Here is a 57,671-nt window from a genome sequence, read left to right on the forward strand (position 1 = left end):
GAGATTTTTAAGGAGTATGGTTGGGAATTAGCTGATGATGGGATTCTCCCATGGTATATTTGGCGTAAATCTTACGAAAATGAAAGGCCGAGTATTTATACTGATACAATATCCTTAATTGAGAGAAACAACCGCCAGCTTTGGATTGTTGGGGTTTTGATAGTCATGGATACAATTGTATTTTACTCCACATTTAATGGAGGTTACATTGGAATAGGGTTAGGGCTGCTTTTTTTAATGATTTTAGCCTTAGGATACATTATGATGCAGCTTTACCTGTATAATAAAAAACTGGAAAAAAATGAAATGAAGCTTTGATATTTAAAATTTTGTTATTAAATAGCTGATGCATATAAGTTTTTAAGGATTGGGGATTAAAATGAGAGAAACTAAAACTGCTTGCCACTGGTGGTGGGGCTGGAACCCAGAAAAAATAGAAAACTGGCTTGAAGAAATGGAATTAAACGGCTGGAATCTGGTCAGTGTAGGTTTTGCTTATATAGTCTTTAAATTTGAAAAAGGGGAAAGCAGGAAGATGAGGTACTGCGTTGACTATCAAATTAACGTGGGAAATAATTATTTTGAGCTCTTTAAAGAAGATGGTTGGGAATTAGCAGATGATAAAATCATTCCATGGTATATTTGGCGTAAATCCTATGAAAATGAAAGACCGAGTATTTATACTGATACTAAATCATTAATTGAGAGAAATAATCGATTGATCAAGACTGTCGGTATCCTGGTACCTTTAGAGATAGCTATACTTTATCGAGTTTTTGAAAGCGGTTCTGATGAAATTAAATCAACATTGATGATGTTTATTATCCTAATTTTTATATTCTTGGGATATGTGACAGCACAGCTTTACAGATGCAATAAAAAGCTTGAGAAAAGTGAAATAAGGTTATAAGCGCAGTACAGTGGAGAATTAAATAAAAGGGGATATTCGGGGGGGGGGGGAATCATGGACAATAACAGTGTTTTGATGCCATTGGTAGTTATATTATGCGGTTCTTTGGGGATGATAAATTTGATTAATCAGAGAATTGCAGAATCTTCTTTGCAATATGGGTTATGTTTCATTTCAGGGTTATTGGTCGCATTTATTCTAGTTCTGGTATTTAAGATATTTATCAACATGAAAAATTCACAGGGAAATTAGAATAGTCCAATATTTTTCTCAATTTTTTCTCCTTATAATGAAATAACCGTATATTGAGGTGTAACACAAAATAGCAAATATTAAAAATGGTATTTTGCTGGCTTCAATGAAAGAAGCGTAGTTACTGGGTGTAAGAGGAGATTGTCCCATAAAAATATTTAGAACAGCTAAAGTTACTCCCATTCCCATCATCTGGCCCACTACCCTCATGGTGTTCAACGTCGCGGTGGAAACTCCATAAAATTTATTTTCAAAGTACCCTACTGAAATTTGAGTACTGGAAGAAGCAGAAAGCCCGTATCCTGACCCAATAACAGCAAGGGCAACTACTATAAGCCATAAACTTGTGTTCTCTCCTAAAAACAGAAATAGGGTTAATCCCACTGCAGTAAGCCCCATCCCTATGGCTGCTATAAAACGGGGCCACAGGAACTTCAATAATTTACTCTCTGAAATTGAGAATATAGCTATAAAAACAGATTGAACACTCAGTAATAGTCCTGCCTGATCAGGACTCAATCCCTTTATATTCTGGAGGTACAGGGTTAAAATAAAAATTGTGAATATGCCTGGGGCATAGTTTACAAGGGATGTTAAATTGTTAATGATGTAAACCCTGTCAAATAACAATTTAGGATGTATAAGGGGATTTTTAACTATTTTTTGAAGCCATATGAAGATTAAAACTCCTAAAGAACCTACTATTAATGCTAAAATTCCAAAGTAAGTGGTAATCTCTGAAAAGCCCACCATTATACCAATTAATGATAATGCAAAAACTGAAGTGCTGATCAGGCTGATATTTTCATTTTCATCATCTTCAAGTTTTTCTTCTAACTTAAGAAGGATAAACAGCGCTGCTATACCGAATGGCACCGCAAATGCAAAAATAGATCTCCAGCCTAAAAACTGGGTTAAAAACCCACCTAAGATAGGTCCAGTGGAAAGACCGACATAACTTATCCCTACACTTACAGAAAGTGCCCTGCTTTTATCCTTTTTCTTGAAAACAGATGCAATCATGGAATACACATTTCCAAAGATCATGGCCCCTCCAACGGCCTGTAAAATTCTTGATATTAATAGTATAGTTCCAGAAGGGGCTGCAGCAGATAAAATACTTGCCAGTGTGAATATTATTATTCCATAGGTGATAATTTTCTTTTTACCATAGTTATCTGCTATTTTACCAAATGGAATTAAAAATATGCCTGTAAAAAGTAGGTACGATGTTGGAATCCACCCTAAAAATATGGAATTAAGTGCAAATGTTTCCCCGATTTCGGGTAAGGCAATATTTACAGAAGAGCTTATATATGCAACCATAAAACTGACCAGAATACTTACCCACAGCGCATATCTCTCAGTGGTTTTTGTTTCGGCAGAGTCCATAGTATTATTTAGTTGTAAAATGGTATAAACATTGATAATAACTAGAAGAATTGAATTGTTTTAAAATGTTCCTGCCAATCCTATGCACGGTTTATACTTCAGGTTAAACTGTCTCTGTTAATTTAGTTAAAAAATTATAATTTATTTAAATTAACGATTTAAATTATATCAATATTTTAGACATGAATGTTAAAAAAATTATTAGGTTCATTTTAAATAATTTAATAATAGAATAATGATTATTAATGGAAAAGATAAAAAAATCTTTAATAAACGGAGATATTCTATGAAAATAGGGATCATTGTTCATTCCCGAACAGGCCATACGCATTTTGTTGCCCAGAGGCTCCAGGAAAAACTTTCTGCAGATGGGCATGCAGTAGATATTCAACAGTTGAGGCTGGCAGGAGGGCAGGATGTCCCTGGCAAAGATAGCATGATTCAAAATCCACCTGATTTAAATGGGTATGATAGAGTTATATTTGGAGCTCCAGTACATGCATTTTCCCTTTCAAAAGTAATGGAAGCTTATTTGACACAGGTTTCATCTCTTACAGGTAAAACTGTGGCATGTTTTGTTACAAAGGGTTTACCATTTGGCTGGACCGGTGGAAATCGTGCAATTAGTGAAATGAAGGAAATTTGTGAATCTAAATGGGCTACTGTTTCTGGAACTGGAATTGTAATCTGGAACAAAAACCGCCAAAAACAAATTGATGATCTTGTCGAGAAATTCAGCGGATTACTTGATTTAGATGATAAAATGGGGGGTATGCTATGAAAATAGGTATTGTTGTTCATTCACAAACAGGTAACACCTGCAAAGTCGCTCAAAAACTTCGGGAGAAGCTTTCAGCATCTGGGAATGAGGTAGAAATTCAGAGGGTGAAAATGGTGGGAGGCGATAAACCGCAGGGTAAAGATATAAAGATTGAAAACCCTCCGAATGTAGGTAAGTACGATGCATTGATTTTTGGAGCTCCTGTACATGCTTTTTCCCTTGCACCTGCCATGAAAGTATATATGGAACAGATGACTTCACTTCAGGATAAAAAAGTGGCATGTTTTGTTACAAAAGCCATGCGTTTTAACTGGACTGGTGGAACCCGTGCAACTGGTCAAATGAAGCGAATTTGTCAGGATAAAGGCGCAGTAATATCTGGAACAGGGATTGTGGTATGGAACAAACACCGCAATGAAAAAATTGATGAACTGGTTGAAGAATTCCGCGGGTTATTTGACTTATAAATGAATAAAAAGGTTTTGTCATGAACCTAGAAATTTACTATTTCTCTGGGACTGGAAATTCATTAGCTGTAGCAAGGGATATTGCAGAGAAAATGGGCGGTGATTTGATATCAATACCGTCTGTAATGGATAAAAAAAGCATAACAACTGATGCAGACGTGATAGGCATCGTTTTTCCGGTATATTATTTGGGAACTGTCAACATTCCCCTTGTTGTACAGCGATTTGTCATGAAACTGGATGGGATAAGTACAAAATATATATTTGCAGTGTGTACATTTGGCGGAGGGGCTGGTTCTACACTGGCTATACTGGATGAAATGATCAAGGCACGCGGCGGCCGACTTGCATCGGGATTCGGTGTTCAAATGCCACAGAACGCTTTTAGAAAGCCTTTTGAAAATAAAACAAAACTTTACAGTAATTGGAAAGAGAAAAAACTTGATTTTATTTGTGAACATGTCAAAGCAAAGGACGGCTGGTTTGATACCGATGGGTTATTCATTGGTCTGGTTGTGGCTATTATAGAAAGGATGATGAAAGTTGGTTTTTTAAATAGATCTTCCCTAAGATCAATGAAAAAAACAGCACGTCTTCAGGAAGATTCGGATTTTACATTGGATGAAGTCATTCGTTTTATGGATAGAAGTTATAGCACTGATGAGAATTGTACGGGCTGTGGTACATGTTCAAAGGTTTGTCAGGTGCGTAATATTGAAATAGTTGATAATAAACCTGCATGGCAGCACCACTGTGAGAACTGCCTGGCGTGCATTAAATGGTGCCCACAAAGTGCAATTCACGGCTATGGGAAACTACCTGGGGGCTATCATCATCCGGATGTGGATATTTTGGATATGTTAAGGGAAAGTTGATTAACGGGGGATTTTATGGGCATGGAAATTTACTATTTCTCAGGAACTGGAAACTCATTATATATAACCCTGGAATTACAAAAAAGGATCCCAGAAACGGAATTAATGCCCATAGTGGGCCTCTTAGATATGGATATCGTAAAAACCAGTGCAGAAACAGTGGGGATTATATTTCCTATTCATCTTGCAATGGCCCCTCAAGTTGTAATTGAATTTTTGAAAAAGATGGACTTAAAATCAGCCGAATATATATTTGCAGTCGCAACACGTGAAGGCAGTCAGCACAGGGCCTTTGCTGATTTTAAAAAGGTACTGGGCAAGAAGGGTAAAGATCTAAACTCCTATTTTACTTTGAATATGGCAAGCAACGACCCCAAGTTTAAAAACTGGCACCCGGCAGCAGCAGAAGAACTGGCAGATATGGAATCTGAAGTTCAAAATAATCTGGAATACATTCAGGATATTATTTTAAACAAAGATGAAAGCCATGAAAAAGACACTCATTTCACTGTTCATATGCCTATTTTTTCGATTTTTTCACTGGTCCTTCCAGTTCTTAATAAATTTTATAATGTTGAGTTTTATGCTAATTCAAAATGTACAGGTTGTGGGACCTGCAAAAAGGTTTGTTTATCTGGCAAGATAAAGATGGTCAATGGAAAGCCGGTATGGCAGAAAAAGGTAGATAGTTTCTTCTGCCATGCATGTTTAAATTACTGCCCAGAACAAGCGGTTCAAATTAAATCTAACCTCTTTTTAAAGTCTTACACTGAAGAAAATGATAGGTATTCTCATCCTTATGCAACAGCAGATGATATTGCAGGACAGAAAAATAATTTAAAGTATTTTCAATCAACTTTGGAATAATCCACAAATTTTTTCCTGCATCAGGTCAATTTGTCATAGGAAGAGTGGATATGAATAAATTTATAAGGAAGTTAATTTGAAAAAAATATAAATGAAGCTCATGTGATACTTTGAGTCTGATTTGCAGGAGTTCCTATGAAGAAAGTGTTTTTGTGGTGGTTAATAGCAGGTAGTAAAGGCGGAGAAAACCGTGCCAGGATAATACTTGAATTAAATAGAAGACCATATAATGCTAATAAACTTGCTCAAAAGCTTTCACTTGATTATAAAACAATAAGGCATCATATAGATGTTCTAGAGGAAAATAACCTGGTAAAATCCACGGGGGAATCTTATGGTGCATTATATTTCCTCTCTGATGAAATGGAAAAGGGATTCGATATATTCCTGGAAATTTGGGAAGAATTTAAGGAATGATAAAATTGGAAAGAAAAGGTAAAAAACATGTTAATGGAAATTAATTTATTTGGACGGCCCGATATAATACCTACTTTGTTAATACTGGTTAAATACTCTGCTTTAATAACGAGCGTTGCAAATATCTGCCTTTTAGCAGGTATGCTCTATGTATACTTGGAAAGATACCTGAAAGTTAAGTCCAAATTCACCACAACTCTGGTTTTATTCGCGTCACTTTTCCTAATTCAAAATATTTTATCTTCGATTTATTTCTTATTCAGCATTCCTGAAACTCTTTTCAACGCTATTCTTCCTTTTATATTTTTGGGACTTGAATTTGCAGCTTTAGTATTGCTTTTGATGGTAACAAGGGAATAATTATTACTATTTTTTTAGTATACTCTTTAATAATTTGATTTTTTTTTTAATTGAAGGATCTAAATTCATTTTTTAATATAAATTCCTCGATTTTTTGGGAGGGAATTTGGAGGGAAATCCCACAATAATGTGAGGAAAATTTGGAAAAATTACTTTTAAGAGGTTAAACAAGAGTTAAGTAGTCAATAAATTATAAAAAATGAAACACATTGATCAAATTGTAAATTAGATAGAAAAACATCATTTGAGTTTTAGAGATAGGGGCAATTAGAATGATTAATACTAAAGAAATTAAATCGGTCAAACTGGCATCGTTTACAAAGATGACAGCTTCAATTTATGGAGTTTTGGGCTTTATTGCAGCTTTAGTGATGTTAATAATGCTAATAATCATGCAGGCTGTGGGAGTTATTCCTCAATTGGCACCTCAATGGGGGCAGTTTAATTTTGTAACTGGATTGGGAATACCTTTACTTGTACTCCTTCCAATAGGCGCGTTTTTCATTACAATAGTAGTAAGTCTTTTCTCAGTAATGATTTACAACACATTAGTGCCAAGATTAGGGGGTATAAGATTAGAATTAGAAGGCGAAGATGTAGTAAAAATTCCGGTAATTTCTTTTTCCCTGATTTTATCAGCAATAGGGGTTATATGGGCATTTATAGTAGGATTGGTAATGGCGGCATTAGTTGCACCACTGTTTTCAGTAATAAGTACTCCTTCTATAGCATCTAATATCACAGATAATTTAACCAACACTACTGGAGCAACAGTAATAAGTATTTCTTCTGTAACAACTAATATCACAACTAATTTAACTAATACTACTGGAACAACTATACCTGACGGCACATTTGGAACAGCAGGAATAATATTGGCTTTGTTGTTAGTAATAGGGCTGCCTATACTGGCATTCGTATTTGGATTTATATGGAACGCATTATTTGCACTATTTTATAACTATTTAGTCACCAGAGTGGCTAAAATTAAGTTAGAATTCGCAAATATGGCTGGAAGCTTACATGAACTTAAACACATACCTGTAATATCAACAGCCCTGGCTGTGGCCCTGATTTTCGCATTATTAGGAATAATATCTGGTATTTTAGATGGAAATTATGGCGAGTTTATAACCAATTTTGTATTCTACTTCATAGAAACAGCGTTAATCGCGTTTTTATACAATTACCTGGCACCTAAAATTGGTTCAATTAAAATTAATATGGGATAATGAATTTCAAGTTCACACCACCTCCGTGAAAAATGGTAACTGGTCCATGGAATTATAAACCTTTTGGGTTTATATCATGGACCAGGACTTCCAAAAACCAAAACAAATGGAAAGGAGTTTTGGAAAAATGAAATCAATACTAATTTTATATTCTTACCACCACCATAATACTGAAAAGATAGCTACGGCAATTGCCCAAGTTTTAAGTGCAGATATCATACTGCCGAAGGATGTAAATCCAGAATCAATTCAAGATTATGACCTCGTTGGATTTGGTTCAGGGATATACAGTGCAAAACATGATGAATCTCTGCTTAAGCTTGCAGATAGATTGCCTGAAGTTAATAATAAAGATGCATTCATTTTTTCAACTGCAGGAATAACGGGGAAATCCAAAATCTCAAAAGATCACTCTACACTCAAAGATAAGCTGGAATCTAAAGGTTATACCATCATTGATGAATTCCAATGTAAAGGTTTTAACACCAACAGTTTTCTTAGGCTATTTGGGGGAATGAATAAGGGTAGGCCTAACATTGAAGACCTAAAACGTGCGGAAGAATTTGCTAAGAGCATGATTTTAGATAGTTAAACTATAAAAGAAAGATAAATGCCATCATAACTGAGCATAAAGTAATCTAAATGGGGATAAATACTTATGAAAGCGATTATATGCACCAAATATGGACCTCCAGATGTTCTTCAAATAGAGGTAGAAAAACCTGTTTTAAAGGATATACTTTAGTAAAATACATGCTGAAGCAGTATCAACAGGTGATGTTGAAATTCGAAAATTTAAATGCCTCTGTAGTTATGGTTTCCTGCAAGAATGGGGTTTGGACTTAGAGGCCAAGAAGAAAATATCATGACAGGAGTTAGCAGGAAGTAGGAGGTAAGCAACTTACCCAATACAACGGTGAAATGGCAATATTAATGTTAATTCCTATTTTTATGGTTGTCATGTCTCTTTTATTGCATTATTTAATAAATCGTTGATTAAACATCATCCATATTTTGTTTTTACTCGTTGGATTGTCTACATACTTGACAAATCTTGATATTTGTTGGGTTGTGTTTAGGGTAGTAGTGTTTAGTGTGCATGGAATTGGATTTAAATGAATATATTATTATTCATATTGACAGATTATATTTATGGCAATTGATAGTCAAAATTGGAGAGAAAAATATGCCGCAGGAAATCAAAACAATTGAATTGCCCATTAAGTTAGGTGTAATTAAATTAGGCAGTGTAAACTGTTACCTTGTAAAAAATGGTAATGATTATGTATTAATTGATACAGGGCCTTCAAATAAACGTTTTGATATTGAAAAAGAACTGGAAGATGCAGGCTGCACGTATGAAAATCTTAATCTTATAATCTTAACCCATGGTGACTTTGACCATACTGGTAACGCTGATTATCTACGTGAAAAATTTGATGCAAAGATAGCCATGCACTATGGGGATTTAGAAATAGTCAAGCATGGAGATATGTTCTCCAACAGAAAAGGTAATTTTCTAATTAAAATGTTAGCTCCTATCCTCTTTAGCTTTGGTAAATCAGAAAGATTTAGGCCGGATATGCACGTAGATGATGAACACAGCTTCTTAGAATATGGCTTTGACGCTAAAGTTATCTATCTTCCAGGACATTCTAAGGGTTCTATAGGAATCCTTACAGATGATGGCAATCTATTTTGCGGAGATTTGCTTACAAATAATAAAAATCCCACTTTAAACTCTATTATTGATGATGATGAAGAAGCTAATCAAAGTGTTGAAAAATTAAAAAGCATGGAATTAAAAATAGTTTATCCGGGACACGGTAAACAATTTTCTATGGACGAAATGGTTGAAAATAATGAAAAAAATTAAATTAACTATGTGTTCTGGGCTTCATAATTTGTATTGGGTTGCAGCGGCTGTAAATTATGAAAAAGGACTTGATCATTTGTTTTAGCTTAGTTTTAAAGTATAGTGATTAAAATGAACAGGATCAATTTGCCAGAAGATGTTGAAATAGTTATAACTGACTATATTGATATTTTTAATACAAAATTGCCGGATTTAATGGAATCATTCTATCTTATCGGTTCTGTGGTATTAAATGATTATCATAAAGGTAAAAGTGATATTGATTTTATTTCTATAATTAAAAATGAAATAAACACTTCTGAAGTGGAAAAAATTAAAGAAATACACAAAAAAATTGGGTCTAAATACCCTAAAAGCAGGTTAGAAGGTTCTTATGTTACACCAAAGCAGGTTAAAGTACTGGATAAAAATGAAGTACCTGTTGTGTATTTTGATGGGAAACATGTAAGATATAATGGTAAATCTGGAAATAATGGTATTGTAACCTGTTTCATATTGAAAAATTATGCTATAACTGTAACCGGCAAGCCTCCAGAGTATTATATTCCACATATCGATGTTGATGATTTAGTCAGCTATGTTAAATTAAATGCAAATATCTACTGGACTAACTGGACTGAAAAGGCATCAAAAAGACTTTCGGTGATATAGCGCATTGGTACTCTTTGGGCAAAAAGTGGAGTGGGGAGTGCTGGGTATATCTCGACTTTATTATACCATGTATGAAATGGACATAGTGTCCAAATATGAAGCGGGAAAGTATGTATTAGAGGGGGTTCCTCCAGATTTTGAAAAGATACTAAAGGAAGCTTTAAGAATCAGGAAGGGTGAATCAAAAAGTTATTATAGTTCTCCTTTTAAGCGCAGGAAGGATACATTATCGTTTATGTGGTATATGATTCCCCAGTTCAATGATTAAAAATTTAAATAAGTAATGGGACTTATTTTATTAAATATAATCTTTTTTTATATAATTTTAGACTTTAAAACTCTCTAAAAAATTTATTTTTTGTAAATACCAATTTTTAGAACTAATAACTTAGATGGGCAGCCGATACATTTATATGCTGTTGCGATATAATCACTACTACGATTATATCGTAGTGACGATATAATCGTTACTACGATGCATTTATAAAATATTATAAAAAGGAGGTTTTAAATGGCTGAACCCTCAATTAAAAGGAAAAAAGACCTAAATTACCAGTTATCAGGTTTAAATTACAGGTTAATGACAGCAGTTCTTTTCTGGTGTGGTTTGATAGTGATGTCTGGCATGTATCTTACTATACCTCTGATCTCGGTATTTTCAACGTCATTCAATATATCACCAAATGATGCGGCGTGGACCAGTACTATTTTTTGTATATTCTTTGCCGCCGGCTGCCTAGTTTATGGGCCTTTATCTGATAGATATGGTCGAAAAAAAATTATTTTAATAGGCATGGTCCTGTTAACTATAGTATCACCACTTGTAGGTTTATTTGATAATATTTATTGGATTATTGCTCTTCGAGCAGTTCAGGGATTGGTTGCTGCTACATTTTCGCCGGTGGCACTGGCTTATATTGTGGAAATGTTTCCAGATACTAAAAAACTGACAGCTACAGGTTTTCTGGTTACTGGATTTTTAATGGCAGGAATAACTGGCCAGGTCATAAGTGGTTTCATTAATCAATATTTAAGCTGGAATTACGTGTTTAGCATCATGGGAATATTTTATTTCATCACTATTTTCATTGTAATGGCGTTACCTTATGATGATATTCAACGCCCTAAAAGCAGTGTTATAAGAGCTATTGTCCAGATGGGCTCATTATTTGAAATAAAAACACTGGTACTTACATATGCAGTGGATATAATGCTTTTAATGTCAATGATGTGCATGTACACCGCACTGGGATATTATTTAAGTGGACCTCAATTTGGTCTAAACAGTCAGGAAATTCTGTATATAAGGGCTGTAGGGATAATAGGTATTCTTTTTGCTTCAACTTCAGGTTTACTTGCCAAAAAATTCCACTTTTTCAGTGTTCTCATTGCAGGATTACTAATAGCTGCAGTAAGCCTTATATTGTTAGGAATGGTCTCTAATGTGATACTGCTCACTGCATTAAGTGTGGTTTTCGTGGCAGGTATGGCAGTAGCAACTCCAAATGTTATTGAGCTTATAGGTCAACTTGGAGGAAAAGCAAGAGGATCTGCTCTCTCAATTCATACAGTTATTCTATTTATAGGGGCAGGTATAGGCCCTATTCTTGCTACTAGTCTGTTAACTACTGGAATCAGTTCATTACCTTATTTAGTCATGGGGATTATGCTGATTATTGGAGTTGGACTGTCATTTTTAATCAAAAGATCATTCAACAACGAACCAGTTGGAAATTAAATTTTTCTTATTTTTTAAAAGATGATCAATAAAATTTATATCGGTATAACGAGATACTTTTCATGAAAAGTGTACAGGTGTGGTTATGTGGATGTAGCTGAAATATGGGAGTATTTGGAACGTGTGGAAAAGGTGATACATTCAAAACATCATAAAGCAGCCAAAAAATATGGTTTAACACTGGAACAATTCCATTTACTTATAGAACTGGATGAGCTGGAATTAGATATAATTTCTGAAAAGGCTTTACCTCCTACAATTGGAGAAATAGCTGCAGATATGGGCAATGCACCTCATACACTATCTGGAAGAATAAAAAGACTTGAAAAGAAAGGGCTGATTAAAAAAATACGGGATGAAAAAGATCTCAGGATAAACAGGGTTGTTTTCACGGAGAAAGGTCAAGATCTCATCAATACCATTAAAAAAGAAACAGGCGATGAATTCATCCATAAAGCTGCTAAAATGGATGAAAAAACGTTAAAAGATCTTTTAAATGGTTTAAAAGAATTAAATGAAAGTTTATCTGAATAAATATTAACATTTAATCGTATTTCTAATTTTTAAGTATTTTCTAAATTAACAAATAACATAATAGTTTGCTGCCAGTCCTATATTCCGAAGACGCATAGTGAATGGAAAATTTGTAAGCATGGAAAGAGGTTGTTTAAATGACACCAAAATGTAAAATAACGGTTTTAAAGAAAAATCTTTATGAAGACCTGGCAAAAGAATATTGTCAAAGCGAAGTTACATCATGCCCTGCATTTTCAGAAGGGCAAGAATTCATTACTGGATTTGAAAAACCAGAGGGGTTTTGTGATTGGGCATGGAATGATATCCATAAATTTGTGACAGTTTTGCTCTCTGGAGGTAACTTTTCGAAGGATATATTTCAAGGATGGATGAAAGATGATAAAACTATGATCGCTTGCTGCACTGATGCTATACGGCCGGTGACTTTTAAAATAGAAAGAATTGATGAATAAATATTTAAGAAATCTTTAATGATTCAATATATTCTTTCAGGGATGTATTTGGGATAATTTCATAAGAAATAGAGCCGGGAACAGATCGGGATGTCATGAAGTTCAAAGCAAAGGAATTTGCATAATTTTGAGCATCTTCTAAGCGATCCCACTGGTAAATTCCCTGAAAATCTCCATTTTTTTCATTAAGTGTCCATAATTTAGCTCTAAATCCGGGAAGTCCAAGTATAAAAAGCATGGGTATAACTGAAAATGGTTTATTTTTCTTAGGGGACATGCCTGATAAATGGAATCTAACTTTGAAAATAGCAGCATTTTGTCCATTTAATTTCGTGCTCATTACAGCATGCCTGAAAACTTTAAACTGCTGCCCGTCTTCCATGGTAATTGTTTTATACAGGCAGTTCTTTGGAAAATGTATTTTTCCTGTTAAAACGTATTTAACTGTCTTTAAGAATGCACTAAAAGGATTTAAGCTCATAAATATGCCTCATGGTTTGGGTGGTATATTTTCATATTTGCTTTGCTTTTTAAGGGCTGTTGGGTTACTAAATGGCTCAGCTGTCCATATGAAGTTGTAAACTCCACTTATGGTTTCAACAAATTCATTATGCTGATTCCATATCCCTATGGCAGTTTGGGATATTAGATTATTTTCTATCCTCTTACAGAAGGTTATAATCATCTCTTTTTCATCTCTAATTACTATTTTAATGTGGGGTACCTGAAATATTTTCATTTCGCAGTCCAATTCACCTATTTCATTTACTATATCAATTTTATCATCATCAATAGTGCATGAAGGAGCTAATACAATTTTTGTAGTTACTCCTCTTTTAATAACTTTATTTAATCGTTTTTTAAATTCTGGAATTTCATTTTGAAACATAAAACCCCCTAAAATAAAAAGCGAGTTTTTAGCGCGTGAGATGATTTCAAGTTCCTTGTTTACATTTTTTTCAGGGCTGTTTACCAGCCATATAGGTGCCGGAACCTTGGGAATCTGGTTTTCATAGATAAAATTCAGTTCAGTCTCTGCACCATCGAGCCGTTCTTTAATTTCTCTCCTTGATTTTTCAAAAATTTCGTGGGGAGGTACAACATTAAACTTTAAGGGTTTTCCTTTCTCTATTTCAACAAAACCTTTTTTTGCAAGGCTTTTAAGAACTTCATATATTTTGGAACGTGGTACATTTGATTCAAGGCTAATTTCAGCAGCTGTAGCACTGATAAGAGATATGTTGGCTATATATGCTTTTGTTTCATAATCGGAAAGCCCTAAATTTTTCAGAGCTTCTATTGTATTTTTATTTACAGTCAATTTACATCACTTCACTTTAACATTGTTTCATTTTATACTATCTTAGTGACAATAAATATATAAATTTATTTTGTTTTATTTACTTTAGGTGTTGATCTATTGAGTTTGAAATTCCGGGATTGAAAATACTGAACTAGATTCTTTACATCGAAAAAGATATGGGGGAGATATGATGGAGAATGAAGGCTTTGGCAGTATGCTTGTAAGTGTCATTAAAAATGGATTTAAAAGGAAAGTTCCAATTGGAATGGCAGTATTTGGACCGGTTATTATTATGATAATATTGGGGTATATGGTAACGATAGCTGGTACTGCAGATACTGTAAATATTGGAGTTGTAAATCATGATCAGGGCCTGGCAAATGTAAATGCTGCCTCAAATATAATTGAAGAGCTTAAGGGGCAGGACAATGTTAATGTGACTTCCATTAATCAAAATGATATAAGCAGTGATTTTAAAGATAGATCTATTGATGCGGCTATAGTTTTCCCTGAAAATTTCACCAGGGATCTGGCTATGAAAAAGACTCCTGAAGTGCTGCTGCAGGTTGAAGGCACTGATCAGGTAAAAAGTGCACTTGTTAACCGTGCTTTCCTTAATTCTACAATGACAGTGGCTGCAGAAAGCGGTAATACAGTAATGCCCTTAAAAATTAGCAATGAAAGTTTCTATGGAGAAGGTTTGAACTTTACCAATCTTTTCATATATCACATAATGGCTCTTGTTACTCTGCTGATTTCAACAATCATCGGATTATTTGCAGTATTGGGGGATAAAAATAGTAGTAAATCTAATAAAATGTTTTTATCTCCAGTTAAGGCTGTTGCAGCGTATATAGCAGGGCTCAGCATATTTGCATTTGTTGCGGCTTTAATGGTGTTAGCTTACGTTATTTATGTTATGGGTATTACCATCGTTGGAGATATGGGCAGTACTGTACTTGTAATGCTGTTGATTGCTCTGGCAGGAGTTTCCTTAGGTATTCTTGCAGCTGCAGTTACACGAACTGAAAAACAAACTCTTGCTTTATTTGGTCTAATCATTATTCTGCAGGTGTTATTTGGAGGTTTATTCATAGCAGTTGTTAGATTCGACTATTATATCCGGCTGCTATCATACTGCCTTCCATTAACTTATGGACTGGACGCTATGCAGGGTATTGTAATTAAGGGCTTTAGTTTGGGGGATGTAGGAACAGATCTGCTCGCTATATCTGCTATAATTATCGTTGCTTTAGTTTTATCGGTAATTGGTTTAAAAAAAGGGCAAAATAGGGGCACAATTAGGGATACTGGAGATAAGAAAAAACAAATTATTTAATGGTTAGGAAATTTAATTATCTTTACTATTTTTATTTATTATTTTCTTATTTTAAATGAAAAACTTAAAACAATATGAATGAGGGTACATGTTGTTATGATTAAATTGGGTATATAACTGCTTAAATTTTAATATTTAGATTAAAACAGATTATTATCGCAAATAAACATGTTAAATAATTATAATAATGCAGTTATTTTATAATAATTAATATTTTGAGTATAACCTTGAGTATAGCGAATAATAGTGACATAAATTTTAAAGGTTTATTATGCTTTTTTTGAATAAATAGGTTGTATTAAATGGTTTTATAGAATATTAAATGAGTTTAGTTTATGTAATTACATTTTTAATCATTATAAATTCTTTTTACTTCACTTTAATAGAAAAATTTATATATTATAACTTTTAATGTAAAAGTGTCAGTTTGTATGGAATAACAAAAATTCTTACCAACTGATTAACACTTTGGGAGGTGAGAAATATGAAACCTGCAACAATTGTAAAAACTTCATTATGTTGGGCAAATTTCATGTTTTAAAACATGAAGCATGTCGATGTAAATTATAACAAATTTAGGGATGTAATTTAATATTTAAATCAAATATATGAAGTTATGAACTAAATTAAGCTCTTAATAGGTGAGAAATATGAAACCTGCAACAATGGTGGAAGTGAACTGGTGCACTGCTGTATGGCTGATCTTTTAATCCCGGTTATAGACTTTACAGGATCAAATTTAAAGTTATAAAACCAAACGAGTAATATGAAATCAGAAACAGCAGCAGTAATTCCAATATTTTACTCTATATTCATGTTTAAATGGTAAATTCTGTTTTACAGAATAAATAAGAATTAAAGTAGCACAAATAAAGTTATGGACCGAAATAGGGATGCAAGAGGTGAAAAGTATGCAACCTGCAACAATTGTAAAAACTTCAATATGTTACACTTTATTAATGTTTTAAAAGTGTCCAATTATGAATATAACAAATTAGATAAATTCTAATATCACATGGAGTTAGGGTCTGGCCAGACCATGTTGAATTAATAAAAAGTATTGAGAGGATTTAACCTCTCTATTTAATTTTTAGAGGTGAATCAATGTCATCCAGTAAAATATTTCCCCTGCTAAGAGAGGGGTATGTCCTTCACAAAGGCCCTGAATACGGATTTATTTATTCATCTGCAAATAAAAGTAAATGTTACGTAATTAATGAAGATGCAGCAAGAATAATTGATAAATGCAGTGGTAAACGCAGTTTAGAAGAAATTTCTGGAGAACTTGCCATTTACTGCCATGAAGATCCAGATTCATTATTTGAAACTGTTAAATATTACTTAGATGGTTCAAAGTTATTTGTAGATATGTTAAGCCAGCCCAAAGATATAAATTTTAATTCCACTGGAAACTGGGAGGTCCCCGCTCCCATGAATGTTTCTGTTGAACTTACCTACAACTGCAGCTTTTCATGTAGGCACTGTTATATTAACAGCAGCCCTAAAAGAGACGAATTTTGGAAAACAAAGGAACTAATAACAGTTTTAGATGAGTTAAATCATTTGGGAACCTCTAAAATTGAGTTAACTGGAGGAGATCCTTTAACCCACCCTGATTTCGTTTATATAGTAAAACACTGTGCATGTAATTTTAATTCAGTCAACGTTATTACAAACGGTTATTTATTAAATGAAGAGCATATAATGTGTCTAAGTGAGTATAAAGATAAATTAGCTTTCCAAGTTGATTTGCACGGTGACAACTCTAAATATATGGACTGGTTTTGTGGGAGGGATGGAGCGTTTGAAAATGCAAAAAAAGCCATTAAACTGTTGAGTGATAATGGGTTTAAGATTCAGGTGGCCATGAATATAACTCCCCTAAACATGGACCAGATTTCAAATACAGCTGCCTTGGCCATAGAATTAGGGGCCAGTTCTATGATGACATCTACTGTACTCCCTGTGGGCAGAGGTAATGATCCTGAAATTACATTTCCTCCAGAAAATATTGAATTGAGGAAACATTTAGAAAAACAATTAAAATCTGCTAAAGATGAGTTTAATGAATTTCTATTTGAAAATCATGATGAAATGATGCCAGTACTCAACAAAAAAAGTGAAAATAGACTGAACTGCGGTGCATTCAGCGAGTTTTTATGTTTAACTCCTGGTGGAAACATGAAAATGTGCCCTTTATCTAATTCAGAGGATATTTCGCTGGGATGCTTATGTAATCAGGATATGGCACATTTATTTTCAAAAAATACTTTCAAAAAGTTGGTTGAACTGGAAGATCCAAGAGTTGAAATATGTGGAGAATGCGAACATTTATGGTTCTGCAGGAACTGTCTGGCACGAGGGTTCCTGAAGTACAGCGAAATAGGAGATAAATGTCATTGGGGAAATACTCATGAAGTAAGATCAATTTTAGAAGATATAAAGGAATAATTGTAATTTATTTTTTTATTTTTTGAGTTTTATTTCATCCTTTGGATCATTTGAATGGAATTTATTAAGCTTTATAGATATTATATTAGGGAAAACAATGCGTTTATCTATAATGGCTTTATTTTCGTTGATTTTACTGATTATTATTACAGTCATAATACCAGTACTTGTTATTTTAGGCTTCAACAATCATTTACTGGCTTTCCGCATTATCTGGAGCTATGTTAGCAATAGGTACTTTTTTAATAGTTTTAGGATTGGGATTCGTGATCTATACAAATCCGGCATTTTTTAGAGTAGGCAAAGGCACACTGGCGCCGTGGGATCCTCCAAAGAAGCTGGTGGTTGCAGGTGCATATAGATATGTCAGAAATCCAATGATAAGCAGCGTTTTAATGATAGTTCTTGGTGAAGCGCTGATTTTTGTTTCAATTGAGCTGTTCATACTGTTTATTTTATTCTTTATTGTAAACCATGTCTATTTTGTGTATTCAGAGGAACCTGAGCTAAACGGTTTGGTAACGATTACATTGTGTATAAAAAAATGTTCCAAGGTGGATGCCCCGCTTAAAACCCTGGAAAATGAATACAATCAGGGAAGATTGAAGTTCATAAGCTGTTAAGTAATCATTATTTACATTTATAACTATCATATAGATTTACAATTTTAAAAATGCATTAATAGCTGTAAATATTGATATTTTGGAATTAAGAATTAAAAAAATCATAAAATTATATGCTAATTGCAAATACCCTTTTATTTCATTGGAAAATATTAATTAGGATGACTTTTAGATTATATTAGTATTAACTTAGGAATGATTAAAATGAAACAATGGTACGAAGAACTATTTACAAACTACGCTAATAAATATGAGAATGAGATTTACACCCAGGGAACCCTTGGAGAAGTGGATTTCATCGAAAAAGAGATAAATTATGATAAAAACTGTAAAATCCTTGATATTGGATGTGGGACCGGCAGGCATGACATAGAGCTTGCAAAGAGGGGCTACAACGTCACAGGAATCGATCTTTCAGAATCCATGCTGGCCAAAGCAAGGGAAAAAGCCCAGAAAGCTGCTGTAAATTTGAATTTTCAGCAGGCAGATGCTAGAAAATTGAAGTTTGAAGATGAGTTTGATCTGGTAATTATGTTATGTGAAGGAGGATTTTCTTTAATGGAAACTGACGAAATGAACTTTGAAATCTTAAAGAATGCTGCTAAAGCATTAAAAAAGAATGGAAAGCTGATATTTACTACATTAAATGGTCTTTATCCTCTTTACCACTCTGTTAAAGATTTCATAAATTCCAACGCGGTGGAAGGTGTGAGTGAAGGGAATTCATTTGACCTCATGACTTTCCGTGATATATCTACCATGGAAATTGAAGATGACGATGGAAATCCTATGGTTTTAAATTGCAATGAACGGTATTATGTGCCTTCTGAAATTACATGGCTCCTTAAATCACTGAATTTCAGTAAAATTGATATATTTGCATCTAAAATTGGAAATTACAGTAGAGAAGACGAGCTAACCACAGAAGATTATGAAATGCTTATTGTAGCTGAACTATAAAAAAAACTTTTATTTTCTTTTTTTTAAAGATTAAGCAAATTAAAACATTAAAAAAGAGTAGTCCCTGGCGGAGTCGAACCGCCGTCGAAAGGTCCAGAGCCTCACAGGATTACCACTACCCCAAGGGACTGTAAAAAAAATTATATTTCTGATTTGGTATAAATACTTTTTGGATATGTTGGACTTAATATTTTTTAATCATACCTTGTTTTGCAGTCCGAATCATATTAAACTTATAATCTGGAAGTCTAATGGTAATGGACTTAGCTGATCAAATTCAAAATTCATGATTTGAATGAATTTTGCACTTGAATGATAATAAATCATCTTTCCCAGCTTATTTTCAGGAGTATTGAAAGTGCAATGAATTCCAACAGCACGATGAAAAACTCAGTTACAAACCATTTTATGGAAAAGAGTGCTACTGCTAGGGCTATGGTTTGAAACAGGAAAAATGATGCAAAGAAAAGCAATCCTGAGGTATATTTGGATTTCATTTCTTTATAACTTCTCCAGTAAATATACAGCAGCCCTGTTAACAGGAATATGTTTCCAATTCCAAGTATCTTACTGGAGATTATTATAACATTTAAAAATTCGGGCGGTATCATTTTTAACCTCTTAATCTATTTTTTCTGAAATTGGGACCATATTTCATGGAACGTGTCGTAGTTCTCTTCCATTTTATCTGAAAGGAAGTATAACCTGCCGTATTTTTCCCCACTTGATGTAACAACGCCGGATTCTTCTAAAACTCCCATGTGGTGTTGAACTGTTTTATAATCAAGTTCAAGCTTTTCTGCAAGCTGGTGAATATTATAAGGCCTCTCTTTAAGTTCATTAATTATTCTGGCGCGGTTTTTACCTCCTTTAGTACCTACAATTAACCACCACAGAAACTTTTTTTTCATGAAAGACCCCTAATTTGTAATTGTTATTAATATTCATTCCCAGCTTATTTTAAAGAGTATTGAAAGGGCTATAAATTCAAAAAGGATAAGCGCAAACATTACAATTCCTTCATACCAGTGATCAAGTATGCTGATAAAGTAAGTTGCTGTTAACAGGATATTTTGGAGCAGTAAAGCTGATGCAAATAATAAAAGGCCTACTGCATAACCTGATTTTGTTTCCCTGTAATTTCCCCAGTAAATATAGAGCAGTCCGCATAACAGGAAAATGGTTCCAAGCCCCAGTATAACGGTTATAACTACAATTGCACTTGTTAATAAGTCTGGTGCTCCAAATAACATTTTTTTAAACCTCATGGCTATTATAAAGGTTTTATAACACTATAACGGCCATTAATATTAAATGATTCATCTTTTTATTATATGAATTGTATTAGTAGATCAATCCAATAACACTAAAAAAGTTTTTCCGAAATTTACTCCATCTTTTTACATTTTATTCCCAAATTTGATTACTAATTAAATAAATTTTAATAATTAGTTGATTCCTTTGAGTTCTATTAATTAGGGCGGATATTTCTCTTCATTTTTAAGTATTAAAAAATTAAAAGAAAATTTATAAGCTTATTTGCTCCACTTGACGAAATTACCGTCGCTCATATGGAGAATTTCACCTGCAAACTCTGCTGATGAGGGATTGTGGGTAACCATAACAATGCTTACTCCTTCATCCCTGTTTAAATCTTGAAGTATCTGCATTATAGAGTCCGCATTTTTGGTGTCAAGTTCTCCTGTTGGTTCATCCGCCAGTATAATGGATGGATCATTTATAAGTGCTCTGGCTATTGCAACACGCTGTTGTTCTCCCCCTGAAAGCTGTCCTGGGCGCTTATTATATTTTCCTGCTAATCCCATTTTGTTTAAAAGGTCTACAGCTTTTTTTGTATCCTCTTTTATCATGGGGAGCATGACATTTTCAAGGACTGTAAGCTGCGACATCAAGTTAAAACGCTGAAATATAAAGCCAATTTCATCCCTTCTAAGCCTTGCCTGCTCTTTAACTGATAATTTATGAGTTTCCTTTCCATTAATTTGAAATGTACCTCTGGTGGGCATGTCTAGTATTCCAGCCACGTGCAGGAACGTTGATTTACCTGATCCAGATGGCCCCATGACTGCTGTAAAGGAACCTTTCTCTAGAGCCAGATTTAGGCCTGCAAGGGCATTTACAGTTTCATCTCCCATTGTATAAGTTTTCCAAACATTTTTAAATTCAAGTACTGTTTTATTCATGTCTAAGTGCCTCCACAACATTTAATTTTGAAGCACGCACTGCTGGATATAATCCTGCCAGAATACTTAAAATGGTGGATCCTATAATCACACTTCCAATTAACCACAGCGGCATCATTTCTGGAATATATGTTGTAAAATTCAACATCTTTGCCACTAATATGATTCCTGCAATTCCAATTATGATTCCTATGACTGATCCTGAAAATCCCAGGAGGCCGGATTCAAAGAGTATACTCCCTTTTAAATCCCAGTTTGTAAATCCAATTGCTTTTAAAACTCCTAATTCTCTTGTTCTTTCCATAACACTCATCATCATGGTATTTACTACACTTATAATTCCCACAACCAGGGCTATACCTGCAATCATTCCCATAAAGAGCAATGCTTTATTACTCCATTCCTGAACTTTAGCGACTTTTTCTGATTTAGTTTCTACATTAACTCCTTTTACCTGCTTTTCTACATCATTTGCAACGGTCTTTGGATCTCCATTTGTTCGGGCGTAGATGGCTCTTACTTTGTTACCAGCCATTTGCTTTGCAAGGTGCTGGTTTACGTAAATACCCATTACGTCTTCATCTACCTGTTCTTCGTTAGATATTCCGGTGATGGTTAGTTCCTGGTTTTTAACTTTTATTTTATCTCCAATGCCCAGGCCAAGCTTATCTGCAACTGCATGGTTAATTACCACTCCGGGTGTTCCACTTTTTATTTTAACTTTCTTCCAGTCATTTGTACCACCGATAGTAACTGTTTTTCCATTTATGTCCTCTGAAAATACAGTTACTTCCTGTAAATCATAGATGTTAGATAATTTATCTACCTTCGAAACCGTTTGCGAATCCAGTAAGTAGGATCCACTACTGGACGCTGGCGCGATTATAACATCATACATATACTCGCTGGTCTGGTCTTTAACTGCTGAAGCTAGTCCTGCAGTGGTACCCATGAGTATTAGGATAGTTGCAGCGCCGATTATTATCCCCAGCATGGTTAATGAGCTTCTAAGCTTTTTCCTGAGGATATTATTAAACGCTAATTTGTAAAGATTCATTTTTTCACCTTAAACTTACAAATTTTAATTTTACATAATTGATTTAAATTGACTATTTTTGATATTTAGCAAAGATACGTGATAATTTTGGAAATATAAAGTAAATTATGACATATAAATTACCTCCTTCTCTTTAGTGCTAATATTAAGGTTATAATAACCTTTAAAAATAGTTTTTCCGAGATTTACCCGATTTTAACCGGATTTTTAACCCAAGTTTTTCCATTTTATTCCCAAATCTAAAGATATTGAAATTTTAAAAAAAGAGGATATAACTTGTGGATTTATTTTTTTAAATGATATTATGGACTTAATTTAATATTAAATTAAAATTTGATGTAATTAAATGCATTAGAGCATATATATAAATATATACTATTTTACACGCCCTTAAAAGTAGTATGGAGTATTTTAGTAATGGTTCAGTTACAAAAAGCTAAATTGGTTTAAATATTATAGTAATACATTCTTTACGAGGGGAAGTTAATATGAAAGTTTTTGAAAGACCAGGTCCTGTAAATACTGATGAAGTGATAGAAATCTTAAAAGATGCCTCTTTGGAAGTGAATTATATTGTAGTAGCGTCCATTACAGGGGATAGTGCTCTTAAAATAGCTGAAAGAATAAAAAATAAGAAAATAGTTTGTGTTACATGCCCTCAAGGCATGTACTGGGAAGTAAATGAGATGGGTAAAGATCTATTTGCTGAAATACCTGAACTCAAGAAAAGAAGGGATGAATGGATTAAAAAAGGATTAAAAAGAGTCCCTATGAATATTACAGAAGAAAATATGTCTAAATTAAATGAATTAAATGTTGAAGTTGTTCGGGGAACTATTCCACTTTTTGGGCCTACTTTTTCAATGAGATTACACCTCCAAAAAATTACATCTATTGATGTCATGGCAAAAACACTTGAATTAATTTCGCCTGGAACATTAGTATCTATGGAATCTGTTTTAATGACCACTGATGCAGGAGTCATTCCGGAAAATGAACTGGTACTTGCATGTGCAGGTACTGAGATGGGCCTTGATACAGCATGGATTTTAAAAAGCTGCGCATCTGCAAATATTTTTCATCCCTCAAAAGGTTTCAGATTTGTTGAGTTACTAGCAAAACCAGGAATTGCTCTGAATCCAGATATAAATATAGAATATTTAAGGTAGTGAATATTATGTTGCCGCATGTTATTTTATACAACGCAGTTAGCCTTGATGGGAGGATAACAGGTTTTAATGCAGATATTGAGTTATATTATGATCTTGTTTCTAAATGGGATATTGATGCAGTGTTAATGGGAAGTAATACTGTTTTAACAGGACTTGGGGCCGAACCTGGGGAAATCCGTGAAGAAGATTTAGAATCACTGGTTAACAGAGAAAAAGATCCAGAGGATTTAAGACCGTTTTTAGTTATTCCAGACAGTAAAGGACAGATCAGGATATGGGATGAATTATTTAAGATGCCCTATTTGAGGGATATTATTGTCCTATGCTCTAAAGCAACACCTGAAGAATATCTGGATTTTTTGAAAGGGAGGGATATTGATTATATAATTGCAGGCGAAAAATATGTGGATTTGAAGGGCGCAATGGAAAGATTAAATTCTAAATATGGGATAAGATCTATTAGGGTAGACAGTGGAGGTATTTTAAACGGTGTCCTCCTTAATGGAGGTTTAGCAGACGAAATTCACTTGCTTATCCACCCTGAACTTGTTGGGAATATAAATGAAAGTTCAATTTTTATTTCTAATGATTTAAATCCTCTAAATAATACAATAAAACTTAAATTAGTACATATTAATAAATTAAAAGATGATATAATCTGGATTAAATATGATATTATTAAATGAGGGTCATGATGAAGTTTAAATTTTAGCTCTTAAAATTTGGAAATTCCAATAATATATTAATCTAAATAACATGGTGGATGTTTAGAATGGATTTTATGAAAAGCAAAAAACTCAAAGAACTTTTAAATTCAGGTGAAACACTGGTCGTACCTGATGCATATGATCCAATAAGTGCTAAACTAATTGAAAATGCAGGATTTAAAGCCGTTCAATGTTCGGGATACAGTTTTTCAATTTCTGCAGGTTATAAGCGAGAAATCGACGTTACTCTTGATGAAAATATCGAATTAACACGCAGGATTGTTGAATCAGTGGATGTTCCAGTCATGGCTGATGCTGAAGATGGGTTCGGTGGGCCTGAAGTAGTAATTGACACAGTTGAAAGATATCTGGAGGTAGGGGTTGCCGGACTTAATATTGAAGACCAGATTCCTGATGGAAAAAGTAAACTGTCTATAATAGATGCTGATTTAATGGCCCAAAAAATTATGGTGGCCAGAGAAACTGCAGAGATAGAAGGTTACCATGATTTTATAATAAATGGGAGGACGGATGCTTTAAAATCAACTGATGATAGATCTGAAGGATTGGATCTTGCAATAGATCGTGCTAATCAATATCTTGAAGTGGGAGCTGATCTTGCATTTGTAACGTATGCCTCAACACTGGATGAGGTTAAACAGATCGTGAAGGGAGTAAAAGGGCCAGTTAGCATTGCAGCAGGTCAGCCTTACAATATCAATAATTTTACAATTGATGATTTAAGGAAATTGGGAGTAGCAAGGGTTAGTTTGCCTACTTTGTTGATATATTCCAGCCTTCAGGCAATTAATAACTCACTCCACTATCTTAAAGAGGATAATCTTGTAGATGCTTTAGAACATTTATATGGGCCTGTGCAATTGAATGAATTGTTAAATAAATGATATATTTTATTTTTTCATTTATGGAAAGCGTATGTGGTGATTAAATGCAGTTAACTCCTGAAACTATTGACATGACCAGATATCTTGCTTCCTCTGAGATTATAAATTTTGAAGATTTAGATATCCAGAGAACTGCCTTAAATTTATCAAAAGGGATCAATGATGAAATTTGGCTAATAAAAACTGTTTATGAATTTGTACGTGACGAAATTTCTCATTCGGTAGATATTGGCAGTGGTAATGTAACTTGGAATGCATCGAACGTTTTGAAGTTTAAACACGGCCTATGTTTTGCCAATTCTCATTTATTAGCTGCTATTTTGAGGTATCTTGGGATCCCAACTGGATTTTGCTATCAGAAACTTGAATTTGATGGGAAAATGGGTTTGCATGGGCTGAATGCAGTTTTCATCGGGAGTATTGATAAATGGATCAGGCTGGATGCCCGTGGAAATGGAAACGGGATCAATGCTAGATTTAGCATTGGTGAGGAATATCTTGCTTACTTGCCCGAAGAAGAGAAAAATGAAGTTGATTTTAGGGTTATATATGCTGAGCCAGACAGAAGAGTTGTGGAAATATTGAGGCAGAGTAGAAATTTAAATGAAGCTTTAGATAAAATATTTGATATGGACTGGTTATTAGAGTAATTAAACAGTTTTAAGCCATTTAAATAAACTTTTAATTATGGATATTTCTATTATTTTCTCATTAAACGTACATATATGTGCTGTAAAGCTTTAAATAGCACTATCCTGTATAAAATTTATTCAAAGTTTCACTGATATATTGATCTTATCACTCTTTAAATAAAGTTCGGCGTTAAAAGACTAAATGAGGGGCAAAGATCAAAAATGAAAATATAAATTAGTTTAATGGACCAACAAATTTTAATAGGGAATGATTATTATGGGTAATGATTATGTTCACGGATATTCTGAAGAGGAGTCTAACAGACTACTTGATCAGGCAAATACGCTCGCTGATCTTCTGCATAGTGGTACTAAATACCCTGCAGGAAGCAAGGTTTTAGAAGCAGGCTGTGGGGTGGGGGCTCAAACGATAAGGCTTGCAAAAAGCAGCCCTAAAGCTGAAATCACTTCAATTGATATATCTGAAGACTCAATAATGCAGGCAAAAGAGTTAATGGAACAAAATGACTTCTCTAATGTTGAATTTCAAAGGGCAGACCTTCTAAATTTACCATTTGAGGATGAAACTTTTGATCATATATTTGTCTGTTTCGTGCTTGAGCATCTAAAGGATCCAATAGCTGCACTGGAAAGTTTAAGGAGAGTTCTTAAGAAAGGGGGTTCAATCACTGTAATTGAAGGAGATCATGGGTCATGCTATTTTTATCCTGAAACAGAAGAATCGGTTAAAGCTTGGGAATGCTTGATAGAGTGTCAAACTGGACTGGACTGTAACCCGATGATTGGAAGGGAAATTTATCCCCTCTTAAAAAATTCAGGGTTTGAAAATGTTCAGGTTTCACCTAAAATAGTATATGTAGATGCAAGTAAACCTGATTTAGTGGAAGGGTTCAATAAAAGGACTATTATTGCGATGGTGGAAGGAGTTAAAGAACAGGCAATTTCTTCAGGTATGATGGATGTTGAATCCTGGAAAAAGGGGATAGAAGACTTATATAAAACAACAGAGCCTGATGGGGTTTTCTTTTATAACTTCTTTAAGGGTACTGCGGTAAGAGATTGAAAACCTGGTTTGACAACTTTTTTTATTTTTTTTAGTTGAAGATGAAACTAATTTGTATTTTAATAAGCAGATAAAAATACGAAAAACATAAAAAGTTTGGGGTCGAAAATTTGCAGTCAGATGGATGATATAACAGATTATTTGAAAGATTCTGAAATCATGGATTACAATAGTTCCATGATTCAGGAAAAGGCGCTAAAATTATCTTTAGATTCTAAAAATCAGCTTGAAACTATCAAAAATATTTATGAATTTGTACGGGATGAAATACTCCATTCACTGGACATCAATGGCTAGAAAGTGACTTTTAAAGCGTCTGAAGTTCTGGATAATGGTCATGGAATTTGTTTTGCAAAATCTAATTTGCTTGCTGCAATGCTGAGATTTTTGGGAGTTCCAACAGGTTTTTGCTACCAAAGACTTACTCATGGGGGAGGATACATACTCCATGGGCTTAATGCAGTATTTTTAGATAATAAATGGTATAGGCTGGATGCTAGAGGCAACAGGGAAGATGTAAACGCCCAGTTTTCAGTTGATGGGGAAAAGCTTGCATTTCCAGTTTCGAAGGATGGTGAGGTAGATTATCATGGAATATACAGCAAACCTGTTGAATCTGTTATAACTGCTTTTAATGGTGCTGAAACAGTTGATGAACTTATGGAAAAGATTCCAGATAGGCTAATTGAGAACAGTACCTAATTGCATAAAATTCATTAAAAAGAATAAGAGAATTATTTTAATAGGGTACTAAAAGAATTTATAGTTTATTATCTGCCGTGTTCATGCCTAATTTCTGACCATTCTTTATGTTTAAGCTCTGATCCTATCCTGATAAGTTCATCTTGAGATTTATACTCTTCATCAGGAAGAGTTTCTAAAGCATTGATTACATCTGCGCCAGCGCCGTTAATTTTGGCGTGTTTAATTAATTCAGGCTTTTTAGCTGGATACTGTACGCCACCTAAATAATTATAAACGGCTTCAGGGCTCATTCCGGCCATTATATCACTCCTTTAATCATTTTTAATTAGATTGTTGGTTGGATGAATATGCTATTTAAACAGCTTACCATATACCGTGTTATTGTTCAATTCATTTTATATTCTCGGGAATCGGGATTGTCTAATTTTATTACTTATTGGAACTGCCGTCTTTTTACTGAGGTATAATAATTGAAATTCGGGGGCATATAACAGCTTTTTTGTAGGTATTAAAAGCTGGGTCTTTTTGTCTTTTAATATCAACTCATATCTGATCAATATTTCCTCAAGGTCACGAATTATATCATCATTATATTCATGCAGGCGTTCCATTAATTTTGTTCTGAATATAAAAGTTGCAACACCTGAATATTTGTTATATCTCAATATTTCATACGTAGCCTTGAGTACAGATTCCCTTTTTGTCATTGGAGGTCTCATGTACTTATTATGATCATCATATGATAAATAATATTACTATTTGATTAAAAAAGGCATAAATAAATAATCTGAAATCATCATTAAATGGATTAATAAGTTTAAATTAGGTTTATTTTAACTTCAATATTGTAAATGCATAGAATAATATAGTTTAATATTATATTAAATCAGGGAAACATCTTAAAATTTAAAATATCATTTATATTCCTGTTTTCTTTAGGGAGAATTATGGTGCCTTCATCCACGTCACCAAACTCCATAAATTCTTCTTGTGCATAAAAGATGCCAGATATAACAAGCAGTGCAGCATCCAGTTCGTGTTCACTGACATTTTCTGGTAATTCAAAATATTTTGTTAAGTCTTTATATAAATTGGAAAGACCTAAAATTTTTTGAACAGTCCTCGGATGGGATTCTAAGACAGTGTATTCCTCTCTAAGTTTCTCTGCTATTTTAATGCCTCTTTCTGTAAGCATTCTCATTCCACGGAAGGTAAGAGGCAGTGTTCTCCCATATTTGCGCATTTCCGCTTCTGCTTCCCTGAAATGCCCTCCTTTTTTACTGCAGCTGCAGTCTTTACTCAGGCAGCATCTGCCCTTTGGAAGGGATAGTGGAGCATCAATTACAATTAAAGACGGTTTTTTCTTATATATATAACTTAAAATCTCTTTATTTCCAAAAAAAGTGTTAAAATTAAGATTATGTGCATCTAAAAAGCAGATTCCTGTTGGATTTTCGGTTTTTCCTGATAGATCTATTCCAATGATTTTATCCATATTTATCAGTTGTCTAGTTGAGTGTTATTCAGTAATTAAAAAGTAAATTTGAAATACTGATGTTTTTGAATTAATATGTTTCATGATGAATGAAGTCTTCAATTTCTTCCCTTGGTGGGGGAATAGGCTTTTCATCAGGATAGCCCACAGTAATTATTGCTACGGGTCTTACACCATCTGGAATTCCTAATAAAGCTGAAACTGAATCTTCATCAAAGGATCCATTCCAGCAGGCCCCTAATCCAAGATCATGGATCATAAGGAGCATATTTTGAGCTGCACACGCGGCATCCTGTATGCAGTAAAGTTCCTGTCCTCTTTCACCATATGCTGCGTTTGATTTCCGTTTATAGGCACACATTACCAGCACAGCAGCGGCTTCTGCAATGAATTCCCGTATGTAACATGCAACTGCAAGTTGAGATTTTATTTCAGGGTCTTTTACCACTACAACTTCCCAGCTTTGTAGATTCCCGGCAGATGGGGCCCACACCCCTGCTTCAATTATTTTATTTATAAGATCATCATCAATTTCTCTGTCTTTATACTTCCTTATACTTCTCCTATTTCTTATAGCTTCATATAAGTCCATATTACCACAACACACCTCTTTTAGGAGATTAAGAGCATTTATCTTATTTTATACTTTGTTTTTTATATTTAATATAATTATGAGATAAATTCTTACGCTCATGTTAATGATCATGTGCACACTTCATGATTTATGTTAAATTATAATATCAATTAATTATATGAAATGATATTTGGAAGAGTGTAATTTACTTAACAACATAACTCATAAAAATTCAAAGTAACATCGGCACAACCATTTAGACATGAGCGTAAATCTAAATTTTTAATCTTTTGAAACTTGATTATTTTGAGGTTAAATGGAATTTTATCTCCTGTAAATTTTTGTAGTGTAATATTTCTTAAAACCAATCTTTTTGTAAACTGGATATCCCATTTCGCTTGCCTGTAAAACAGAAATAGGGTATCCTTTCTTTTTTGCAGTACTGAGGAGATAACAAACCATAGCTTTGGCTATACCTTGTCTTCTAGCCTCTGGAACTGTTCCAATATAAAATAAACCTGCAGCTCCTTCACCATCAAAGAGTACGCCTGTAGCTGCTGGCTTCTCATTTAAGAATCCTAGGTAATAATGAGAATTAAGGCTTTCAAGTCCTGCATTAATAAAATATTTTTTATAAGACTGGGTTATTTCTGGGAATTCAAAGCTTTTTACCAGGATATCAGTCCATGTTTTGAGTTCATCTAAATTAAGAACTTCTTTTATCTCCATAGCTTCTGGAATATCAAAACTCTCCGGAGTGGTTTTAAGATCAATTGCCATGGCGCTCCAATCATCTTTATGGGTAAAACCATGAAATTTAAGGAATTTTTGTAGGTTTGCAGGATGTGATTGGGGTGTGATGTACCATGAAGCAGATATATTTAACTTTTTAATCATGGAGGCTATCTGTTCAATACTTGTAGATATGTCCGACTCCTTGAAATTTGCCATGAAAATGCGGCTGAACCAGTTTTTTGTGAATATATATTTAATTTCATGGGTATCACAGATCTCATCACCATTTAAATGCCCTAAATTAAGAAAAAACTTTGCAGTATTATATTCAATCAAATTAGATATTTTTTGATGAGTGTTCATATAATCACGCAAAATTAATTAATTTATTCAATTCGTGCATCTATTACAACGTGGTAAACGCCGGGAGAATATTTTTTTATGATTCTTTTATTTAATATTTCCACATCACGCCCATCTGCAGCGTCAATTATCCTTTGAGGTGGTCTTTCAAATTTTAACTTATCCGGCACTGATTCGTGATAGTGGATAATGCCCCCTGGCTTCACGATGTCCACTGCTTTATCCAGGTACTCGTGTGTATTTCCAATATAGCCCATTAAAACCCTATCTGCAAAATTTTTAGGTGCAAATTCTCTGCAGTCACCTAATATTGGTTCTATTATGTCTTCAACTTTATTAAGCATGATATTTTCCTTTAAGTAGCCATATGACACTGGATTTATTTCTAATGAATAAATTTTGGCAGGATTGGAGTGTACAGCAAGCGGTATAGAAAAATATCCAATTCCAGCGAACATATCAACGATGGTTTCATCGTCTTCAGCCAGAGTTGCCATCCTTTTCCTTTCCCCTGTGTTTCCCTTAGACCACATTATTCTGGCAACATCTAACTTGAAAAAACAGTGGTTTTCCCTGTGAATTGTCTCGGTGTTATCACCAACAAGCATCTTAACTTCTGGCTCTCTTTTAGGGCCATTTATACGTCCTAATTTAACTATACGTTTTACTTCAGGTAAATCTAGTAATTCCTGTAAATTATCCGGTTCATTTTTTAAAACAAGGATATCTCCGATGACTTTGCCTTTCATAAATATAATATTTAGGTTAGATATTTAAAATGTTATCGCAGTTTATAACTTAAACTTCCAGAAAATGCAAAATTGATAATATGATGTTTAAAGATAGGAATAAGATATATACATGACAAATTAACTTAAAAAGTTAATTAGAATAGGTATCTTCTTTTATGTTAGATTACTAAGGCCAATTTTCAGGATTTTCCAAAAAAATAGTATTCGTATTTTCTAAATAGTTCCTAATTTGGTATGGCGTGGTGATCAAGACAAAAAGAATAACTATTACAATAGACAAAATTTATTTATTATTCAAAATAAGACAGGGGAGATTCAAAATGAGTTTAGTAGATAGACAGAAAATCCTTGATATCTTAAATAAATATGATAAAAAAGACATAACCATTGCAACATTAGGAAGTCATACATCTTTACATATACTAAAAGGAGCAAAAGAAGAAGGTTTCAGGACAGCTGTAGTGTGCGAAAAAGGACGTGAAGTACCATACCAGCGTTTCGGAGTTGCTGATGAATTTATACTTGTTGATAAATTCAGCGATATAGTAAATGAAGATGTACAACAAAAATTACGCGATTTAAACTGTATTATTGTCCCACATGGTTCTTTTATAGCCTATGCAGGACTTGATCGTGTTGAAAGTGAATTTTATGTTCCAATGTTTGGGAACAGGTCCATCTTAAGATGGGAAGCTGAAAGAGACCTTGAAAGGAAACTTCTTCTGGCATCAGACATAAGGATACCTAAAAAATTCGAAAGCAGTGCAGACATTGACAGGACTGTAATGGTAAAATTCCCAGGTGCAAGGGGCGGAAAAGGATATTTCGTGGCAGCATCGCCTGAAGAATTCGATAAAAAAATTATCAACATGATCGACAGGGAATGGATTACAGAAGATGATATAGAAAAGGCACACATCGAAGAATACGTTTCCGGATGTAATTATTGTATTCACTTCTTCTATTCTGCATTAAAAGATGAAGTCGAAGTTTTAGGTATGGACAGCAGATTTGAATCCAATATCGACGGTGTAACAAGAATTCCAGCTAAAGATCAGCTTGAGCTTGCACTGGATCCATCTTATGTCATAACAGGTAACCACCCTGTGGTTATACGGGAATCATTACTCCCACAGGTATTCGATATTGGTGACAACCTTGTTGAAGCCGCTAAAGAATTAGTAAAACCTGGAATGAACGGTCCATTCTGTTTACAGACTTTGTGTACTGATAACCTTGAAATCGTTGTGTTCGAAATGAGTGCAAGGATAGATGGTGGAACAAACACATTCATGCATGCTTCTGCTTACAGTTACATCATGTTCGGTGAATTCATGAGTATGGGGCGCAGAATAGCACGTGAAATTAAAAACGCGGTAGAAGAAGATAAGTTAGAAGTAGTCATCACCTGATGATACCACTTCCTTTTTTTTATTTAAATTGATTTACTGTATATGCAAACTTTTTTCAATAGGTAAAAAGCAAATATACCGCTGGATCTCGTTGTTATTATCATAATTGAAGTTCAGACTGTAAATACTGTTATTTTTTATAAGAAGTAACTCTACTCCTGCAATATTGCTGGTGCTGTTGTAATCAATCTCAGTGGCCGGAACTCCATCTACAGTTGAATTTGTTTCTGAAATGATTGTGCAGTTAGCTTTTTGAATAGACGCTTTTTCTGCATTGGTATAATCCTGTAATGACATTGTCACAGGACCTTTACTTATAAGTAAAGCATCTGATTGGGTTCCTGTATTATTTACTCCGTTCAATGCTGTAATTACAGTAAGGTTATTTCCTGTACCGAAGGGATGTGTATTTACGGGGTTGTCCAGTGTAACTAACTCTCCAAAATAACTGAATGAGATTCCCTTCTGGTCATATGTTGTGTTGTTGCCGGCACCTGCAATTGCCATTGTCGTACCGAGGATACAGCCTGTTATTATAAAAAGAAATACCATGGTAAATCTAATTTTTTTCATATAATTTGTTTGGGGATTTTTTATTAGCCTGGTTGTTATAACCTTACCTAAAATTCCACCTAAAGTTCCCATGATGAAGAAAAGGAATAAAATACTGAAATCACCTAAACCAAAAAGTGAAAGTACTAGAACCGGTAAAATTCCTATTATTCCTCCATTAAGCATGCTCTGCTGATAACTGCTGTTTCCAATCCAGCAAGCCAGGATGTTACCTATTATGAGGGGCACTATAACTGCAAATATGAATGCAGACCCAAATTCGGATAGGTTTAGGGGATGGTACAGGCCCAGTAAAACTACCAGCATTCCAATAAAAAACATTAATCCTGAATAAACAAGAGTCCCTGCAAAAATAGCCTGTAAACTAAATTTATTTTCAGTTGCTCTTACATTTTGAATTTTTACATTTTTTTCTGGGGATTCTTTGAACATATATCCGCAAACTAAACATTTTATAGAATCATCATCATATTCAATACCGCAGTTAGGGCATTTAACCATTATAACTCGCCTCTAAATATATTTTTAATAATCGTTATTAAAAGACCATTGTACTTTTATAATTTTGATTTTTACATAGTCTGTAAACACTTTTATAAGTATATGGTTGATTTTTAAAATAAGGAATATGTGATTTTTATATTATAATTAGTGTAATTACGTTTATGCCCGGAGGTAATGCTGCGGGTTGTACTTTCAAGGTAAAGTTCATATGTTTTTGAGAAAAATTTAAAATGGCTCAAAATTTAATATATGGTTGATTTATATGACTGATGAAACTAAACAGAAAATCTTAGATGCTGCATTAAAATTGTTTAGTAAAAGGGGATACGCCGGTGCCACTACTAGAATTATAGCAGCTGAAGCCGGTTTTACTGAGATGACTTTATATACCAAGTTTAAAACTAAACAGAATCTTTTTAATCAGGTTATGATTTACGGCATGGAAAAATTGAATAAAGATGCATCTTCACTTATTTTTGTTGATAAAGAGTTTGAAGACCCCAAGGACTTTTTAGAAACATGTGTTAAAAACCTGGATAAGTTTTTCTGGAATAATTTTGAGTTCTTCAATTTAGGGTTTAACCAGGATAGAAAAGTAACTGGGCCAATCTGGAAAGAGAGCACAGAAGGTTTCAGTAAATACATTGAAAAGCATATTCCCAACCAGAAAATAGATTATATGGTTTTTACACTTTCTATATTCTCCTTTGTATACATGTCGAACCTTGGAAGGTACCAGGGTGGCCATAATCCCCTTCGTGATCAGATTTTAGAAAGATTTATTTATAATCTTACGCTTTGCATTGAGTAACCATGGGAAAAAATATTTAAATTTGTAAATGAACTTATTTTTTTACATTCAACTTTTAAAAGATTTTTTTTTGAGAGTGGTAATATATAAGACCTATTTTTTTTTAAATTCAACTTTTAAAAATGAATTTTTTTAAAATTAGTATTATATAACCACTATTTTTTCTTATCATATTTAATAATCTTTATATATGAAATAACAACTAATAACCTATTGATTATAGCATCTTATAAGATGCTATAGTTAAAAAATTTACAAGTAGAGTTAAAAAGACGAATTTATTGTAATAATTTTAAAAGGGAGGTGAAAAAGATTAAAAAACAAGTAATTCTATTGACTTTAACATTAATACTTATTTTGCTTGCATGTAATGCAGTTTCGGCTGCAGATAATTCGAATAATACTACACAATCAAATAACAGTTCTACACAGCTATCTGCCGCTAATTCGACAGCAGCCGCTATGAATAATGTTCCTTCAAAAGTCGTGATTTCAGGTAAAGTGCTTAAATGTTCCGATGGAACCCCATTTTCTGGTGTTACAGTAACAGCTTCTAAAGGTGGAACTAAACTCGCAAGTACAACCACTGGCAGCGACGGGACTTATACTTTAAGTTTCTTCAGCAGTAATAATGTATTCACTGTCACTGCAAGTTATCCTGGCCATATTTCGTCCAGTAAAAATATTGCTGTGGCTTCTGGTGCAGATGATACCAGTTATGGAGCAGCGAATTTCAAGCTGGGAATGAATGATGTTTATGTTTCTACAACTGGAAAGGACGCTGATGGTCGTGGTTCATTTAGTAAACCTGTCCAAACAATAAAATATGCGCTGGACTTGGTTAATGATGGTGGAACGATACATTTGGCGAGTGGAACCTATGCTGGAACGGGTAATTACCATATATACATCACTAAAAAGGTTACAATTAAAGGGGATACTGGGAATGCAGACGACGTCATAATCAATAGTTGGTGGCATTGGCTAATTAATGTTGGGGGTAGGGCTAACCTCACACTAAATGATTTAAAGATATTTCAAGCGGGAGGTTCTGGTGGAGATGGAGCAATATATTCTTATGGTACTCTATATTTAAATAACTGTCAATTCATTAATAACGCCGCACGTAATGGCGGTGCTATCTACAATACTGGGGGTACTTGTACTGCAACTGGTTGTACTTTCACTGGTAACAATGCGACTACTGGTGGTGCTATCTACAATAATGGTGGTATTTGTATTATAAATGGTTGTACTTTCACTGGTAACAATGCGAATATTACAATTACAGAAGGTGATGGGGCTGCTATCTACAATACAGGCACTTTAACCGCTACTTTCAGTACTTTTGAAGATAATACTGCAGAAAGCGGCGCTATATGGAGCAGCGGTACTAGTACTATTGCAGGCTGTACTTTCACAAATAACCATGCAACTAACATTGGCGGCGCTATTGAGAATTATGGGACTATGGCTATTGATCTAAGTACATTTGCAGGTAACACAGCAAATTCTGCAGGTGCAATTTCAAATTACGGCAGTTTGACCATTAATAATAGTACATTTACTCGTAACACTGCAGCGAAAGGTGGTGCTATTTCCCAGAGAGATGATGGAAAATCTGGCTCTAATAATGCATTGAATATAACTGGCAGCGTTTTCACAGGTAACACTGCAACAACTAAAGGCAGTGCTATCTATTGTGGTAATAACGCAGGCACTTGCAACATTCACTTTAACTGTATTTATGGAAATACTGGAACCAATGACATATATTCTGACAGTACAATAGATGCAATTAATAACTGGTGGGGTACTAATTTCAGCGGAACCAGCCCCGTAAATGCAAATAGGGTCAACAGCAATGTTGTTGCTGACCCATGGATTGTGCTTACCCTTACAAGCAGAGATAACTTAGTTGACATTGGGGGGATTACCACTGTAAAAGTTAATTTAAAATACAATTCAGCAGGTATAGATGTTTCTAGTTTAGGTACTGTTCCTGATGAGGATGTTGTGTTTACTTTTGACAGTTTAGGAAGTGTATCTCCAACTAGCGGTACAATTAGTAAGAACTTAAATGCTACAACAACTTTCACTGCGGGTTCAACAGCTGGAAATTCTGTGGTAAGCGCTGCTGTTAACGGGCATACAGTAACTACAACAATTAAAATAAAGGACTTGACCAATGTTTACGTTAATCCAAATACTGGAAATGATTCTACTGGAGACGGCAGTCCTACATCACCATTACAGAGCCTTGCAAAAGCGATTAGTGAAGTCAGGGCAGGTGGTACAGTACATGTTGCAAAAGGAACTTACAGCGGGGCAAACAACAGGGGCATAAGAATTGATAAGGATGTTACTATCATTGGTGAAAGCCAGAATAATACTATAATTGATGCTCAAGGGCAAAATAGTACATTCTTCGTGGGCTATGATTTTACCGTTACAATAAAAAACTTAATGTTTTCAAATGGGAATGCAACTAGTAGTGGTAACGGGGGCGCCATCGTTAGCAGCGGTACTTTGAATCTGAACAACTGTACCTTCATAAACAACACAGCAGAAATTCATGGCGGTGCTATCTACACTGATCATCCTTTGAATATTAGTGGTTGTATTTTTACTGGTAACACTGCAGCTTATAGTGGTGCTATTGGATGCATCAGTAATGATGGTACTTATACAGTTACTGTACATTTCAGTTCTTTTGTAAATAATACAGCAACAAAAACAGGTAATGCTATCTGCTGTTATAATTATGGTTCAGCAAATGCAGAAAATAACTGGTGGGGTTCAAATAATCCGACTTTCAGCAGTCTTGTGGGTGGAAATGTGGATTATTCACCGTGGATGGTGCTGAATATCACTTCAAACACTGCAACCGTCAAAAAAGGAGGCACTGCTGCTATAACGGTGAACATGCTATACGACAGCGATGGAAATTACCATGGCCCTGCTTCAGGCCATGTGCCGGACGGTGCTGCTGTGAGTTTCACAGGGACTCGTGGAATTCTTAACCCAACTGACAGTACGCTGATTGATGGGCAGGCAGCATCGGTATTCACAGCTAATGCTGCAGGTACAGCTGTTATTTATGCGGCAGTTGATCATGAAACCGTTCAAACACCTATAACTATAGCTAAAGTAAATACTAATCTTGTAGTTGGCAATGCTGCTGGTGTCAATGGTAAAACTGTTAATTTAACTGCAACGCTAACTGATGAAAACGGTAATCCTGTAGATGGTGAGATAGTTAATTTCAATGTTAATGGAAATACCCACTCTGCAACAACTGATTTGAGTGGAGTTGCCACTTGGAGTTATGGTATCTCGGAAACTGCGGGAGTTTACACTGTAAGTGCTAATTTTGCAGGGGATGACAATTACATGCTCAGCTCGGGCACTGGAACTTTAACTGTAAACCTTAAAGATACAATATTGGTTGTTGGTAATGTGGCTGGTGTTAATGGTAAGACTGCTAATTTAACAGCAACACTAAACTATGAAAATGGCAATCCATTAAGTGGTAAGACAGTTACTTTCAATGTTAATGGAAATGCTTACACTGCCATGACTGATGTGAGTGGAGTTGCCACTTGGAGTTATGGTATCTCGGAAACTGTGGGAGTTTACATAATATCTGTTAGTTTTGTTGATGGTAAAATTTATGCAAATAGTTCAAGCACTGGAACTTTAACTGTAAACACAATAAACACCACAATTACTGTAAACAACGCAACTGGTGTCAATGGTAAAACTGTTAATTTAACTGCTACATTAACTGATGCAGATGGTCCAGTAAGCGGTGAAAGTGTTACTTTCAATGTTAATGGGAAAGATTACACTGTAACTACTGATGTGAGTGGAGTTGCTACTTGGAGTTATCCTATCATGGAAACTGTGGGAGTTTACATAATATCTGCTGGCTTTGTTGATGGTAAAATTTATGCAAATAGTTCAAGCACTGGAACTTTAACTGTAAACACAATAAACACCACAATTACTGTAAACAACGCAACTGGTGTCAATGGTAAAACTGTTAATTTAATTGTTACACTAAAAGATGAAAACGGCAATCCATTAAGTGGTAAGATAGTTACTTTCAATGTTAATGGAACTGACTACACTGCAACAACTGACGCTAGTGGACTTGCTGCTTTAAGTTATAAACTGACTAAAACTGGAGTTTACAATATAATTGCTAGTTTCTCTGATGGTGCAGTTTATGCAAACAGTACTGGCAGCGGTAATTTAACTGTAAGTCCTGCTGCAAATCTTTATATCAAAATTAAAGCAAGCAATAACAACCCCGAAGTCGGTGAAAAATTCCTGCTCACTTACAAACTTGGTAATTATGGGCCTGATGCTGCAGAAAACGTTACAATAACCTTTAAATTACCTGAAGGTTTGGACTTTATAAAAGTTACTGCAGACACTGGAAACTGTACATATGATCCAGCAACAAGAACAGTAACATGGACAATAGACTCAGTACCTGTTGGAGACCCTTACCTGTACTTTACAGTTAAAGCTGCAGGTGATGGAACTTACAAAATAACACCAGATATTGATTCATCAACCTATAACTCTGGAAGCAGTGAGGGTATAACCATTAACGTGCAATCACTGCCAAGCAACGATAATCCAAACATTTCAGGTAACTATGGTTCCAGTACAGTTAAAGCAACAAGTACAATAAGCATGCAGAAAACAGGTGTGCAGTTAAACTACTTAATACTTGCCATATTCTTGGTTTTAAGTGGTTTAGTGCCAAAAAGAAAATAAAACCTTTATTTTTTCTTATTTTTTTAAATTGAATATGTTACACTGGATTAGATGTAGTCTTTAAGTTACATTTAAAATTTTAAAACAAATTTTTCTAGTAAATATGGGCATGGTTGGATAGTTTTTATAATTGAAACCTGAAATTTGTAGAAAAGTTTAAAAATTATTACTTACAATATAATCTAAATAAACTTATAAACTGTTTTGGAGTCTTTAGTTTTCTAAAAAGATTTAAATAGTTTTATAACTTCGTTATAATTATAGAAAAACCTAAATATTATTAATTATTATTTAATAATAAATAAGATATGCTTTAAATTTTAATTTTAAGTTCCCCTTATACGCTTTAATTTCTATTTATATGCTGCAAACACTCATATTATTGACAAAGAATAATGAAATTAATCTATTAAGAGAATAAATTATAAATAAGAGGTTTAAATTTAAAATTAACAGAAAGTAAAACAAGCAATCTTTATATAATATGAACTCCAATATTAGGAAACAGGAAACTATTTTTATTTAAATTTTGTATTTTTTTGAGGTGTATTCATGAATGATGAAAACAAATTAAAAGGCACTACAACTGTTGGTTTAAAATGTAAAGACGGGGTTGTTTTTGCTACCGAAAGAAGGGCCACAATGGGTAACTTAATAGCTCACAAGGGCACTAAAAAAATTTTTAAAATTGACGATCATTTAGGGGCCACCATAGCCGGAGGCGTAGGTGATGCCCAGAGTTTAATGAAATATATAAGTGCGGAAGTAGCCTTATATAGACTTAGAAACGGCGCAAGAATAAGCGTTGAATCCGCTGCAACTTTAACAGCAAACATATTACATTCATCAAGGTTTTATCCATATTATGTCCAAACTTTACTTGGAGGAGTCGACGATAATGGACCAGCATTATTCTCATTAGACCCTGCAGGTGGAGTAATAGGAGACAATGTTATTTCAACTGGATCAGGTTCACCATTTGCTTATGGGGTTCTTGAAGACAGGTATAGTGAAGATTTAGATGTTGAAGAAGGAGTTGAAGTTGCTATTAGAGCAATACAATCTGCAATGGAAAGAGATGCATATTCAGGTAATGGAATTTTAGTTGCAACTGTAACTGAAGAAGGCTTTAAAATGTTACCTGAAGAAGAGGTAAAAAGTAAATTAAGGAAATAAATTAACTTTTTTTTGCCCCCCCCCAAAATTAATATTTACATGAGTTTATTATTATTAGATTTATTAAATCTGTAAACTTAGTTTACGGTATTTTCTATTTTTTAGAAGTGGTTTTATGGGTTCAGAGATTCAAGAAATTAAAAATACGATAGTACAAAGATTACCATCAAGAGTACAAGTAGCAAAGGTAGAGTTTGAAGGTCCGGAGGTTGTAATTTATACCAAAAACCCCGAGATCATAACCGAAAATGGAGGACTTATAAGGGATCTTGCAAAGGATATAAGAAAGAGAATAATTATCCGTTCAGACCGTTCTGTACTTGCAGAACCTGAGAAAGCTATTGAAAAGATCCATGAAATAGTTCCAGAAGAAGCTAAAATAACCAATATTTCTTTTGATGATGTTACCTGCGAAGTTATAATAGAGGCAAGAAAACCAGGCCTTGTAATAGGTAAATATGGTACTACATCAAGAGAAATAGTTAAAGGAACAGGATGGGCACCTAAAATACTTAGAACACCTCCTATATCTTCTGACGTCATACAAAGGGTAAGGAGAACATTAAGGAAAAACAGTAAAGAGCGAAAACAAATTTTACAAACACTTGGGAATAGAATTCATCGTCCTGTTTCTCTTGAGAATGAATGGACACGTTTAACATCACTTGGCGGATTTAGAGAAGTTGGAAGGTCTTCATTGTTTTTACAGACTCCAAATAGTAAAATTTTACTTGACTGCGGGGTTAACGTCGCAGGAGTTGATGAAAAAAGTTCTTACCCTTATTTGAATGTTCCTGAATTTATTTTAGATAACCTTGATGCAGTGGTAATAACCCACGCACACCTTGATCACTCTGGATTTCTGCCATATCTTTTCCATTATGGATATGAAGGGCCAGTTTACTGTACAACCCCAACAAGGGACTTAATGACATTATTGCAGTTAGATAATATAGATATAGCTCACCGTGAGGATAAACCTCTTCCTTTTAATGTTAAACACGTTAAAAAATGTGTTAAACATACTATAACTTTAGATTACGGTGAAGTAACTGATATAGCTCCAGACATACGTTTAACTCTTCACAATGCAGGGCATATCCTGGGATCTGCAATTGTACATATGCACATAGGGGACGGACAGCATAACTTTGTTTATACTGGAGACTTTAAATATGAACGAAGCAGGCTTCTGGAACCCGCAGTATCTAAATTCCCAAGATTAGAATCACTTGTAATGGAAAGTACATATGGTGGACATGGAGATGTTCAGCCAACCCGAAATGACGCGGAAAAAGAGCTTGTAAAAACAATTTACAGAACTTTAGAACGTGGAGGAAAGATTTTAATTCCTGTTTTTGCTGTTGGAAGGGCTCAGGAACTTATGATAGTACTTGAAGAGTACATCAGGCATGGAATTATTGATGAAGTCCCAGTTTATATCGATGGAATGATATGGGAAGCAACAGCGATTCACACAGCCAGACCTGAATATTTAAGTAAAGATCTCCGTGACCAGATATTCCACATGGGAAGAAACCCATTCATCTCAGAGGTGTTCCATAAAGTAAATGGAATGGAAGAGAGAAAAGAAATAGTGGAAGGAGAACCAGCTATAATCCTTTCAACTTCAGGAATGCTTACTGGAGGAAATTCTGTAGAGTACTTCAAATGGCTATGTGAAGATGAAAAAAATACCTTAGTTTTCGTTGGTTACCAGTCTGAAGGGTCCCTTGGAAGAAGAATACAGAAGGGATGGAAGGAAATTCCACTTAAAGAAGATGGTAAGACCAATGTTTACAATGTAGAGATGGAAATAAAAACCATTGAAGGATTCAGTGGTCACTCAGACAGGAAACAGCTCATGGATTACGTAAGGAAATTGTCTCCAAAACCAGAGAAAATCCTTATATGTCACGGTGATAACTATAAAACCCTTGATCTTGCATCAAGTATTTATAGATCCTATAAAATCGAGACAAAGACTCCAATGAACCTGGAAACTGTTAGGATTCAATAATCCTACACTTTTTAATTTTTGCAGATCTTCATTAGCTGGTTTCCGCCCCTTTGAAACTCATAGTCAACAGTTTCAATGGAAACATGCATTTCTTTTTCTTTAAAAATTCTTACTATTTCTTCTACATGCTGTGATTTATCGGTACTTAGATCGAGTAGAGGGAATATTCTCACTTCACTGGCTACTCTTAACATTTCATCAACGGCGTTTATATGGAAATCCAGTGGAAGCACGTCTGAGTATAAAAATAGAAAATGAGAACTAAGTGCCAAATCAAATTTGCCGTCTTTAAATGGTAAATCTGGAAGTGCGGCGTTTATATAGCGTTTATCATTCTTCCCTGTTTCAAAATCATTTAAAAATAATTTCATTGCAGTCATCCTGGTTTCTGCAAGCTCTTCAACGCTTTTAATATTTTTCCAAATATAGTTGTCTTGATTAGCTTTTGCCTGTGCCATTACATCATTAAAAGTCGCGTTTATTCTTTTTTCAATTTCTTCTCTGCTGAACTGGTACAGGGGGTCTATAGTGATAACTTCTTTATTTTGCATTTTCATCTCGTAATTAAAACTTGATGGGCCTCCGCCGCAGTCCAATATATTTTTATTTAAATCAGCTTTATTAAGGTTGAACATGGCCTGGTATTCTGTACATGTTCTTCCCAGCGGTACTACCTCTTTTAATTGCATTTTTATCACCTATTATTTAGATCGGGATATTTAAGTTAAAATTAATCTTAAATATAATAAAAAGCTAAATTAGCTTTTATTGGATAAATGTTGATTTTTAATCAAGTTGTGAGTATTTAACTATTCAAAAAAATCTACGATTTTTTTTACGCGTAGAAAAATGTTTACAAAATCTTTGATTTTCGCATGCTATGCATTTTTCTCCAGCTTCGATTTTAACGCAGCAAAAATGTAGTTTTTGATTGCTCTAATTTTTTTTAAATAGTTTTTGATCAATTCTGCAAATCTTTCATGTTGAGGCACAGAAATTCATAGAATTTTCGAGTGGTTGCTGTACATGTTCTTCCCAGCGGTACTGCTCCTTTTAATTGCATTTTTATCACTGTTTAATCTTAATGTATAATATTGATCGTTATTGTTATTTATATGCCTTTGAAGTTATTGATTGCTCATTATGTGGCGAGCTAATAAATATTATTATTTGCAAGTTATTAAGTTAACTATTAGTTATATGGTGCTTAATTCAATTTTAAATGGCTTAAATTTCCAATTTGGTATAAGTTTTTCGAGAAAAAGCGGTTTTTAGTGCAATTTGAATTTATTATATTTTAATTTTATATTAATTATTCTAGATGCAATTATGGGGTAATTAATCCATATATAACCTTTTATTAATGCATAATTAAATTATATTCAATTTTATAAATTATTTTGATCTCTAGTTTGTTTTCGATCATTCAATTTAGTAATTTCAATTTATGACTATCTTAAACGTAATATTTAATAAATTATTGAAATATAATAATATGTAATCACTTAACTTTTAGGAAGGTATCTTTGATAAATGTTTAGGAGAAGTGATATGGAGTTAAAATCACTTATAGAAAAAATTATGCTTCTAAATGATACGTTGGGGTACTCCGATAACACTGAAAGGTTAATAAACAAAGAATACATACTAAAAGATAATTCTCAGACTCTTGAAGACTTAGAAAAACTTCTTATTGATTCAATTAAGTATTCTCAAAGTCATGAATTAAAGCTGGGTTTAGAAATTATATTGCTACTTGTATCTCATAAAAACGAAAATATAAGGAATTCTGCCCTTGCAAAAACGTTTGTTTTAATGGACGACGGGTTAATTCGGGAACTCGTCGTCAAAGAGCTAAAAAGCGTATCTGACAATGGAGACAATGATTCTAGTGAATCTGCAGAATATTCACTTGATTTAATAGCTGATGAAATCCATAGATTTGAGGTAATGGATGCAGTTTTTGATCTGTTTTGCAAACTAAAAAACAGGATTGTATCTAAATTTAATCAGTCTGAATTCATATCTGTTTTTTCAATACAATCTGTTGATAAGTATAATTCCGCAGATACGTATGGTATTAAAAATGATCTATTTAATCGATTAATATGCAACTTACGTGCTTTAAATCATAAAATGGATAAAATGATTCCATATTTGGAAGAAATGGAAGATTATGATGAAATAGAATATGGAAAACTCAGTTATTTAGATACTCAAAATTCTAAATCCAGTGAAAGAGAATCATTACAAAAATTGGCAGATTTTTATGCATCGACTTTTACAGAAAGGGGCCATTTGCGCAGATTAATATTCTTGCTTGACGATGAAGATCAGGAAGTCCAGGAAATAGGGTTTAATGCATTAACAAGTATAGTAGAAATATTAATAACGGATTCAGCTCGAAAAAAACTCATAAAACCAGTAACTAGCTCAGATTTAGATAGAATATCTTTATTTAAAAACTAAATTTCTAAAACAAATATTGCTTGAAAAGTATTAACGCCAGTAGTAGGGGAAAAATAAGTCCCTGATCTATTTTTTTATCTATGGAAAATCTAAAAAGTTTTATAAGGTCTGATTAGATAATAGATATTAATATACATTACATTTATTTTTAGGTAAATAAATTTTAAAAATTTTTGGTGACTTACATGGTAACATATTCAGAATCAGGTGTTGATATTAATCTTGAGGAAGCTACAGTTTCTGCACTGGTTTCCGAAATTAAAAACACGCTTTCATTTAGAGATGTAATTACAGAAAGCGGTCATTTTGCAGCGCTTGTAAGATTAGGAGATAAAGCAATCGCCATGAGTACAGATGGTGTTGGAAGTAAAATATTAGTTGCAAAAATGATGAATAAATATGATACAGTTGGAATAGACTGTATTGCAATGGTTGTAAATGATATTCTCTGCGTTGGTGCTGAACCAATAGCAATGGTTGATTATCTTGCTGTTGAAAAGGCAGACCCTGAAATTGCGGGCCAAATTGGAAAAGGACTTGCTGAAGGATCTAAGCAAGCTAAAATAGCTATGATTGGGGGAGAAACAGCATCCCTTCCTGAGATAATTAAAGATTTTGACCTTGCAGGTACTGGAATTGGAATTGTAGATGCAGATAAAATTATAACTGGAGAAAATATCGCTGATGGTGATGTTCTTATTGGAATAGAAAGCAGTGGTGTTCATAGTAATGGTTTAAGCCTTGCTAGAAATGTATTTTTTGATAAGGCTAATTTAAGTATTGATAGCCCTCTCCCAACAGATTCTGATAAATTAGTTGGGGAAGAACTGTTAAAACCTACTGAAATTTATGTAAAGCCAATTGTTGAGCTTTTAAAGGAAGATATTGATGTACATGGCCTTGCTCATATTACTGGGGGTGGATTTTTAAATCTTAAACGGCTCAAAAAAGGTATCAGCTACAACATAGATAGTTTACCTGAACCCAGTTCAATTTTTAAATCTATTTACTCATTGGATGTCCCATTAAAGGAGATGTACCGTGTATTTAATATGGGTATAGGATTTGTAGTCATTGTACCTGGTCGTGACGCGGATAAAACAATAAACGTTATTAAAAAGTATAACAAAGCTTATAAGATAGGAACTGTTGTAGATAACAAGGATGAAACAGTTAAAATAAAAGCGTTTAATGGGGACATTATTAATTTAAATTAATTTCACGCTGAATTTCAAGATTAAAAATTAAATGGCGTATTACATGAAAATAACAATTGAACAAGAAAGATCAATAATTATGGAAATTTTAACAAGATTTAATATACCAGAAGAAGATGCATACATAGTTGCTGACGTTACTATGGACGCTGACCTTAAGGGATTCACTTCTCATGGAATAGGAAGGTTTCCGCAGTATGTAAAGGGATTAAAAGTTGGAACTATAGATCCAGAAGCTGAAATAACTGTGGAAAATGAAACAGCATCTACAGCCCTTTTGAATGGAAATCATAAGTTTGGACATGTTGTAACCTATAAAGGTATGGAACTGGCAATGAAAAAGGCAGAACAGACTGGCGTAGGACTTGTTGGAGTACATAACTCTAACCACTTTGGAGTTGCAGGTTACTACTCTGACATGGCAGTTATGCAGGACATGATAGGTGTTGTAATAGCAAATACCGAACCTGCAGTAGCCCCAATCGGGGGTAAAGAGCCAATAATTGGTACAAACCCAATAGCGATTGGTATTCCTGCAAATAAAAATTATGTCTCTGTAGATATGGCAACATCTGCCTCTGCAAGGGGAAAACTCTTAGAAGCTCTCAGAAAGGGTCAAAAAATCCCGGAAAATGTCGCGCTTGACTGTGACGGAAACCCTACAATAGACCCTGAAGCTGCACTTAAAGGTTCAATCCTACCATTTGGGGCGCATAAAGGATATGCACTTGCATTCATGGTTGAAATTATGGCAGGTCCCCTTGTAAGGGCTGCATTTGGTAAAGGAGTTAAAGGAACCGCGAATCCTGAGGAAATGTGTACAAAAGGTGACCTTTTAATGGCAATAGACCCATCAAAGTTCAGTGATATAGAGCAATTTAAGGAAGAAGTTGATGAATTTGTAGCGGAAATTAAAGGTTCCGGTGAAACTATCTTTATTCCTGGAGACATGGAAGTAAACAATATTAAACGGTTCAGGGAAGAAGGATTTTCAATAGACGACACTTTATTTAAGCAGCTTAAAGAAATTTCTGAAGAGCTTTCCTTTGATATAGATGCTATAATCGAAGGTTAATTAACCCTCTTTTTATTTTAAAATTTTTAAATGCATCAAATTTTTTCTATTTTATATCTTAACAATTCTTTTTCAATTGCTTAGTTAAACCATAATTTAATATGATGGAAGGATTAAGCAATATAATATGACATTTGGGGAATTCAAAGGTAATTCGAACCTTAAGCGGCTGAATGAAATAATTAGAGTTTTAACCAAGTACGAATTTGGTTACATAACCGAAAAAATAAAACTCAAAGATAAAATCCCGTTCAAGCACCATTCCTATGAATATGAATCTATAGAAGAATTAGATGCAACATTACCCTTACGATTAAGGCATGTTTTGCAGGAATTAGGGACAACATATATAAAACTCGGCCAAACTTTAAGTACAAGGCCGGATTTGGTTGGAGACGACATTGCAGATGAATTTTCAAAATTGCAGGATGATAACCCTCCTGTAGACTATGGAGTCATGCAAGCCATCGTCGAAGAAGAGTTAGGAAGTTCAATAGATGAGCTGTTTTCTTCATTTGAAAAAGAACCTTTGGGATCAGCATCTATAGGGCAGGTACACAAAGCAGTGCTTAAAACTGGAGAAGAAGTAGCAGTTAAGATACAGAAACCTGGCGTAAAAGATCTTATCAAGAATGACATTAATATCATGCGCTTTCTGGCTGTAAGAATCAATGATTATGTTCATCAATCCCGAAATTACAACCTTCCAGGTATTGTGAATGAATTCGAACGTTCTATTTTAAAGGAAGTGGACTACGGGCAGGAAGCAATGAACATAAAACGATTTGATTATAATTTTAAAGATGATGAAACCATTTATGTTCCCAAGGTTTACATGGAATATTCAACTTCTAAAGTCATTACTATGGAACTTATTGGTGGAAAAAAGGTTTCAGATGTTATAAATTCTGATGAAGGTTTTGATAGGGAATTAATAGCAAAAAGAGGGGTAGAATCTTATTTTAAACAGGTTTTAATCCATGGGTTTTTCCATGCCGATCCCCATCCTGCTAACATATATGTTTTAGAGAATAATATTATCTGTTTTTTAGATTACGGGATGATGGGAATTCTGGATCAGGAATTTAGAGAAAATTTAGCTGAACTTATCATATATTTCGTAGAAGACAGCGTTAAGGGTATGATAAACCAGCTGATTTACATGGGTATAATCAGTGAAAATATCGATATTAAATCCTTTAAATATGAACTCACGGATTTAATGTACAAGTATTATGGAATAGGCCTCAATGAGATGCACGGTGGAATGGATGATTTAATTTCACTCATGAGAAAGTACCATATCCAGCTGCCAAGTGAGTTTGTGCTTCTAGCCAGGGGAATTGGAATGCTTGAAGATGTCGGTGAAAAACTGGATCCAAACTTCAATCCAGTAGATGCATTTAAACCCATGGCCCGAAAGGTTATTCGCAGAAAAGTAAGTCCGCTAAAAGTTGTTGACTTTGTGAAAGACAATCTGTTTGAAGTGGAACATCTCATGAAAACCCTGCCGCGTAATCTTAGCAGAACCCTTTATAAGATAGAAGAAGGGAAAATAACCCTTGAAATAGAACATAAGGGTATGGAAAGGATAAGTAACAAAATTTCAGCGTCTTTAATACTGGCAGCACTTTTAGTAGGTTCTTCATTAATCATGCAAACTGACAAGGGCATATTAATACTCGGATTCCCATTTTTAGGTATTATTGGGTTTATAGTTAGTATGGTGCTGGGGTTAGCTCTTGTATTGTCCATTTTAAAGTATAGGGAACTATAATGCACTCAATCAGCAAAATATCTCAAAAATCATAGATTTTTGCAGATTTTGCAAACATTTTCTATACTTTAAGTTTTCTGGAGGATTAATCTTTGATTCACCTGCTTTTTAGAATTGAATTGACTTAAGTGTAATTTTGAAAAGTTGAATAAAATGTAATTAGAACTAAATTCATATAATAATTAACATGACTGAACTGATGATGCTCCTGTTTTTCACCGCTGCTTTTTTAGCGGTAGTCATAGGTACAGTGGCCGGGTTTGGAACATCAACTATTTTACTGCCTATTACATTACTTTTTGTAGATTTTAAAACTGCGCTGGTGCTGGTTGCAATTTCTCATATTTCAGGTAGTTTAGGCGCAACTGCATTTTTCCGTCATGGGCTGAATAAAAGATTGATTTTACTTTTCGGCGTGCCCAGTATAATTTTAACAATTTTAGGAGCATACCTTGTAACTTATGTCCCTCAAAATATCTTGCAGCTTATTTTAGGTTTATCTCTTTTAATATTTTCAATTTATTTCCTGTTAAAACCGGATTTTAAAGTTTCGCCGTCAAAGAAGAACACAATATTTGGTGGAAGTCTATCTGGATTTTTACAGGGACTCTTAGGAATTGGAGGCCCTTTAAGGGGAGCGTTTCTTATTTCTTATAACATGGATAAATTCAAATACATAGCTACATTAGCAGCGATAGCTGTGATTATTGATGCAACCAGGATTCCAATTTATTTTTTAAACAATCTCCTTGAACCCCCATTTTATTATTTTATACCAGTTCTTGCAGTAATTGGAATTGCAGGATCATATACTGGTAAACGAATTGTCCAGAAAATTCCGCAAAATATCTTTAAAAAGTTTGTTCTGGTTGGAATTGGTCTTGCAAGCTTATTATTAATTTATGGCAGCTTAATTATATTATAAAAATTTTGGATTGCTAAAAAAACATTTGAACTTTTTTTGGTAAATGGAATTTTTCTAACAAAAAAAGTTATAGTCGAATACACAAATATAAACGGGATAGGTACAAAAATGATTTAATTTTATAAATATTTACAGTAAGGTGTATTACGTGGAAAGCAGTGAAGCGGTTTATAAAGCAATAAAAGATGCAGGAATAGATTTTATAGTTAGTGTACCCTGCGTAAATCTTGGAAAGGTTATGGAACTTGTAGATTGTGATGAAGATATTATTCATGTCCCTGTAACACGGGAAGAAGAAGGATTTGGAATATGTGCCGGAGCATTTTTCGGTGGTAAGAAGCCGGCTATATTGATGCAAAATTCAGGACTTGGAAATTCAGTGAATGTACTTGCATCGCTGTATGAACTATATAAAATTCCTATACTTGTAATTATGAGCCATAGAGGCACTGAAGGGGAATTTATGAGTGCCCAGATCCCTATGGGGAAAGCGACCCCTGGTGTTTTAGATGCATTAAATATTGCTTACTTTAACCCTAAAACCCCTGAAGAAGCTTTAGAACTTATCCCTCAAGCATGGAAATTGTCTGAGATGGGTGAAGCGCCAATTGGAATACTTTTAGAAATTACATTCTGGAAAAATTAATTGAGATGATACTATGGAACGTATTGAAGCCATAAAAGAAGTAGCAGAAAGTCTTAATGATGAACTTGTAATCTGTAACATCGGATTTCCATCCAGAGAATTATACGCAGTTAAAGATTCTCCCAATCACTTTTATATGTTAGGATCTATGGGAATGTCATCATCCATTGGTCTTGGTCTTGCAATGTCAGGAAAAAGAAAAGTGGTATCTTTTGATGGGGATGGATCAGTTTTAATGAATATGGGAACTCTTGTAACCATTTTCAGCCAAAATCCTGAAAATTTTATATTAGTTGTCTTTGATAATCAGTGTTACGGCTCCACTGGGTCGCAGTGCACATACACAACCAAGATCGATCTTTTGAAGGTTGCAAAATCCATTGGATTTAAGAATACATTTGTATTTGAAGAACAAATTGACTTTAAGAAAGTCCTTGATGCAGAAGGACCAGTTTTTGTGCATATAAAAGTTAAACCCGGAAATGCTAATGTCCCTGTAATTGATATGGAACCAGAAGAAATAAAAGAAAGATTTATGAAAGAAATAGAAAAAGGAAGTTAGGTTTTAAAGATTTAATTTTCATATCCTTACTGAACAGGTTGATTACATGCTAAAAACAGAACTTATGAACCTTTGGCTGTGGATTGGGCTTGGAGGATTTATCGGTGCCCTTTTAAGGTTTGCAGCCAGCGGGCTAATGCAGTCTAAATCTGCGGTTTTTCCTTTGGGCACACTTGGTATTAATGTCATTGGAAGTTTTTTTATGGGTTTCATAATGTATTCTTCTGAATTTGGAGGGCTTTTCAGCGAAGAAGCAAGGATATTTTTAACTATAGGAATACTTGGATCCTTTACAACCATGTCAACATTCAGCTATGAAACCTTCAAGCTACTGGAGCAAAATGAACTACTGCTGGTGAGTATAAATATCATAGGAACAGTTTTACTTACAGTATTTGCAATTTATCTCGGTAAAATTGCAGCATTAAACTTGTGGAAGGTTTAAAATGAAAAAAGAGTCAGAAGCTATTTTGCTTAGGATATTTATAGGGGAATCTGATAGATATAAAGGAAAGCCGCTTTACAGGCATCTCCTTGAAATGTTTAAGAACGAAGGGCTGGCAGGTGCAACTGTACTCCGGGCAATTGGTGGATTTGGAAAAACAAGTTACATCCACTCAACAGCAATACTGCAGCTTTCAACAGATCTACCTATTGTAATTGAAGTTGTTGATACAAAAGAGAAAATTGAAATGATCAAAGGTAAAATGGAAGGAATAATAAAAGGGGGGCTTATAACGGAAGAAAAAGTGAAAATAATTTATTATGAAGGTAAAAAAGAGGAGTAATGCAGTTTATTTATGCCTTCTTGCGAATTCATCAAAGATCTCGTCAATATCAACGCCTTTGTATACAAGAAGAAGCAGTGTGTGAAAAATAAGATCAACAGATTCATAAACTAAATTTTCATCATTTTTAGATGCAATTATAACTTCTGCAGCTTCTTCGCCCACTTTTTCAAGTATTTTATCTTCGGCCTGCTTTTTATCGTCTTTCATTATATTTGATGTGTAAGAATCAATTGGGTTGTCACGCCTATCTTCTAAAACACGATAGACATCTCTTATAATTGTATCTTTCATTTTATCTCCTGAAAACATTGGTTAAATCATTTTATGCTTTTTCTGATGCTGCCGGTTATAGCTATCAATGGGTGCTGTGCATCGTCTATTATTTCTATATCATCAAGGGAATATATGCCCTCTTTGTCTGCAGTTTTCTCTAATCCCAGTTTGATATCTTTTTCCAGTTCAATTACATAAGAATCAATTTTTTTATAACCTAGATGGGAAGCTGCAACTGTTCTGTGATGACCATCTACTAAAATATATCTATCTCCACTTTTAACGGTGATTGTTGGCTCTGCAAGGCCTCTTTTAAGCTCATATGTCCTTCCCTGGAGCTCATCTGCATATATTTTATTTTGGGTTGGCCTGAGCCTGGCCGTAGGTACTTTTCTCCTTGATAATTTCGTTTTAACCCCGTAAAGCTGTTCCAATGTCTTTTTAAAGTAATTCACTTTCATTGGAGTTGATCTTTCAATATGAGATCTTACAATATCTGTATTTGTGATTATACCTACCAATTTCTCTTCTTTATCTATAACTGGAAGCCTTGATATTCCCATTCTAAACATTACTCTTGCTGCATCATTTATGGACATGTCCTGGTCTGCAACCACTATGTCTGTTGACATAATGTCTTTAACTAAATTGTCCCATGGTTTCAGGAGTAAATCAAAGGCAGTTACCATGCCTAATACTTCACCATTTGTTTTAACTGGAAATCCATCGTGCCCTGTAGTTTTCATTAATTTGATGACTTCTTCATTTGGGGTATCTGGTGTTACTGTTATGACTTCCTTTGTCATATAATGCTTTACAAGGGATGATTCACTCATTTAAACACTCCTTTAATCTAAAATTATAAGAATATAATAAATTTTTATACTATTACTTTAAATTATTTATTCCATATTACTTCATTATTGCATTTAATCTTAACAATTCTATGGCATGGAATCTGTGTACCTTCCTTTAATATTAAAAATCCACGTTCTAATTTATTTATACAGCTCCCTTCAATGGTCTTAAGGTTTCCTGGAGCGCCCCTATGCACATAAGTTATTTTACATTTTTCAATTTCCATTTCTGGATGCCATAGAATCATATCTAAAACATTCTTTACCATTTAAAGACCTGATTCAGATTAAAATTCCTGAAAGTATCTTGATAATAATCTGTTTGAAGTGACTAAAATAATCTATGTATATTGGGGAGCCAATAAATATAGTCGTTTTTATCACTTAAATAGATTAAAGGACTTGCAATATGGGGATAATAAAAAAATTAAAAAATAGTTAATTTTTAATATAAAATGGTTTTTCATCTTAAAGCTTCGCTTAAAAACTTAGCTGTTTCTCCAGGGTCTGCTTTTCCACGGGTAAGTCTCATGACTTGTCCTATTAAGAAATTCATTGCCCCTTTTTTGCCTTCATGATAATCAGACACAGCTTGAGGGTTTTCATCTATAGCTTGCTTTACAGCTTTTAAAACACTTTCCTCATCACTTACACCAATTAAACCAAGTTCTTCAGCAATTTCAGCTGGTGAATCCTTGTTTTTAGGCATTTTTTCAATTATTTTCTTTGCAGCTTTTGGAGTTACTTTTTTATCCTGTATAAGCTTCAGGAGTTCAACTATGTTGTCCGTTGTTATTCCACTATCAGCAAATCCCATTTTATTGTAGTTGAGAACCCTTTTAAGCTCATCTCTCATCCATAATGCTGCAAATGAAGGATCTATTTTCTTTGCAATTTCTTCATATGCATCTGCAAGTGCTAGTTCTGATGTAATGACCTTTGAATATTCTTCTGCTATTCCATATTCCTCAATAAATCGTTCTGATTTTATGTGAGGGGGCTCTGGCATATTTTCTTTTATACCTTCGATCTGTTCCTCTTCTGCCACCATTGGGGGAAGATCTGGATCTGGAATATATCTGTAATCGTCAGCCTCTTCTTTAAGACGCATTGGAACTGTGATCATTTGTGATTCAAGGAATGCCCTTGTTTCCTGTTTTATTTCAACTCCTCTTCTAAGGAGATTTTTCTGCCTTATTATTTCATATTTAAGCGCTTTGTACGCTCCCCTTATGGAGTTTACATTCTTTATTTCAGCCCTCTTTCCGCCTTCAATGGATATGTTAACGTCAGCCCTCATTGTTCCTTCTCCACGGGCACTGCCGCTGTATTCTAGAACTCTTATTAGTTCGCGAAGAAAAGTCCTTGCTTCTTCAGGAGAGGTCATGTCTGGTTCTGTTACAATTTCTATAAGTGGAATTCCAGATCTGTTAAAATCTACCACTCCTAAATCTGGTTTGTATTGGCCTGGATCTTCTTCAAGGTGAACTTCACGAATTCGTATACCGTTCAGGTTACCTTCATACCCTATAGGGATCGATGTCCTCTGGTAACCAGATGAAAGATCAGGGTAATCATAATGTTTCCTCATGAAGTAAGTCTCATTTTCTGCTATCTTACATCCAAGCATTAAAGCTATCTTAATTGCACCGTTAACTGCATCTTCATTTGGTGGATATGGCTTTGCACCAGGTTGGTTAAGACATACATAACAAATATTTGTGTTTGCCGGAGCATCCTGATAATTTGTACGGCAATCACAGAAAAGTTTAGAATCAGTTTCAAGCTGAACGTGAATTTCAAGTCCGCATTTCATCTTAATGGTAATTCCTCCTCAAATTCAATCGGTGATTAGATTAGTGTTATTTTTTTAAAAACTAACAAAAATTTTATTCAATATTTGTTTTATTATTAGGACACTTATGAATATATCGTTATGGATACTCCTCTGAAAATATTGGATATGGTTAGATACAGTTCAATTTAGTCTGCATTTGCAGACATTTTGAAAGTGTTTAGCCGAGATAAAACTTATCCCGACGTCAGTGATTTATCAGATATTGGGTTAATATTAAGTATCTAATTATTTGATGCATTTCTTGATATAACGCTGAATAAAAGGCTCAAGCTCCGTATTTCCTGCTTTACTTCTTGTAAGTGCATCAACATCTGTAAATGTACCCACTAGTTCTCTTCCAGCCCAGTAAACTTCCTCTTCAACTCTTTTTCCATAACGGGTTCCGAACATTTTAAATAATGGGAATTTAGTAAGTCCGTTTGCCCCGCTTAAAAGCAGAGGGCCCATGTTTGCAAGGTTATCTATCCATGTCCCTGTAATTATCTTGAGTTTTGGGAATTTTATCCTGGTTGCAGCCACAACTCCTGCATAGTAAAGGGAAGCAGGTTGAGGTTCATTTTCATAAATAGTCTCTTTATGTGGATTTAATGAGTAAAATGTAACCCTATCAATCCCAACATTTTCTATCATGTCAAATAAATATTTTAAATCATCAGGAGTTTCTCCAAGACCTAAAATAACAGTTATAGCTTTTTGGAACCCTAAATCTCCTGCAAATTCAAGCATTTCAGTTATGTCTTCTAGTGATTTGCTTGGGCAAATCTTATTATGTAATTCTGGATTTGCAACTTCTACAGCTCCTGTAACCCCTGCAATTTCTTCTCCATATTCTTTTAAGTCTTTTGTAATCCCAATATTCAGCCATACTGGTTCTCCAGTTATCTCATAAATCTTTCTTGAGATATCCCTTATTTCTTCGGTTGAATAAGAACCATATCCTCCAGATAAGAATTCAATTTTCATGCCAGTCCTTCTGCAGAGCTCAGCTTCTGCTAAAATTGAGTTTACATTTCGTCTGGCTTTTTGGGGCTCTTTAATTTTAGGTTTCTGTGATGACATGTAGCAGAAGAGGCAGTCCCCTTTATCACACCACCATGAGAGGAAAATAGCACGTTCGAGTGTTATTTTATTCCCGTGTTCTGCAAGGGTAATTTTGTTGGCCTCCTGCATGAGGTCAAGAGTTTCGAAGTTTTTAATTTTGTTAATAAGATTCATGATTCACCATGTAAAATGAGTTTCTGATAGTATTTTATAATAAATTTAGAAATAAAACATTTAAAGTCTTTTTATTAGATCAATTTAACTTCTTTATATTAGTCTTTGTGTTTCTTTTATCTAGTATGAAATAAATAAAATATATATAACTCAGTAACAACAAAGTATATATGTTATAAAAGCCGAAGATGAAGTTATACTGTGAATTGGCATAGCCAAAACGTTTATATACTATGATGACTAACTTAGAAAATACGTCACAAATAGTGCTAAATTCTAATCTCTTGAAACTTTCAGTTTCGAGTTTAAATATCAAAAAATTTGTAACTCTTGCAGACGCTATCTTTATGTTTGCAATATTCGCACGGCATTGCCGCCGTAGCTCAGTAGGTAGAGCGTTCGGCTGTTAACCGATTGGTCGCAGGTTCGAGTCCTGCCGGCGGCGCTCTGGGCCCATAGCTTAGCCAGGTAGAGCGCTCGGCTCATAACCGAGCGGCCATGGGTTCGAACCCCATTGGGCCCACTTTTCATAAGTCAAAATAAAAATTCGATAGTTTTATATGCTTTAAAATCAAAGCTTAAAAAACCGAAGGTTTTGCAGCTATCAGAAATCAAAGATTTCTGAGAGATTTTGAACCTTAAAGTTTTTCATATGCTTTCGAAATCAAAGATTTCGAACGCACAAAAATAAATTTCGTAAGCTCCGGTAGTGTAGTCCGGCCAATCATTTCGGCCTTTCGAGCCGAAGACTCGGGTTCGAATCCCGGCCGGAGCATTTCTTATAATCAATTCAACTTGTGCTGGCGGGGGTGCCCGAGCTGGCCAAAGGGGACAGGCTTAGGACCTGTTGG

63 protein-coding genes and 5 tRNA genes (2 of these 68 running past the window's edge) are annotated in these 57,671 nt (G+C 34.2%); 46 read left to right on the top strand and 22 right to left on the bottom strand.

The features are described 5' to 3' along the window. The 3 genes from EJ01_RS09265 to EJ01_RS09275 all read left to right on the top strand — a co-directional run. Positions 1–318: the 3' portion of a DUF2812 domain-containing protein gene (locus tag EJ01_RS09265; RefSeq protein WP_052376029.1), read on the top strand. 204 nt of this gene lie to the left of the window's left edge; only the last 318 of its 522 coding nucleotides appear in the window; its start codon lies beyond the left edge, outside the window; its stop codon occupies positions 316–318. Positions 319–379: 61 nt separating this feature from the next. Next, positions 380–910 (top strand): DUF2812 domain-containing protein, encoded by a 531-nt coding sequence (locus EJ01_RS09270; protein WP_048081782.1) that lies wholly within the window; start codon positions 380–382, stop codon positions 908–910. 54 nt (positions 911–964) lie between these two features. After that, on the top strand, positions 965–1,162 hold the full coding sequence (locus EJ01_RS09275) for a hypothetical protein (RefSeq protein WP_048081783.1): 198 nt from the start codon (positions 965–967) through the stop codon (positions 1,160–1,162). Positions 1,163–1,180: 18 nt separating this feature from the next. On the opposite strand, the gene EJ01_RS09280 is transcribed toward EJ01_RS09275, so the two are convergent. Beyond that, positions 1,181–2,554: an MFS transporter gene (locus EJ01_RS09280; protein ID WP_048082272.1), complete on the bottom strand. Its 1,374-nt coding sequence runs from the start codon at positions 2,552–2,554 to the stop codon at positions 1,181–1,183. Positions 2,555–2,840: 286 nt separating this feature from the next. On the opposite strand from EJ01_RS09280, the gene EJ01_RS09285 reads away from it, so the two are divergent. The 14 genes from EJ01_RS09285 (at position 2,841) to EJ01_RS09350 (ending at position 12,807) form a co-directional block, all read left to right on the top strand. Further along, the gene (locus tag EJ01_RS09285; protein ID WP_048082271.1) at positions 2,841–3,335 is read left to right on the top strand and encodes a flavodoxin family protein; all 495 of its coding nucleotides are present in this window, start codon (positions 2,841–2,843) and stop codon (positions 3,333–3,335) included. Continuing rightward, positions 3,332–3,802, top strand: a complete 471-nt coding sequence (locus EJ01_RS09290; protein ID WP_048082270.1) for a flavodoxin family protein — start codon at positions 3,332–3,334, stop codon at positions 3,800–3,802. The genes EJ01_RS09285 and EJ01_RS09290 overlap by 4 nt, the downstream gene beginning before the upstream one ends. A gap of 20 nt (positions 3,803–3,822) precedes the next feature. Continuing rightward, positions 3,823–4,677 carry an EFR1 family ferrodoxin gene (locus EJ01_RS09295; RefSeq protein WP_048082269.1) on the top strand — a complete coding sequence of 285 codons (855 nt, stop codon included), beginning with the start codon at positions 3,823–3,825 and terminating at the stop codon, positions 4,675–4,677. Between the two features lie 15 nt (positions 4,678–4,692). Continuing rightward, positions 4,693–5,544, top strand: coding sequence for an EFR1 family ferrodoxin (locus EJ01_RS09300; RefSeq protein WP_211251452.1), 852 nt, complete (start codon positions 4,693–4,695; stop codon positions 5,542–5,544). A gap of 135 nt (positions 5,545–5,679) precedes the next feature. Then, the gene (locus EJ01_RS09305; RefSeq protein ID WP_048082268.1) at positions 5,680–5,961 is read left to right on the top strand and encodes an ArsR/SmtB family transcription factor; all 282 of its coding nucleotides are present in this window, start codon (positions 5,680–5,682) and stop codon (positions 5,959–5,961) included. Between the two features lie 27 nt (positions 5,962–5,988). Continuing rightward, positions 5,989–6,321, top strand: coding sequence for a hypothetical protein (locus tag EJ01_RS09310; protein ID WP_048082267.1), 333 nt, complete (start codon positions 5,989–5,991; stop codon positions 6,319–6,321). Between the two features lie 272 nt (positions 6,322–6,593). After that, positions 6,594–7,553, top strand: coding sequence for a hypothetical protein (locus tag EJ01_RS09315; protein WP_048082266.1), 960 nt, complete (start codon positions 6,594–6,596; stop codon positions 7,551–7,553). Positions 7,554–7,629: 76 nt separating this feature from the next. Continuing rightward, positions 7,630–8,145: a flavodoxin family protein gene (locus EJ01_RS09320; protein WP_245611184.1), complete on the top strand. Its 516-nt coding sequence runs from the start codon at positions 7,630–7,632 to the stop codon at positions 8,143–8,145. Between the two features lie 594 nt (positions 8,146–8,739). Then, complete coding sequence (locus EJ01_RS09325) at positions 8,740–9,429, top strand: MBL fold metallo-hydrolase (protein ID WP_048082265.1); 690 nt, start codon at positions 8,740–8,742, stop codon at positions 9,427–9,429. 111 nt (positions 9,430–9,540) lie between these two features. Next, positions 9,541–10,080: a nucleotidyltransferase domain-containing protein gene (locus EJ01_RS09330; RefSeq protein WP_048082264.1), complete on the top strand. Its 540-nt coding sequence runs from the start codon at positions 9,541–9,543 to the stop codon at positions 10,078–10,080. 4 nt (positions 10,081–10,084) lie between these two features. Further along, complete coding sequence (locus EJ01_RS09335; RefSeq protein ID WP_048082263.1) at positions 10,085–10,348, top strand: aminoglycoside adenylyltransferase domain-containing protein; 264 nt, start codon at positions 10,085–10,087, stop codon at positions 10,346–10,348. A gap of 243 nt (positions 10,349–10,591) precedes the next feature. Continuing rightward, complete coding sequence (locus tag EJ01_RS09340) at positions 10,592–11,818, top strand: MFS transporter (protein WP_048082262.1); 1,227 nt, start codon at positions 10,592–10,594, stop codon at positions 11,816–11,818. 87 nt (positions 11,819–11,905) lie between these two features. Continuing rightward, the gene (locus EJ01_RS09345) at positions 11,906–12,352 is read left to right on the top strand and encodes a MarR family winged helix-turn-helix transcriptional regulator (protein ID WP_048082261.1); all 447 of its coding nucleotides are present in this window, start codon (positions 11,906–11,908) and stop codon (positions 12,350–12,352) included. A 137-nt stretch (positions 12,353–12,489) separates the two neighbouring features. Further along, on the top strand, positions 12,490–12,807 hold the full coding sequence (locus EJ01_RS09350; RefSeq protein ID WP_048082260.1) for a TIGR04076 family protein: 318 nt from the start codon (positions 12,490–12,492) through the stop codon (positions 12,805–12,807). 4 nt (positions 12,808–12,811) lie between these two features. Here EJ01_RS09350 and EJ01_RS16525 read toward each other — a convergent pair whose 3' ends face one another. Next, positions 12,812–13,288, bottom strand: a complete 477-nt coding sequence (locus tag EJ01_RS16525; RefSeq protein ID WP_052376032.1) for a hypothetical protein — start codon at positions 13,286–13,288, stop codon at positions 12,812–12,814. A gap of 9 nt (positions 13,289–13,297) precedes the next feature. Beyond that, a complete protein-coding gene (locus EJ01_RS09360; RefSeq protein ID WP_048082259.1) occupies positions 13,298–14,128 on the bottom strand; it encodes a TrmB family transcriptional regulator in 831 nt (276 codons plus the stop codon). Positions 14,129–14,297: 169 nt separating this feature from the next. Between EJ01_RS09360 and EJ01_RS09365 the strand changes: the two genes are divergently transcribed. The 4 genes from EJ01_RS09365 (at position 14,298) to EJ01_RS09380 (ending at position 19,483) form a co-directional block, all read left to right on the top strand. Then, positions 14,298–15,449 (top strand): ABC transporter permease, encoded by a 1,152-nt coding sequence (locus tag EJ01_RS09365; protein WP_245611185.1) that lies wholly within the window; start codon positions 14,298–14,300, stop codon positions 15,447–15,449. A 1,104-nt stretch (positions 15,450–16,553) separates the two neighbouring features. Next, complete coding sequence (locus EJ01_RS09370) at positions 16,554–17,900, top strand: radical SAM protein (protein WP_048082258.1); 1,347 nt, start codon at positions 16,554–16,556, stop codon at positions 17,898–17,900. Between the two features lie 221 nt (positions 17,901–18,121). Next, positions 18,122–18,523 carry a methyltransferase family protein gene (locus EJ01_RS09375; RefSeq protein WP_052376034.1) on the top strand — a complete coding sequence of 134 codons (402 nt, stop codon included), beginning with the start codon at positions 18,122–18,124 and terminating at the stop codon, positions 18,521–18,523. A 204-nt stretch (positions 18,524–18,727) separates the two neighbouring features. Further along, on the top strand, positions 18,728–19,483 hold the full coding sequence (locus EJ01_RS09380) for a class I SAM-dependent methyltransferase (RefSeq protein WP_048082273.1): 756 nt from the start codon (positions 18,728–18,730) through the stop codon (positions 19,481–19,483). Positions 19,484–19,541: 58 nt separating this feature from the next. Here the strand turns inward: EJ01_RS09380 and EJ01_RS09385 are convergent. The 6 genes from EJ01_RS09385 to EJ01_RS09410 all read right to left on the bottom strand — a co-directional run bounded on the left by EJ01_RS09385 (position 19,542) and on the right by EJ01_RS09410 (position 22,744). Beyond that, positions 19,542–19,613 (bottom strand) — tRNA-Gln (locus tag EJ01_RS09385). Positions 19,614–19,806: 193 nt separating this feature from the next. Beyond that, the gene (locus tag EJ01_RS09390; RefSeq protein ID WP_048082257.1) at positions 19,807–20,094 is read right to left on the bottom strand and encodes a hypothetical protein; all 288 of its coding nucleotides are present in this window, start codon (positions 20,092–20,094) and stop codon (positions 19,807–19,809) included. A 15-nt stretch (positions 20,095–20,109) separates the two neighbouring features. Then, positions 20,110–20,394 carry an ArsR/SmtB family transcription factor gene (locus EJ01_RS09395; protein ID WP_048082256.1) on the bottom strand — a complete coding sequence of 95 codons (285 nt, stop codon included), beginning with the start codon at positions 20,392–20,394 and terminating at the stop codon, positions 20,110–20,112. 33 nt (positions 20,395–20,427) lie between these two features. Then, complete coding sequence (locus EJ01_RS09400) at positions 20,428–20,736, bottom strand: hypothetical protein (RefSeq protein WP_048082255.1); 309 nt, start codon at positions 20,734–20,736, stop codon at positions 20,428–20,430. Positions 20,737–21,018: 282 nt separating this feature from the next. After that, positions 21,019–21,687, bottom strand: coding sequence for an ABC transporter ATP-binding protein (locus EJ01_RS09405; protein ID WP_048082254.1), 669 nt, complete (start codon positions 21,685–21,687; stop codon positions 21,019–21,021). Next, on the bottom strand, positions 21,680–22,744 hold the full coding sequence (locus EJ01_RS09410; protein WP_048082291.1) for an ABC transporter permease: 1,065 nt from the start codon (positions 22,742–22,744) through the stop codon (positions 21,680–21,682). The genes EJ01_RS09405 and EJ01_RS09410 overlap by 8 nt, the downstream gene beginning before the upstream one ends. Before the next feature lie 488 nt (positions 22,745–23,232). On the opposite strand from EJ01_RS09410, the gene EJ01_RS09415 reads away from it, so the two are divergent. From EJ01_RS09415 to EJ01_RS09440, 7 genes are all read left to right on the top strand, one after another. Next, positions 23,233–23,913 (top strand): pyruvate kinase alpha/beta domain-containing protein, encoded by a 681-nt coding sequence (locus tag EJ01_RS09415; RefSeq protein WP_048082292.1) that lies wholly within the window; start codon positions 23,233–23,235, stop codon positions 23,911–23,913. A gap of 8 nt (positions 23,914–23,921) precedes the next feature. Beyond that, on the top strand, positions 23,922–24,602 hold the full coding sequence (locus EJ01_RS09420) for a dihydrofolate reductase family protein (protein WP_048082293.1): 681 nt from the start codon (positions 23,922–23,924) through the stop codon (positions 24,600–24,602). An 86-nt stretch (positions 24,603–24,688) separates the two neighbouring features. Then, complete coding sequence (locus tag EJ01_RS09425) at positions 24,689–25,528, top strand: isocitrate lyase/PEP mutase family protein (protein WP_048082294.1); 840 nt, start codon at positions 24,689–24,691, stop codon at positions 25,526–25,528. Positions 25,529–25,572: 44 nt separating this feature from the next. Beyond that, on the top strand, positions 25,573–26,178 hold the full coding sequence (locus tag EJ01_RS09430; RefSeq protein ID WP_048082295.1) for a transglutaminase-like domain-containing protein: 606 nt from the start codon (positions 25,573–25,575) through the stop codon (positions 26,176–26,178). Between the two features lie 259 nt (positions 26,179–26,437). Beyond that, complete coding sequence (locus EJ01_RS09435; RefSeq protein WP_048082296.1) at positions 26,438–27,244, top strand: methyltransferase domain-containing protein; 807 nt, start codon at positions 26,438–26,440, stop codon at positions 27,242–27,244. 120 nt (positions 27,245–27,364) lie between these two features. After that, entirely contained in the window at positions 27,365–27,541 is a 177-nt protein-coding gene (locus EJ01_RS17840) for a hypothetical protein (protein WP_245611186.1), read from the top strand. 3 nt (positions 27,542–27,544) lie between these two features. Next, the gene (locus tag EJ01_RS09440; protein ID WP_245611187.1) at positions 27,545–27,946 is read left to right on the top strand and encodes a transglutaminase-like domain-containing protein; all 402 of its coding nucleotides are present in this window, start codon (positions 27,545–27,547) and stop codon (positions 27,944–27,946) included. Between the two features lie 68 nt (positions 27,947–28,014). Here EJ01_RS09440 and EJ01_RS09445 read toward each other — a convergent pair whose 3' ends face one another. The 6 genes from EJ01_RS09445 to EJ01_RS09470 all read right to left on the bottom strand — a co-directional run bounded on the left by EJ01_RS09445 (position 28,015) and on the right by EJ01_RS09470 (position 31,865). Further along, positions 28,015–28,248, bottom strand: a complete 234-nt coding sequence (locus tag EJ01_RS09445) for a DUF2795 domain-containing protein (RefSeq protein WP_211251453.1) — start codon at positions 28,246–28,248, stop codon at positions 28,015–28,017. Positions 28,249–28,344: 96 nt separating this feature from the next. Continuing rightward, complete coding sequence (locus tag EJ01_RS09450; protein ID WP_048082297.1) at positions 28,345–28,656, bottom strand: hypothetical protein; 312 nt, start codon at positions 28,654–28,656, stop codon at positions 28,345–28,347. Between the two features lie 179 nt (positions 28,657–28,835). After that, positions 28,836–29,444: a DUF429 domain-containing protein gene (locus EJ01_RS09455; RefSeq protein WP_048082298.1), complete on the bottom strand. Its 609-nt coding sequence runs from the start codon at positions 29,442–29,444 to the stop codon at positions 28,836–28,838. A gap of 70 nt (positions 29,445–29,514) precedes the next feature. Continuing rightward, the gene (locus tag EJ01_RS09460; protein ID WP_048082299.1) at positions 29,515–30,036 is read right to left on the bottom strand and encodes a nitroreductase family protein; all 522 of its coding nucleotides are present in this window, start codon (positions 30,034–30,036) and stop codon (positions 29,515–29,517) included. Between the two features lie 306 nt (positions 30,037–30,342). After that, positions 30,343–31,116 (bottom strand): GNAT family N-acetyltransferase, encoded by a 774-nt coding sequence (locus EJ01_RS09465; RefSeq protein WP_048082300.1) that lies wholly within the window; start codon positions 31,114–31,116, stop codon positions 30,343–30,345. A gap of 23 nt (positions 31,117–31,139) precedes the next feature. Then, a complete protein-coding gene (locus EJ01_RS09470; RefSeq protein ID WP_048082301.1) occupies positions 31,140–31,865 on the bottom strand; it encodes a class I SAM-dependent methyltransferase in 726 nt (241 codons plus the stop codon). Between the two features lie 323 nt (positions 31,866–32,188). Between EJ01_RS09470 and EJ01_RS09475 the strand changes: the two genes are divergently transcribed. After that, entirely contained in the window at positions 32,189–33,280 is a 1,092-nt protein-coding gene (locus EJ01_RS09475) for a formate--phosphoribosylaminoimidazolecarboxamide ligase (protein ID WP_048082302.1), read from the top strand. A 33-nt stretch (positions 33,281–33,313) separates the two neighbouring features. Here EJ01_RS09475 and EJ01_RS09480 read toward each other — a convergent pair whose 3' ends face one another. Further along, entirely contained in the window at positions 33,314–34,354 is a 1,041-nt protein-coding gene (locus tag EJ01_RS09480; protein WP_048082303.1) for a hypothetical protein, read from the bottom strand. Positions 34,355–34,619: 265 nt separating this feature from the next. Between EJ01_RS09480 and EJ01_RS09485 the strand changes: the two genes are divergently transcribed. The 4 genes from EJ01_RS09485 to EJ01_RS09500 all read left to right on the top strand — a co-directional run bounded on the left by EJ01_RS09485 (position 34,620) and on the right by EJ01_RS09500 (position 43,155). Next, entirely contained in the window at positions 34,620–35,168 is a 549-nt protein-coding gene (locus tag EJ01_RS09485; RefSeq protein WP_048082304.1) for a TetR/AcrR family transcriptional regulator, read from the top strand. Positions 35,169–35,471: 303 nt separating this feature from the next. Further along, positions 35,472–39,959 (top strand): Ig-like domain-containing protein, encoded by a 4,488-nt coding sequence (locus EJ01_RS09490; RefSeq protein ID WP_157203589.1) that lies wholly within the window; start codon positions 35,472–35,474, stop codon positions 39,957–39,959. A 552-nt stretch (positions 39,960–40,511) separates the two neighbouring features. Next, positions 40,512–41,135 carry an archaeal proteasome endopeptidase complex subunit beta gene (gene psmB, locus EJ01_RS09495; protein WP_048082239.1) on the top strand — a complete coding sequence of 208 codons (624 nt, stop codon included), beginning with the start codon at positions 40,512–40,514 and terminating at the stop codon, positions 41,133–41,135. A 115-nt stretch (positions 41,136–41,250) separates the two neighbouring features. Continuing rightward, positions 41,251–43,155, top strand: a complete 1,905-nt coding sequence (locus EJ01_RS09500) for a beta-CASP ribonuclease aCPSF1 (RefSeq protein ID WP_048082238.1) — start codon at positions 41,251–41,253, stop codon at positions 43,153–43,155. Positions 43,156–43,166: 11 nt separating this feature from the next. Here the strand turns inward: EJ01_RS09500 and EJ01_RS09505 are convergent, their stop codons facing one another. Beyond that, on the bottom strand, positions 43,167–43,844 hold the full coding sequence (locus EJ01_RS09505) for a class I SAM-dependent methyltransferase (RefSeq protein WP_048082237.1): 678 nt from the start codon (positions 43,842–43,844) through the stop codon (positions 43,167–43,169). A gap of 862 nt (positions 43,845–44,706) precedes the next feature. On the opposite strand from EJ01_RS09505, the gene EJ01_RS09510 reads away from it, so the two are divergent. The 9 genes from EJ01_RS09510 to EJ01_RS09550 all read left to right on the top strand — a co-directional run bounded on the left by EJ01_RS09510 (position 44,707) and on the right by EJ01_RS09550 (position 52,614). Further along, positions 44,707–45,624, top strand: a complete 918-nt coding sequence (locus tag EJ01_RS09510) for a hypothetical protein (RefSeq protein ID WP_048082236.1) — start codon at positions 44,707–44,709, stop codon at positions 45,622–45,624. 185 nt (positions 45,625–45,809) lie between these two features. Then, on the top strand, positions 45,810–46,841 hold the full coding sequence (gene purM / locus EJ01_RS09515) for a phosphoribosylformylglycinamidine cyclo-ligase (protein ID WP_048082235.1): 1,032 nt from the start codon (positions 45,810–45,812) through the stop codon (positions 46,839–46,841). A gap of 43 nt (positions 46,842–46,884) precedes the next feature. Next, complete coding sequence (gene comC / locus EJ01_RS09520) at positions 46,885–47,916, top strand: L-sulfolactate dehydrogenase (RefSeq protein WP_048082234.1); 1,032 nt, start codon at positions 46,885–46,887, stop codon at positions 47,914–47,916. Between the two features lie 127 nt (positions 47,917–48,043). Then, positions 48,044–49,693: an ABC1 kinase family protein gene (locus EJ01_RS09525; protein WP_048082233.1), complete on the top strand. Its 1,650-nt coding sequence runs from the start codon at positions 48,044–48,046 to the stop codon at positions 49,691–49,693. 187 nt (positions 49,694–49,880) lie between these two features. Then, on the top strand, positions 49,881–50,618 hold the full coding sequence (locus EJ01_RS09530) for a sulfite exporter TauE/SafE family protein (protein WP_048082232.1): 738 nt from the start codon (positions 49,881–49,883) through the stop codon (positions 50,616–50,618). Between the two features lie 148 nt (positions 50,619–50,766). Continuing rightward, complete coding sequence (gene comD / locus EJ01_RS09535; protein WP_048082231.1) at positions 50,767–51,264, top strand: sulfopyruvate decarboxylase subunit alpha; 498 nt, start codon at positions 50,767–50,769, stop codon at positions 51,262–51,264. A gap of 13 nt (positions 51,265–51,277) precedes the next feature. Then, the gene (gene comE, locus EJ01_RS09540) at positions 51,278–51,826 is read left to right on the top strand and encodes a sulfopyruvate decarboxylase subunit beta (RefSeq protein ID WP_048082230.1); all 549 of its coding nucleotides are present in this window, start codon (positions 51,278–51,280) and stop codon (positions 51,824–51,826) included. A 46-nt stretch (positions 51,827–51,872) separates the two neighbouring features. Further along, a complete protein-coding gene (crcB, locus tag EJ01_RS09545) occupies positions 51,873–52,271 on the top strand; it encodes a fluoride efflux transporter CrcB (protein ID WP_211251449.1) in 399 nt (132 codons plus the stop codon). 1 nt (position 52,272) lies between these two features. Then, entirely contained in the window at positions 52,273–52,614 is a 342-nt protein-coding gene (locus tag EJ01_RS09550; RefSeq protein ID WP_048082229.1) for a DUF190 domain-containing protein, read from the top strand. A gap of 6 nt (positions 52,615–52,620) precedes the next feature. On the opposite strand, the gene hisE is transcribed toward EJ01_RS09550, so the two are convergent. The 5 genes from hisE to EJ01_RS09575 all read right to left on the bottom strand — a co-directional run bounded on the left by hisE (position 52,621) and on the right by EJ01_RS09575 (position 56,820). Further along, a complete protein-coding gene (gene hisE / locus EJ01_RS09555) occupies positions 52,621–52,908 on the bottom strand; it encodes a phosphoribosyl-ATP diphosphatase (RefSeq protein WP_048082228.1) in 288 nt (95 codons plus the stop codon). Positions 52,909–52,934: 26 nt separating this feature from the next. Continuing rightward, positions 52,935–53,726 (bottom strand): CBS domain-containing ParB/RepB/Spo0J family partition protein, encoded by a 792-nt coding sequence (locus EJ01_RS09560; protein ID WP_048082227.1) that lies wholly within the window; start codon positions 53,724–53,726, stop codon positions 52,935–52,937. Between the two features lie 62 nt (positions 53,727–53,788). Beyond that, the gene (locus EJ01_RS09565; protein WP_048082226.1) at positions 53,789–54,016 is read right to left on the bottom strand and encodes a DUF504 domain-containing protein; all 228 of its coding nucleotides are present in this window, start codon (positions 54,014–54,016) and stop codon (positions 53,789–53,791) included. 194 nt (positions 54,017–54,210) lie between these two features. After that, positions 54,211–55,563, bottom strand: a complete 1,353-nt coding sequence (gatB, locus tag EJ01_RS09570; RefSeq protein WP_048082225.1) for an Asp-tRNA(Asn)/Glu-tRNA(Gln) amidotransferase subunit GatB — start codon at positions 55,561–55,563, stop codon at positions 54,211–54,213. A gap of 267 nt (positions 55,564–55,830) precedes the next feature. After that, the gene (locus tag EJ01_RS09575; RefSeq protein WP_048082224.1) at positions 55,831–56,820 is read right to left on the bottom strand and encodes a radical SAM protein; all 990 of its coding nucleotides are present in this window, start codon (positions 56,818–56,820) and stop codon (positions 55,831–55,833) included. 372 nt (positions 56,821–57,192) lie between these two features. Here EJ01_RS09575 and EJ01_RS09580 point away from each other — a divergent pair. The 4 genes from EJ01_RS09580 to EJ01_RS09595 form a co-directional block, all read left to right on the top strand. Further along, a tRNA-Asn gene (locus tag EJ01_RS09580) sits at positions 57,193–57,265 on the top strand. Positions 57,266–57,269: 4 nt separating this feature from the next. After that, a tRNA-Ile gene (locus tag EJ01_RS09585) sits at positions 57,270–57,343 on the top strand. A gap of 177 nt (positions 57,344–57,520) precedes the next feature. Beyond that, positions 57,521–57,595: transfer RNA gene (locus EJ01_RS09590), tRNA-Glu, on the top strand. A 28-nt stretch (positions 57,596–57,623) separates the two neighbouring features. Then, a tRNA-Leu gene (locus EJ01_RS09595) sits at positions 57,624–57,671 on the top strand (it continues 36 nt past the right edge of the window).

The organism is Methanobacterium veterum (genome assembly GCF_000745485.1).
Classification (GTDB): domain Archaea; phylum Methanobacteriota; class Methanobacteria; order Methanobacteriales; family Methanobacteriaceae; genus Methanobacterium_D; species Methanobacterium_D veterum.

Excerpts from the sequence above, each read along its gene's own strand:
- EJ01_RS09270 (WP_048081782.1), top strand. The coding sequence starts at position 380 with ATGAGAGAAACTAAAACTGCTTGCCACTGGTGGTGGGGCTGGAACCCA.
- EJ01_RS09275 (WP_048081783.1), top strand. The coding sequence starts at position 965 with ATGGACAATAACAGTGTTTTGATGCCATTGGTAGTTATATTATGCGGT.
- EJ01_RS09280 (WP_048082272.1), bottom strand. The coding sequence starts at position 2,554 with ATGGACTCTGCCGAAACAAAAACCACTGAGAGATATGCGCTGTGGGTA.
- EJ01_RS09285 (WP_048082271.1), top strand. The coding sequence starts at position 2,841 with ATGAAAATAGGGATCATTGTTCATTCCCGAACAGGCCATACGCATTTT.
- EJ01_RS09290 (WP_048082270.1), top strand. The coding sequence starts at position 3,332 with ATGAAAATAGGTATTGTTGTTCATTCACAAACAGGTAACACCTGCAAA.
- EJ01_RS09295 (WP_048082269.1), top strand. The coding sequence starts at position 3,823 with ATGAACCTAGAAATTTACTATTTCTCTGGGACTGGAAATTCATTAGCT.
- EJ01_RS09300 (WP_211251452.1), top strand. The coding sequence starts at position 4,693 with ATGGGCATGGAAATTTACTATTTCTCAGGAACTGGAAACTCATTATAT.
- EJ01_RS09305 (WP_048082268.1), top strand. The coding sequence starts at position 5,680 with ATGAAGAAAGTGTTTTTGTGGTGGTTAATAGCAGGTAGTAAAGGCGGA.
- EJ01_RS09310 (WP_048082267.1), top strand. The coding sequence starts at position 5,989 with ATGTTAATGGAAATTAATTTATTTGGACGGCCCGATATAATACCTACT.
- EJ01_RS09315 (WP_048082266.1), top strand. The coding sequence starts at position 6,594 with ATGATTAATACTAAAGAAATTAAATCGGTCAAACTGGCATCGTTTACA.
- EJ01_RS09320 (WP_245611184.1), top strand. The coding sequence starts at position 7,630 with ATGGACCAGGACTTCCAAAAACCAAAACAAATGGAAAGGAGTTTTGGA.
- EJ01_RS09325 (WP_048082265.1), top strand. The coding sequence starts at position 8,740 with ATGCCGCAGGAAATCAAAACAATTGAATTGCCCATTAAGTTAGGTGTA.
- EJ01_RS09330 (WP_048082264.1), top strand. The coding sequence starts at position 9,541 with ATGAACAGGATCAATTTGCCAGAAGATGTTGAAATAGTTATAACTGAC.
- EJ01_RS09340 (WP_048082262.1), top strand. The coding sequence starts at position 10,592 with ATGGCTGAACCCTCAATTAAAAGGAAAAAAGACCTAAATTACCAGTTA.
- EJ01_RS09350 (WP_048082260.1), top strand. The coding sequence starts at position 12,490 with ATGACACCAAAATGTAAAATAACGGTTTTAAAGAAAAATCTTTATGAA.
- EJ01_RS16525 (WP_052376032.1), bottom strand. The coding sequence starts at position 13,288 with ATGAGCTTAAATCCTTTTAGTGCATTCTTAAAGACAGTTAAATACGTT.
- EJ01_RS09365 (WP_245611185.1), top strand. The coding sequence starts at position 14,298 with ATGATGGAGAATGAAGGCTTTGGCAGTATGCTTGTAAGTGTCATTAAA.
- EJ01_RS09370 (WP_048082258.1), top strand. The coding sequence starts at position 16,554 with ATGTCATCCAGTAAAATATTTCCCCTGCTAAGAGAGGGGTATGTCCTT.
- EJ01_RS09375 (WP_052376034.1), top strand. The coding sequence starts at position 18,122 with ATGTTAGCAATAGGTACTTTTTTAATAGTTTTAGGATTGGGATTCGTG.
- EJ01_RS09380 (WP_048082273.1), top strand. The coding sequence starts at position 18,728 with ATGAAACAATGGTACGAAGAACTATTTACAAACTACGCTAATAAATAT.
- EJ01_RS09390 (WP_048082257.1), bottom strand. The coding sequence starts at position 20,094 with ATGATACCGCCCGAATTTTTAAATGTTATAATAATCTCCAGTAAGATA.
- EJ01_RS09395 (WP_048082256.1), bottom strand. The coding sequence starts at position 20,394 with ATGAAAAAAAAGTTTCTGTGGTGGTTAATTGTAGGTACTAAAGGAGGT.
- EJ01_RS09400 (WP_048082255.1), bottom strand. The coding sequence starts at position 20,736 with ATGTTATTTGGAGCACCAGACTTATTAACAAGTGCAATTGTAGTTATA.
- EJ01_RS09405 (WP_048082254.1), bottom strand. The coding sequence starts at position 21,687 with ATGAATAAAACAGTACTTGAATTTAAAAATGTTTGGAAAACTTATACA.
- EJ01_RS09410 (WP_048082291.1), bottom strand. The coding sequence starts at position 22,744 with ATGAATCTTTACAAATTAGCGTTTAATAATATCCTCAGGAAAAAGCTT.
- EJ01_RS09415 (WP_048082292.1), top strand. The coding sequence starts at position 23,233 with ATGAAAGTTTTTGAAAGACCAGGTCCTGTAAATACTGATGAAGTGATA.
- EJ01_RS09420 (WP_048082293.1), top strand. The coding sequence starts at position 23,922 with ATGTTGCCGCATGTTATTTTATACAACGCAGTTAGCCTTGATGGGAGG.
- EJ01_RS09425 (WP_048082294.1), top strand. The coding sequence starts at position 24,689 with ATGGATTTTATGAAAAGCAAAAAACTCAAAGAACTTTTAAATTCAGGT.
- EJ01_RS09430 (WP_048082295.1), top strand. The coding sequence starts at position 25,573 with ATGCAGTTAACTCCTGAAACTATTGACATGACCAGATATCTTGCTTCC.
- EJ01_RS09435 (WP_048082296.1), top strand. The coding sequence starts at position 26,438 with ATGGGTAATGATTATGTTCACGGATATTCTGAAGAGGAGTCTAACAGA.
- EJ01_RS17840 (WP_245611186.1), top strand. The coding sequence starts at position 27,365 with ATGGATGATATAACAGATTATTTGAAAGATTCTGAAATCATGGATTAC.
- EJ01_RS09445 (WP_211251453.1), bottom strand. The coding sequence starts at position 28,248 with ATGGCCGGAATGAGCCCTGAAGCCGTTTATAATTATTTAGGTGGCGTA.
- EJ01_RS09450 (WP_048082297.1), bottom strand. The coding sequence starts at position 28,656 with ATGACAAAAAGGGAATCTGTACTCAAGGCTACGTATGAAATATTGAGA.
- EJ01_RS09455 (WP_048082298.1), bottom strand. The coding sequence starts at position 29,444 with ATGGATAAAATCATTGGAATAGATCTATCAGGAAAAACCGAAAATCCA.
- EJ01_RS09460 (WP_048082299.1), bottom strand. The coding sequence starts at position 30,036 with ATGGACTTATATGAAGCTATAAGAAATAGGAGAAGTATAAGGAAGTAT.
- EJ01_RS09465 (WP_048082300.1), bottom strand. The coding sequence starts at position 31,116 with ATGAACACTCATCAAAAAATATCTAATTTGATTGAATATAATACTGCA.
- EJ01_RS09470 (WP_048082301.1), bottom strand. The coding sequence starts at position 31,865 with ATGAAAGGCAAAGTCATCGGAGATATCCTTGTTTTAAAAAATGAACCG.
- EJ01_RS09475 (WP_048082302.1), top strand. The coding sequence starts at position 32,189 with ATGAGTTTAGTAGATAGACAGAAAATCCTTGATATCTTAAATAAATAT.
- EJ01_RS09480 (WP_048082303.1), bottom strand. The coding sequence starts at position 34,354 with ATGGTTAAATGCCCTAACTGCGGTATTGAATATGATGATGATTCTATA.
- EJ01_RS09485 (WP_048082304.1), top strand. The coding sequence starts at position 34,620 with ATGACTGATGAAACTAAACAGAAAATCTTAGATGCTGCATTAAAATTG.
- psmB (WP_048082239.1), top strand. The coding sequence starts at position 40,512 with ATGAATGATGAAAACAAATTAAAAGGCACTACAACTGTTGGTTTAAAA.
- EJ01_RS09500 (WP_048082238.1), top strand. The coding sequence starts at position 41,251 with ATGGGTTCAGAGATTCAAGAAATTAAAAATACGATAGTACAAAGATTA.
- EJ01_RS09505 (WP_048082237.1), bottom strand. The coding sequence starts at position 43,844 with ATGCAATTAAAAGAGGTAGTACCGCTGGGAAGAACATGTACAGAATAC.
- EJ01_RS09510 (WP_048082236.1), top strand. The coding sequence starts at position 44,707 with ATGGAGTTAAAATCACTTATAGAAAAAATTATGCTTCTAAATGATACG.
- purM (WP_048082235.1), top strand. The coding sequence starts at position 45,810 with ATGGTAACATATTCAGAATCAGGTGTTGATATTAATCTTGAGGAAGCT.
- comC (WP_048082234.1), top strand. The coding sequence starts at position 46,885 with ATGAAAATAACAATTGAACAAGAAAGATCAATAATTATGGAAATTTTA.
- EJ01_RS09525 (WP_048082233.1), top strand. The coding sequence starts at position 48,044 with ATGACATTTGGGGAATTCAAAGGTAATTCGAACCTTAAGCGGCTGAAT.
- EJ01_RS09530 (WP_048082232.1), top strand. The coding sequence starts at position 49,881 with ATGACTGAACTGATGATGCTCCTGTTTTTCACCGCTGCTTTTTTAGCG.
- comE (WP_048082230.1), top strand. The coding sequence starts at position 51,278 with ATGGAACGTATTGAAGCCATAAAAGAAGTAGCAGAAAGTCTTAATGAT.
- crcB (WP_211251449.1), top strand. The coding sequence starts at position 51,873 with ATGCTAAAAACAGAACTTATGAACCTTTGGCTGTGGATTGGGCTTGGA.
- EJ01_RS09550 (WP_048082229.1), top strand. The coding sequence starts at position 52,273 with ATGAAAAAAGAGTCAGAAGCTATTTTGCTTAGGATATTTATAGGGGAA.
- hisE (WP_048082228.1), bottom strand. The coding sequence starts at position 52,908 with ATGAAAGATACAATTATAAGAGATGTCTATCGTGTTTTAGAAGATAGG.
- EJ01_RS09560 (WP_048082227.1), bottom strand. The coding sequence starts at position 53,726 with ATGAGTGAATCATCCCTTGTAAAGCATTATATGACAAAGGAAGTCATA.
- EJ01_RS09565 (WP_048082226.1), bottom strand. The coding sequence starts at position 54,016 with ATGGTAAAGAATGTTTTAGATATGATTCTATGGCATCCAGAAATGGAA.
- gatB (WP_048082225.1), bottom strand. The coding sequence starts at position 55,563 with ATGAAATGCGGACTTGAAATTCACGTTCAGCTTGAAACTGATTCTAAA.
- EJ01_RS09575 (WP_048082224.1), bottom strand. The coding sequence starts at position 56,820 with ATGAATCTTATTAACAAAATTAAAAACTTCGAAACTCTTGACCTCATG.